Source organism: Cupriavidus sp. 01L415 (genome assembly GCF_056400065.1).
The window spans coordinates 1-57,538 of the sequence record NZ_JBFTSP010000011.1 but is presented as its reverse complement, the minus strand read 5'-3'; the positions used below and the strand labels follow the sequence as shown (position 1 = coordinate 57,538).

Annotated in this window: 50 protein-coding genes and 1 pseudogene (1 of these 51 cut by a window edge); 30 read left to right on the top strand and 21 right to left on the bottom strand. The window is 61.4% G+C overall.

Features of this window, described 5'->3' with window-relative positions:
• From AC1DOX_RS17470 to AC1DOX_RS17430, 9 genes are all read right to left on the bottom strand, one after another.
• Positions 1-735, bottom strand: the 5' end (the start) of a protein-coding gene (locus AC1DOX_RS17470; RefSeq protein WP_441618145.1) for a hypothetical protein. The gene continues 3,042 nt to the left of window position 1, outside the view; only the first 735 of its 3,777 coding nucleotides appear in the window; the start codon lies at positions 733-735; the stop codon falls past the left edge of the window.
• Positions 732-3,275 (bottom strand): hypothetical protein, encoded by a 2,544-nt coding sequence (locus AC1DOX_RS17465; RefSeq protein WP_441618143.1) that lies wholly within the window; start codon positions 3,273-3,275, stop codon positions 732-734. The genes AC1DOX_RS17470 and AC1DOX_RS17465 overlap by 4 nt, the downstream gene beginning before the upstream one ends.
• A 2-nt stretch (positions 3,276-3,277) precedes the next feature.
• On the bottom strand, positions 3,278-5,536 hold the full coding sequence (locus AC1DOX_RS17460; RefSeq protein ID WP_441618141.1) for a DUF6603 domain-containing protein: 2,259 nt from the start codon (positions 5,534-5,536) through the stop codon (positions 3,278-3,280).
• Positions 5,537-5,762: 226 nt separating this feature from the next.
• Positions 5,763-7,085: an oxalate/formate MFS antiporter gene (gene oxlT, locus AC1DOX_RS17455; protein WP_441618139.1), complete on the bottom strand. Its 1,323-nt coding sequence runs from the start codon at positions 7,083-7,085 to the stop codon at positions 5,763-5,765.
• A 794-nt stretch (positions 7,086-7,879) separates the two neighbouring features.
• Positions 7,880-8,827 carry a glycosyl hydrolase gene (locus AC1DOX_RS17450; RefSeq protein WP_441618137.1) on the bottom strand — a complete coding sequence of 316 codons (948 nt, stop codon included), beginning with the start codon at positions 8,825-8,827 and terminating at the stop codon, positions 7,880-7,882.
• Between the two features lie 69 nt (positions 8,828-8,896).
• Positions 8,897-10,858, bottom strand: coding sequence for a di-heme oxidoreductase family protein (locus AC1DOX_RS17445; RefSeq protein ID WP_218132713.1), 1,962 nt, complete (start codon positions 10,856-10,858; stop codon positions 8,897-8,899).
• A gap of 671 nt (positions 10,859-11,529) precedes the next feature.
• On the bottom strand, positions 11,530-11,820 hold the full coding sequence (locus AC1DOX_RS17440) for a hypothetical protein (protein WP_441618135.1): 291 nt from the start codon (positions 11,818-11,820) through the stop codon (positions 11,530-11,532).
• A gap of 35 nt (positions 11,821-11,855) precedes the next feature.
• On the bottom strand, positions 11,856-13,433 hold the full coding sequence (locus AC1DOX_RS17435; protein WP_441618133.1) for an aldehyde dehydrogenase (NADP(+)): 1,578 nt from the start codon (positions 13,431-13,433) through the stop codon (positions 11,856-11,858).
• Complete coding sequence (locus AC1DOX_RS17430; RefSeq protein ID WP_441618131.1) at positions 13,430-14,074, bottom strand: cysteine hydrolase family protein; 645 nt, start codon at positions 14,072-14,074, stop codon at positions 13,430-13,432. The genes AC1DOX_RS17435 and AC1DOX_RS17430 overlap by 4 nt, the downstream gene beginning before the upstream one ends.
• Positions 14,075-14,298: 224 nt before the next feature.
• On the opposite strand from AC1DOX_RS17430, the gene AC1DOX_RS17425 reads away from it, so the two are divergent.
• Positions 14,299-14,796, top strand: a complete 498-nt coding sequence (locus tag AC1DOX_RS17425) for a winged helix-turn-helix transcriptional regulator (RefSeq protein ID WP_441618129.1) — start codon at positions 14,299-14,301, stop codon at positions 14,794-14,796.
• A 338-nt stretch (positions 14,797-15,134) separates the two neighbouring features.
• Here the strand turns inward: AC1DOX_RS17425 and AC1DOX_RS17420 are convergent, their stop codons facing one another.
• Positions 15,135-15,773, bottom strand: coding sequence for a Crp/Fnr family transcriptional regulator (locus AC1DOX_RS17420; protein WP_441618127.1), 639 nt, complete (start codon positions 15,771-15,773; stop codon positions 15,135-15,137).
• 186 nt (positions 15,774-15,959) lie between these two features.
• On the bottom strand, positions 15,960-16,322 hold the full coding sequence (locus AC1DOX_RS17415) for a hypothetical protein (protein WP_441618125.1): 363 nt from the start codon (positions 16,320-16,322) through the stop codon (positions 15,960-15,962).
• Here AC1DOX_RS17415 and AC1DOX_RS17410 point away from each other — a divergent pair.
• From AC1DOX_RS17410 to AC1DOX_RS17400, 3 genes are all read left to right on the top strand, one after another.
• Positions 16,321-16,782, top strand: coding sequence for a PRC-barrel domain-containing protein (locus AC1DOX_RS17410; protein WP_441618123.1), 462 nt, complete (start codon positions 16,321-16,323; stop codon positions 16,780-16,782). The two genes, AC1DOX_RS17415 and AC1DOX_RS17410, sit on opposite strands and share 2 nt — an antisense overlap.
• Positions 16,783-18,182: 1,400 nt before the next feature.
• A complete protein-coding gene (locus tag AC1DOX_RS17405; protein ID WP_441618121.1) occupies positions 18,183-18,386 on the top strand; it encodes a cold-shock protein in 204 nt (67 codons plus the stop codon).
• A gap of 393 nt (positions 18,387-18,779) precedes the next feature.
• Positions 18,780-19,016, top strand: a complete 237-nt coding sequence (locus AC1DOX_RS17400) for a hypothetical protein (RefSeq protein WP_441618119.1) — start codon at positions 18,780-18,782, stop codon at positions 19,014-19,016.
• Positions 19,017-19,896: 880 nt separating this feature from the next.
• On the opposite strand, the gene AC1DOX_RS17395 is transcribed toward AC1DOX_RS17400, so the two are convergent.
• A complete protein-coding gene (locus AC1DOX_RS17395; RefSeq protein WP_441618117.1) occupies positions 19,897-21,528 on the bottom strand; it encodes a SagB/ThcOx family dehydrogenase in 1,632 nt (543 codons plus the stop codon).
• Positions 21,529-22,579: 1,051 nt separating this feature from the next.
• Positions 22,580-22,797: pseudogene (locus tag AC1DOX_RS17390) on the bottom strand (LysR family transcriptional regulator); the annotation flags it as partial.
• 103 nt (positions 22,798-22,900) lie between these two features.
• On the opposite strand from AC1DOX_RS17390, the gene AC1DOX_RS17385 reads away from it, so the two are divergent.
• From AC1DOX_RS17385 to AC1DOX_RS17370, 4 genes are all read left to right on the top strand, one after another.
• The gene (locus AC1DOX_RS17385) at positions 22,901-23,968 is read left to right on the top strand and encodes an alkene reductase (RefSeq protein WP_441618292.1); all 1,068 of its coding nucleotides are present in this window, start codon (positions 22,901-22,903) and stop codon (positions 23,966-23,968) included.
• A 10-nt stretch (positions 23,969-23,978) separates the two neighbouring features.
• Positions 23,979-24,803: a pirin family protein gene (locus tag AC1DOX_RS17380; protein WP_441618115.1), complete on the top strand. Its 825-nt coding sequence runs from the start codon at positions 23,979-23,981 to the stop codon at positions 24,801-24,803.
• Between the two features lie 54 nt (positions 24,804-24,857).
• Positions 24,858-25,463 carry an isochorismatase family protein gene (locus AC1DOX_RS17375; protein ID WP_441618113.1) on the top strand — a complete coding sequence of 202 codons (606 nt, stop codon included), beginning with the start codon at positions 24,858-24,860 and terminating at the stop codon, positions 25,461-25,463.
• Positions 25,464-25,633: 170 nt separating this feature from the next.
• Positions 25,634-26,758 (top strand): FAD-dependent monooxygenase, encoded by a 1,125-nt coding sequence (locus AC1DOX_RS17370; RefSeq protein WP_441618111.1) that lies wholly within the window; start codon positions 25,634-25,636, stop codon positions 26,756-26,758.
• A gap of 115 nt (positions 26,759-26,873) precedes the next feature.
• Here AC1DOX_RS17370 and AC1DOX_RS17365 read toward each other — a convergent pair whose 3' ends face one another.
• Complete coding sequence (locus AC1DOX_RS17365; RefSeq protein WP_441618109.1) at positions 26,874-27,779, bottom strand: LysR family transcriptional regulator; 906 nt, start codon at positions 27,777-27,779, stop codon at positions 26,874-26,876.
• 215 nt (positions 27,780-27,994) lie between these two features.
• On the opposite strand from AC1DOX_RS17365, the gene AC1DOX_RS17360 reads away from it, so the two are divergent.
• The 15 genes from AC1DOX_RS17360 to AC1DOX_RS17290 all read left to right on the top strand — a co-directional run bounded on the left by AC1DOX_RS17360 (position 27,995) and on the right by AC1DOX_RS17290 (position 42,525).
• Positions 27,995-28,861, top strand: a complete 867-nt coding sequence (locus AC1DOX_RS17360; protein WP_441618107.1) for a VOC family protein — start codon at positions 27,995-27,997, stop codon at positions 28,859-28,861.
• Complete coding sequence (locus AC1DOX_RS17355) at positions 28,858-29,565, top strand: class II aldolase/adducin family protein (RefSeq protein WP_441618105.1); 708 nt, start codon at positions 28,858-28,860, stop codon at positions 29,563-29,565. Before AC1DOX_RS17360 ends, AC1DOX_RS17355 begins: the two co-directional genes overlap by 4 nt.
• A 62-nt stretch (positions 29,566-29,627) precedes the next feature.
• On the top strand, positions 29,628-30,989 hold the full coding sequence (locus AC1DOX_RS17350) for an MFS transporter (RefSeq protein ID WP_441618103.1): 1,362 nt from the start codon (positions 29,628-29,630) through the stop codon (positions 30,987-30,989).
• Positions 30,990-31,037: 48 nt separating this feature from the next.
• Positions 31,038-32,492 carry a 2-hydroxymuconic semialdehyde dehydrogenase gene (locus tag AC1DOX_RS17345; protein ID WP_441618101.1) on the top strand — a complete coding sequence of 485 codons (1,455 nt, stop codon included), beginning with the start codon at positions 31,038-31,040 and terminating at the stop codon, positions 32,490-32,492.
• 8 nt (positions 32,493-32,500) lie between these two features.
• Positions 32,501-33,283, top strand: coding sequence for a 2-oxopent-4-enoate hydratase (gene dmpE, locus AC1DOX_RS17340; RefSeq protein WP_441618099.1), 783 nt, complete (start codon positions 32,501-32,503; stop codon positions 33,281-33,283).
• Between the two features lie 32 nt (positions 33,284-33,315).
• A complete protein-coding gene (dmpH, locus tag AC1DOX_RS17335; protein ID WP_441618097.1) occupies positions 33,316-34,104 on the top strand; it encodes a 2-oxo-3-hexenedioate decarboxylase in 789 nt (262 codons plus the stop codon).
• Between the two features lie 33 nt (positions 34,105-34,137).
• Entirely contained in the window at positions 34,138-34,362 is a 225-nt protein-coding gene (locus AC1DOX_RS17330; protein WP_441618095.1) for a 2-hydroxymuconate tautomerase, read from the top strand.
• Between the two features lie 28 nt (positions 34,363-34,390).
• Positions 34,391-35,335 carry an acetaldehyde dehydrogenase (acetylating) gene (locus tag AC1DOX_RS17325; protein WP_101681779.1) on the top strand — a complete coding sequence of 315 codons (945 nt, stop codon included), beginning with the start codon at positions 34,391-34,393 and terminating at the stop codon, positions 35,333-35,335.
• A 20-nt stretch (positions 35,336-35,355) separates the two neighbouring features.
• Entirely contained in the window at positions 35,356-36,393 is a 1,038-nt protein-coding gene (gene dmpG, locus AC1DOX_RS17320; RefSeq protein ID WP_101681780.1) for a 4-hydroxy-2-oxovalerate aldolase, read from the top strand.
• A 275-nt stretch (positions 36,394-36,668) separates the two neighbouring features.
• Complete coding sequence (locus AC1DOX_RS17315; protein ID WP_441618092.1) at positions 36,669-37,760, top strand: porin; 1,092 nt, start codon at positions 36,669-36,671, stop codon at positions 37,758-37,760.
• A 196-nt stretch (positions 37,761-37,956) separates the two neighbouring features.
• Positions 37,957-39,144 carry an ABC transporter substrate-binding protein gene (locus AC1DOX_RS17310; protein ID WP_101681782.1) on the top strand — a complete coding sequence of 396 codons (1,188 nt, stop codon included), beginning with the start codon at positions 37,957-37,959 and terminating at the stop codon, positions 39,142-39,144.
• A 24-nt stretch (positions 39,145-39,168) separates the two neighbouring features.
• On the top strand, positions 39,169-40,080 hold the full coding sequence (locus AC1DOX_RS17305; protein WP_101681783.1) for a branched-chain amino acid ABC transporter permease: 912 nt from the start codon (positions 39,169-39,171) through the stop codon (positions 40,078-40,080).
• A 7-nt stretch (positions 40,081-40,087) separates the two neighbouring features.
• Positions 40,088-41,095 (top strand): branched-chain amino acid ABC transporter permease, encoded by a 1,008-nt coding sequence (locus AC1DOX_RS17300; protein WP_441618090.1) that lies wholly within the window; start codon positions 40,088-40,090, stop codon positions 41,093-41,095.
• Positions 41,088-41,831 carry an ABC transporter ATP-binding protein gene (locus AC1DOX_RS17295; protein ID WP_441618088.1) on the top strand — a complete coding sequence of 248 codons (744 nt, stop codon included), beginning with the start codon at positions 41,088-41,090 and terminating at the stop codon, positions 41,829-41,831. Before AC1DOX_RS17300 ends, AC1DOX_RS17295 begins: the two co-directional genes overlap by 8 nt.
• Position 41,832: 1 nt before the next feature.
• Complete coding sequence (locus tag AC1DOX_RS17290) at positions 41,833-42,525, top strand: ABC transporter ATP-binding protein (RefSeq protein ID WP_441618086.1); 693 nt, start codon at positions 41,833-41,835, stop codon at positions 42,523-42,525.
• 212 nt (positions 42,526-42,737) lie between these two features.
• On the opposite strand, the gene AC1DOX_RS17285 is transcribed toward AC1DOX_RS17290, so the two are convergent.
• From AC1DOX_RS17285 to AC1DOX_RS17260, 6 genes are all read right to left on the bottom strand, one after another.
• Positions 42,738-43,142, bottom strand: a complete 405-nt coding sequence (locus tag AC1DOX_RS17285) for a GlcG/HbpS family heme-binding protein (protein WP_101681787.1) — start codon at positions 43,140-43,142, stop codon at positions 42,738-42,740.
• A 71-nt stretch (positions 43,143-43,213) separates the two neighbouring features.
• Complete coding sequence (locus AC1DOX_RS17280; RefSeq protein WP_441618083.1) at positions 43,214-44,107, bottom strand: fumarylacetoacetate hydrolase family protein; 894 nt, start codon at positions 44,105-44,107, stop codon at positions 43,214-43,216.
• Positions 44,108-44,659: a VOC family protein gene (locus AC1DOX_RS17275; protein WP_180862910.1), complete on the bottom strand. Its 552-nt coding sequence runs from the start codon at positions 44,657-44,659 to the stop codon at positions 44,108-44,110.
• 30 nt (positions 44,660-44,689) lie between these two features.
• On the bottom strand, positions 44,690-45,733 hold the full coding sequence (locus AC1DOX_RS17270) for a CDP-6-deoxy-delta-3,4-glucoseen reductase (protein WP_101681789.1): 1,044 nt from the start codon (positions 45,731-45,733) through the stop codon (positions 44,690-44,692).
• 299 nt (positions 45,734-46,032) lie between these two features.
• Entirely contained in the window at positions 46,033-46,950 is a 918-nt protein-coding gene (locus tag AC1DOX_RS17265) for a LysR family transcriptional regulator (RefSeq protein ID WP_101681790.1), read from the bottom strand.
• A 128-nt stretch (positions 46,951-47,078) separates the two neighbouring features.
• Positions 47,079-47,957: a LysR family transcriptional regulator gene (locus tag AC1DOX_RS17260; protein ID WP_101681791.1), complete on the bottom strand. Its 879-nt coding sequence runs from the start codon at positions 47,955-47,957 to the stop codon at positions 47,079-47,081.
• A 384-nt stretch (positions 47,958-48,341) separates the two neighbouring features.
• Between AC1DOX_RS17260 and AC1DOX_RS17255 the strand changes: the two genes are divergently transcribed.
• A complete protein-coding gene (locus tag AC1DOX_RS17255) occupies positions 48,342-49,295 on the top strand; it encodes an alpha/beta fold hydrolase (RefSeq protein WP_441618079.1) in 954 nt (317 codons plus the stop codon).
• A 195-nt stretch (positions 49,296-49,490) separates the two neighbouring features.
• Here AC1DOX_RS17255 and AC1DOX_RS17250 read toward each other — a convergent pair whose 3' ends face one another.
• Positions 49,491-50,417, bottom strand: coding sequence for a LysR family transcriptional regulator (locus AC1DOX_RS17250; RefSeq protein WP_441618077.1), 927 nt, complete (start codon positions 50,415-50,417; stop codon positions 49,491-49,493).
• A 222-nt stretch (positions 50,418-50,639) separates the two neighbouring features.
• Here AC1DOX_RS17250 and AC1DOX_RS17245 point away from each other — a divergent pair, with 222 nt between their 5' ends.
• The 6 genes from AC1DOX_RS17245 to AC1DOX_RS17220 all read left to right on the top strand — a co-directional run bounded on the left by AC1DOX_RS17245 (position 50,640) and on the right by AC1DOX_RS17220 (position 57,313).
• Positions 50,640-51,125: a hypothetical protein gene (locus AC1DOX_RS17245; RefSeq protein ID WP_441618075.1), complete on the top strand. Its 486-nt coding sequence runs from the start codon at positions 50,640-50,642 to the stop codon at positions 51,123-51,125.
• Positions 51,126-51,170: 45 nt separating this feature from the next.
• Positions 51,171-52,163 (top strand): tripartite tricarboxylate transporter substrate-binding protein, encoded by a 993-nt coding sequence (locus tag AC1DOX_RS17240; protein ID WP_441618073.1) that lies wholly within the window; start codon positions 51,171-51,173, stop codon positions 52,161-52,163.
• A 245-nt stretch (positions 52,164-52,408) separates the two neighbouring features.
• On the top strand, positions 52,409-52,993 hold the full coding sequence (locus AC1DOX_RS17235; RefSeq protein WP_441618071.1) for an isochorismatase family protein: 585 nt from the start codon (positions 52,409-52,411) through the stop codon (positions 52,991-52,993).
• A 113-nt stretch (positions 52,994-53,106) separates the two neighbouring features.
• Positions 53,107-54,546: an efflux transporter outer membrane subunit gene (locus tag AC1DOX_RS17230; protein ID WP_441618069.1), complete on the top strand. Its 1,440-nt coding sequence runs from the start codon at positions 53,107-53,109 to the stop codon at positions 54,544-54,546.
• 38 nt (positions 54,547-54,584) lie between these two features.
• Positions 54,585-55,748, top strand: a complete 1,164-nt coding sequence (locus AC1DOX_RS17225; RefSeq protein ID WP_441618067.1) for an HlyD family secretion protein — start codon at positions 54,585-54,587, stop codon at positions 55,746-55,748.
• A gap of 29 nt (positions 55,749-55,777) precedes the next feature.
• Entirely contained in the window at positions 55,778-57,313 is a 1,536-nt protein-coding gene (locus AC1DOX_RS17220) for an MFS transporter (protein ID WP_441618065.1), read from the top strand.
• The last annotated feature ends 225 nt before the right edge of the window (positions 57,314-57,538 follow it).

Sequence of the window (57,538 nt, the reverse complement as noted above, 5' to 3'; positions counted from 1 at the left end):
CATTTCCGCCGTGGCTTCGCCGTCCACGGTGTTGGTGGGCGTGCCCGGCACCAGTACGGAGAGACGGCCGGTCGCGGCATGCATCGCGGCGAGCGGCTCCGGTGCCAGGTCGCCAAGTCCGGCAACGATGATGGCCTCCAGCGCAGGCGGTGGCCCGCCGATCGGAAACGGGATCTCGATCGCAAGACCCGCGGCCCGCGCCTTGTCGAAGGCCGTCCACCAGGTCTGCGGCAGTTCGCCATCCGCCGCAGGCGCTGCGAAGGCCGCCAGCTCCAGGTCACTGAGGATCAGGCCACGGTCGGGGTACATCGTGCCGGCGAGCGTCGGCACGGTCTCGCCAGCCTCAAGGAACCATACGCGCAGCGCGGGTGGCAGGCCGTAGGGCTGGTGGATGTCGGGATAGTCATCGGGGCTGCGCACCGCTTCCGCGCTACGGTCGGCGCGGGGCACGACGCCGCTGGTGTCGATCTCCACCGTGCGCCGCAGCCAGATCGCGCGCTCCATGCCCAGCCGCGCGGCAAGCGCACGCAAGCGCGTGTCGGCATCGTCCGCATACTGGCGCAGCACGTCATCGAACACGTCGAGTTCCTCGGGGGATGGCGGCGCCGGCCGGCGCGCCATCGAGAACTCGTCCGGCCACACGCGCAAGCGCAACCGCCAGCCGGGCCGCTGGCCATCGGGCGCGTAGAAGCGCGTTTCGAGACGCAGCGGCGCCAGGACTTCGACGGTGCTCATGCCAGCCCCAGCTTGCCGATCATCACGCGCACCGGTGGCGCAAAGGTGCCGGAGCCATAGGCCGCGCCATCCGCTGCGGGGGCCGTGGGCATGTCGTGACCGAGATGGCGGCCATAGAAGCGATATCCGGCCGGAGGCTCCTCGAGGACCACCCAGTGTTTGGCTAGCTCCGCCGGCTGCACGTCGAAACCAAAAAACGTGACATCGGCGCCGACCCGGCCCGTGAAGGTGGGGAAATGCTTGCGGCCGTCGTCCAGCGGCACGGCGACGGCCGGCGCCGTCCAGTCCGCGTCGGCCTCGTAGAGATAGACCACCGTGGCGGGATAGCGGCGAAACAGCGGCGTCTGGAACAGCAGCACCGCTTCCAGCCCACGGGCGCCGGGCGTGAATCCCGCACTCCCCATCTCGCCGGCGTCGGGCCAGCTTTTGATCGGCAGGATGTCCAGCTCGCCGCCCGCGCGCTGCCAGAACTTGCGCAGCGGCGACCAGCGCGGCGCGATGGGCAGGTTGCGCCAGCGCAGTTCGCCGAGTGTCTGGTGGTTCGCACCCACCAGGAAACCTTCGACGAACGCGGGGTTGGTGGCCAGCGCCACCACGCGGTCCGCCAGCAGTGCCCCAATGCCGGGCAGCAGCCAGTCGGGGGCGGCGTCATTGAGGAATCGCCACAGTGGCAGATCCAGTTCGGGCTCGATCTCGACCGGGCCGATATCCGAGATGCCCGTCAGCGTGCCCAGCACGCGGCGCACCGCGGGCGGTGGCTCGGCAAACGGGTCGACCGCATCGGCAACGCGCTGCCCCAGCTCGCCGAGGTCGACGGGGCGACACGGACGCGGCCTCCTGCCGAGCGCATCGATCCACGAGCCAACTTCCTCTTCGTTGACGACGGGGGGTGGGCGCCGCACGGCCAGCAGCACGCGGTCCGGGTTGACCTTGCCGTGGGCGTCCGGCACCAGCGCGGCAAACAGCGCGGCGAGTCGATTCAGGTCGTCCAGGCCGCCCACGCCTTGCAGTTGCTGCATCAGGTCGTCCGCCTGCCCGGCATCGGGAAACGCGTGTCGCAGCGCATCGCGTACGGCGCGCGTGGCGTCCTCATGCGGCATGTCCCAGATGGCTTCGGGGTCGTCCGGCGGCGCCGGGCAGGTGGCTGCGGCGTCGAGCAGGCTGCGATAGGGCAAGACGCCATCGCGCGTCAGCGCCGCGCGCGCGGGGCCGGACCGCATCGCCCGGCGCGCGGCCGACGACCACACCGCCGGGCCCATCTGCGGCGTGCGGCCGGTGAGCGCGGACGACACGGTGTGCTCGGTATCCACCGGCATGCGGCCGAGCATGGCGCCGAGCACCGCGAGCTTGTCGACCGGATCCGGCGGCATATGCCGGAACCACAGCGAGCGCGTTGCCTCCAGACCCAGCGCGACATTGCCGACGCGTTCGCGGGCGATGGCGAGGTCGCCGGCGCGGATGGCGGCGGCATCGGCGATGCGGTCCTGCCACGCAATACCGGCCCACGCGCCCAGCCCGGCCGCACCACGTTGGCGCGGATCGGTATGGAACTGGTGGCTCCAGCCTGCGACGGGCGCGGTGCCCGGTGGCGTGAAGGGGGCGTGATAGACGGGCGCGGTCAGCACCCAGCGGCCGGCGGGCGCGGGCAGGGCATCGGCCAGCGCGGCGATCTCCGCAGCCACCCACGGATCGGCGGCGGCGAACGGCACGCCCGCCATGCTCGGTCGTTGCAGGGCGCCCGCCGCATGCAGCGTGGCACTGGGCGGCTCGCCCGGCCCCGGTGGCTTGCGGCGCAGGTAAGTGAGGTCGGCGCGGCCAAAGGTGTCGTCCAGTTCCGTGGCTGCGGGGGTTTGCAATCGGCTGGCGATGTCGCCGAAGTCGCCCGCCTCGCCGGTACGAAAGCTCCAGCTGTCGAAGCATGGCAGCCGCACGGGCTGTCCGGCGCCGGCCGGCCATGCATCGCGCAGCGTGCCGTCCGGCTCCACCACATATGCAGGGACGAGGCAGGCGTTGTACGCCGTCATCGCCTGCAGGATCCTGGGGCTCAGGATGCGGCTGTAGGTCACGCCATCCACCACATGCACGTGCGCCCACAGGTGCGATTGCGCCAGTACGTGGTCGGCCTGCGCCTGCGCGGAGAGCGTGACGCGGCCATCGCGGCCGGGCAGCACGTCTCCGGGCACGCCGACCACCAGCACCAGCCAGGGGCGGATGGCGTTGGGCAGGCGCGGGTCGGGCGAATAGCGCCACGGCAGGTCGAGGGTATCGGCGTGGCTGAACTCGATCAGCGCGCGCTTGGTCGCCTCCGCGTCGCACGCACCTGGGGCGGGAAACCGGCGCGTGGTCACACCGGGGGAAAGGCGCGCGACGTCGCCGGGGCCAAACAGCTCATAAGGCGCGGGGGCCGTGGCCGAGCGCGGTCCGTTCACGCCGACTTCCTCCAGCGCAACGGTTGCGGCAGCTTGCAGCCGGCCCGACACGATGTCGCCGGTGGCGCCGTAGCGCAGCGGGGAAACGTACCAGGAGAAGAAGTCGGCCATGTTCAGATCCCTGACAGGTCGATGGGTGCGAGGAAATCCGCCATCGGCACGGCGCCGCCGGTGGTGTTGCCCTTGGCGAAGGCGTGCGCGGCGGTCGCGCTGGTGTAGCTCGGGAAGTCCGTCGGCGGCACGGTGGCCCAGGTTTCGTGCTGTGCGTGGATCAATGCATCGGTGCTGCCCAGTGCCGGCGCACGCTGGCTGGCGGTGACCAGCCCGCTGGCCGCGACGAGGCTGATGGCCTTGCCCGTCAGCCCGGGCGGATTGGCGGGCAGGACGATCACATCCACATCGCGGTTATCGGTCAGTTTCGCGCTGGTCTGCGGCGCGCCGCTGCCGAGCACGAGGCCGGCATCGAGCACGTCGAAGGGCGGGCGATTGAGTTGTTCGGCCGCGTTGAGATTGCAGTAGTTGCCGGGGGCGAAGCGTTCGGTCACCGGTGAGCCGGGCGTGGTGACGCGCACGCCAACCCGCACGGGCAGCGGCAGGCCGTCCACGCGATCGACCGGAAATCCCAGCGGCGCGCGGCGCTGCGACCATTGCAGCGCGCCCGTGGGCGGAACGGCGGCCACGCCGTCGCGCGTCGCGCGCGGGGCCAGCACCACGGCGGGGTCATTTACGGACGCCGCGCGCACGTTGCCGGCGCGGGTGACTTCCTCCTGCATGATGGCGAGCAATGCGCCCGGGCTTGGCGCCATGTCGGCGGGGCCGCTGCCAAGGGAGAAGGTCTCGTCCCAGGAGATGTCGAACAGAAACGTTTCGATGGTCAGCCTGCCGCGTACCACCAGCGGGCCTGGGCCGGACACGGTGCCATCGAGCCGGACGCCGCCGAAGCTGAAGCCGCCGGCACGCACGTCGAACCCGGCGGCCGCGTTGGCGACAAAGGCAAAAGGCCGGAACTGCACCAGCGCATCGAGTTGCAGGAAGCCGTGGGCGGAGAGGCCCATGAAGATGGTGATATCCAGCCGCCCGCCGAGCTGGATGGTGTTGGTGGTGAAAGCCAGGTAGCCCTCGGCGCGGATTTCGATCAGGCCGCCTGCTTGTTCGAGCGCCAGCCCGACCCGGCGCATCGCGGGCAACTGCGCGGGCTCGGGATTGAAGCCCGGATAGAAGCCGCCAATCGACACCACGGTATAGGCCTGGCTGCCCCAGTTCAGGCGCAGCGCGGCATCGCCAAACACGGAGAAGATGCCGAGCACGTGGCTGTCGACCAGGCTGGCATCCACCGACACCAGCGACTGGGCCGGGTCGACGATGCCAAGGACGTCCAGCCGCAGATGGATCAGGCCGGGCGTCCCCGGAATGCCGGCGCGGGCCACGCCCATCACCACGACTTTTCCGCTGGGGATTTCCACCACCACGCCGAGGTCGAGCGACAGGAAGCTGCCCGCGCCAATCGACAGCCATGCCAGACGCAGCGTGGGGGCGATCAGATGGCGGCCATTGAAGGCGGGAAAGAAGCGCCGCAGGCTGTCAATCAGCGCGTTCGGGCTGGCGGGCGGACGCGTGGCAAACAGCGCGTCGGCCGCCGCGCCGGTGCGCACGGCAATCGTCAGCGCATCGGTCGCTGCCGTGCGGTGCACGCCGATCAGGCCGCCCACGCGGTCCAGCGAGAAGCCAAATGACAGCTGGATCGGCGGATTGAACGACACGCCCACCACCGCCATGAAGGAGGGCTCGCCGCCAGGCAGGCGCTCTAGCACCGCCGAGGCGCTGATGGAGAGGGCGCCCAGCGGCACGTTGAGCGTGCCGCCAAAACCGGGGGCATCGGCCAGCCGGACGATCGACCCGCCACCGGGCAGGCCGCCGCCCAGGGGCGAGGCCAGCGAGGCGCCAATCCCCGAAGGCTGATAGGGGCCGACGGTCAGCGCCGGCAGGACGGTGCCATCCGGCAGCCTGGGCTGCAGCACGAGCGATGACGATGAAAACGACAGCCGAAGCGGCCCGAGGGAGACGTCGCCATGCAGGCCTTCGGGGCTGTCCCAGCCGAGCGAGCCGGCAAGGTCGCCCAGCCCGGGAATATCGGGCAGGCCATCGAGCAGGTATTGGCGAAGCTGCCCGGTCAGCTTGTTGCGTGCGGTCTCCCAGGCATCGGTGGCGGCCGACCACGCGGCGACGGAGGGCGGGTTGGCGGCCATGTCGGCCAGTTGCTGCGCGGCGGCGGCAAGGGCATCCAGCTCGGCGGTGGGTGCGGCAGGGCCAAGCACTCGCCGCAGGCTGCTTCCCAGATCGAGCGCGTACTGGCTGACTTCGCTGGTGGCCATCGATGGTGCCCTCCGTCGTGGCCGCAGGATTCGCCAGACTGCGCGGCGCAGGATCTTACAGAGTGGAACGCGCTGGCGAGGAAAGCAAATTAGTCTTGCTTAACGCCGAAGTTCCGGGCACTTAACATTGTTCAGTCCGCTATGAGGAAGCGGGGTCCGGCCGTGCTGAATCGGGCACATCGCATGGATCTGCGTGCCGCGATGGGACACAGCCGGACCCGGCCGATCAGGCGCTGACCGCCGCGCCTGTGGCGGCCGTCTCCTTGGCGAAGAGGCTTCTGGACTTCGCCACATGCGAAGCCAGCACCGGACGCAGCACCATGATCGCGAGGAAGGCGGCGGTCAGGTCCATGGCGGCGACGGTGTAGAGCACCGTCGACCACGTGCCGGTGGCCTCCATCATCAGGTTGCCGATCGGGACGAACAGCGCACCGATACCCTTGGCGGTATAGAGCACGCCGTAGATCTTGCCGATGTGCTTGGTGCCGAAGGCATCGCCGGCCAGCGCCGAGAACAGCGAATAGACCTCGCCCCAGGCCAGAAACACCACCCCGGACAGGATCAGGAACGCGTACGGATTGCTGCCGAAATAGCCGAGGGCGATGATGCCGATCCCTTCCAGCGTGAAGGCGATGACCATGGTCTTTTCCCGGCCGATATGGTCGGAGATCCAGCCGAACAGCGGACGCGAGATGCCGTTCATGACGCGGTCAAGCATCAGCGCAAGCGGCAGCGCCGCCATCACGAAGAAGTGCAGGTCCACCTGGAACTCCTTCACGCCCAGGTCCTTGGCGATGACGCCGAGCTGCGCGACAGCCATCATGCCGCCGGTGACCACGAGGATGAACATCACCAGCATCAGCCAGAACAGCTTGGTGCAAAGCGCTTCCTTGAGTGTGTAGTCGCGCGTGGCCTGGACGAGTTTCTGCGAAGCCCTGACCTCCGTGGGTTTGGGCGAGCGCAGGAACCACGCGGCAACAAAGGCGATGGAGCCTTGCAGGATGCCGAAGAAGAAGAACGTGTCCTGGAAGCCCGACGACTCGATCATGGCCGCGATGGGCAGGATCGTGGCAGCCGAGCCCGCGCCGTAACCGCCAGCGGTGAGACCCACGGCAAGACCACGGCGATCCGGGAACCACTTGAGTGCGTTGTTGATGCAAGTGGCATAGATCGAGCCCACGCCGATACCGCCGACGGCCGCGCCGAAGTAGAAGCCCATCAGCGTGGTGGCCTGGGAATTGATGACCCATGCCGCGCCGATGAACAGCGCGCCAAAGGCGACCATCAGGCGCGGGCCGAACTTGTCGATGAAGTAGCCTTCGATCGGCGCGAGCCAGGTCTGGACCAGCACGAAGAGTGTGAAGGCGACCTGGATCTGCGCGCGAGGCCAGCCGTAGGTGTCCTGGATCTCGGGGACGAACAGCGTCCATGCGTACTGGATATTCGCGGTGGCGATCATGCAGATTACGCCCACCGCGAGTTGTAGCCAGCGGGTTTTGTCGGATGCCGGCTGATGCGGGCTGAGCGCCGCCGTGGAGGGATTATTCATGGCGCGCTCCCTGGGTGGACGGATGCTTCCTGTCCGACGATTCAAATCGACACAGGGACGCACGGCTCCCTGGCTGGTATTTAGCCATTTTCATTTTATGCCTCCGATTTCTTGGTTGCGACGTCCGCTTTACGAAAAGGAATGAATCGCATGCCAACCCGATTAATTCAAAAGGGCGGTCGAATACAAAGTATGTGATATACCAGCTAAGTCAAGCCGAAGACGCGGCAGGGTTTTCACTCAATCCAGTGATTAATGGAATCAATAGCGAGAGCCCAAATCCGGTGGTTATCAATAATCCGGGCAAAAAAAAAGCCCGCTGGCGCGCCGGCGGGCTGAGGCACGCTGCGTGACACCAGTCCGCAGCCTGTGATTTCCATTTATAGGTGAAAGCCAAACGCTTTTTGGCAATTCCCCGTCAGATGACAAAAACGTAATCCAGTAAAATGACAAACCTGTAATCTTTCGATCCATTTTCCGCGCGCGGTCAAATCCGATCTTCTCTGCGCGACAAAACAAGCCTGCGGAGAAAGGATGGGCTTTATGGTTTACCACGACGGAGATTATTGAACTCGATCGATTTATTCCAATACACATGCGGTGGAAGTGAATGGAGTCATGAATCAGGTCGTCGAATGCCGACCAGATTGGGGCGAGTGCGTATGCCGGGCAGGCGGGTCGCCCGGCGCATGCCGGGCGATTTCCAGATGGGTATGGTGCCCGCGCCGTGGCGCGCGGGACCAGGAGGGAGGGAGGGAGGGAGGGGGGAGTCGCGTGCTGGCGCCCGCGCCGAATCAGTACGGCAGCGTCAGGTAGTAGCGGCCAAGCGCCGTCAGCTGTCCGTCGGCGGCAAGCAGGCTCGTGAAATGGACGTCGTTGTTCCATCGGCCCGTGAACCAGGCATACCGGAACACATCGGGGCGCTGCTCGCAGGTTGCCACCATGTCCTGCATTTGCTGCTTCTGCTTGTCTATCGTGTCGATCTGCGCGCCATCGTTGTTCGAGTGCCAGTTGGCAAACTCGGTGACCCAGAACGGTTTGCCATACTTGGCAAGGCGGTCGAGCTGGCCGCCCAGGCCATAGTCGTACCAGTGGAAGGCGAGGTAGTCGATCTGCGGGTCCCGGTTGCCGTTGGCGGCGCGATACGCCGTATAGAACGCGTCAAGCCACGTCACCGGGTCCTGGAAGCCGGGCATCGTTCCCCATGTCACGGTAGGGCCCACCAGTTTCACCCCGGTATGGGCGGCGATGCTCTCGTAGCGAGGCCACGCGGCAGCGGCGGCTGTCGGCGTCAGGTTGGCCTGGTCGACGAGATTCGGCTCGTTCATCAACAGCAGATACTTGATCTCCGGGTGGGCGTGCAGATAGGTCTCCACGGCGGCGGCGTTGAAGCTGTCGTTCCAGAGCATGGGGATGTAGTCCATGCCATGAGCCGTCTTGACGTTCGCAGGCGCCGCGGCGTTCGGTTGCGATGCCCAGTTGTACCACCAGGACACACCGGGGGCGAGGGCGGCGAAGTCGGCCGCGCTGGCCAGATCGTAGGCGATCCCGCGCTTGGCGCTCTTTTGAATGGTTGTGGGCGTCCCCGGCGGCGTGGCGGGTGTGAGGCCGCCGCCGCCATTGCCGGAGCTTGCGTTGCTGCCGCTCGTCGAGGCGGCATCCCCGCCGCCACCGCATGCCGTCATGGCGAATGCCATTATCAGGGCCAACACGCCGTGGCCGATCACGTTACGCACACTCATTGAAAATTCCGAGAGAGAACTGTGTGAGCCTGCTCACCCCGGTTTGCGGGGGTGAGCAGGCAAGGCGGATTACAGGGACTGCAGGAACGCCGTGATGGCGTCGCGGTCGGCCTTCGAGAGCGATTCATAGCGCGTGCGGCTGTCCGTCGCCTCGCCGCCGTGCCACAGGATGGCTTCCGTCATGTTGCGCGCCCGGCCGTCATGGAGCAGACGCACATTCGCATCGGCGCCCTGCACAAAGCGCAGCGATCCGATCCCCCACAGCGGCGCGGTCCGCCATTGGGCAGGATAGGCGCGGCCTTCGGACAGCGTGTCAGCCAGGTCCGGACCCATGTTGTGCAGCAGCAGATCGGTGTACGGATGAATCGTCTGCTCGCGCAGCTCTGCAAACGGGTGCGTATTGCCGGTCTTCATGGTCGGCGTGTGGCAGGCCACGCAGCGGACCTGCGCAAACAGGTCGCTGCCGCGCGCGATCTGCGTCGGATTCACGTCATGCTCGGGCGATACCCGAATACCGTCCGGGAATCCGCTGCGCAGCTTGCGCTGGGCGGGCACGCCGATGAGCGACAGATAGTTCGACAGGCGCTGCAGCTCGGTCTCGCTGACCGAGGAGGGCACGGTCGACCCGCGGCAATCCGGCGCACCGCGCTGGCAACCCCGATCCGGGAAGATCGGCGAGGTGACGCCCATGTCCTTGAGCAGTGCGTCCGCTACCTGTTGCCGGATGCTTCCTTTCGAAGCCTTCCAGCCAAACCGGCCCAGGTGGGTCCTGCCCGTTTCGGGGTCGATCACGAAGTTCGGCGTGCCCTTGATGCCGTCGCCGTTGGCATCGGTCGGATCGGCGAGGCCGAGGATCGTCGCCTCGGGAATGGCCTCGAGCAAGCCCATGCCGATGACCTGCGGCGCCTGGCGTGTCGAGAAAACCGCTGGCGTCGGCCCCTTGAACGCGTAGACCGGCTTGACCAGTTCCACCTTCTCGCCATCGGGCAAGGTACGCACTATCGTCTCGTACGACTTCACGGTCACGTCATAGGCGGGCGCGGCGCGGTCCTGCGCGTGCTGTTGCACGTTGAAGCCATAGACCGGGTCCGCCTTGCCGTCGGCGGTTGCCGTCAGGAAGGAGATCGTGTCGAGCGTCGCGCCAATGCCCGCCGCCTTGCTGCGGCCGTTGTTGGTGTGGCACTCGATACAGCGCGGCTGGTTGTAGCGCGGACCGAGCTGGCCGATGTGCGCCGTGAATACCGGATTGTCCTTGTCGTGCTCCGAGTGCGTGCCATCCATGAACGATGTGTGGAACAGGCGGCGACCCTCGACAAACCGCTGCGTATTGGCAATGCCGATATTGTTCGACATCTGCTGGAAGACCCGCATCGGCTCTTCCGAATAGTTGTACGAAATACTGGCCAGGCCGCCCAGCAACGTGTCGTCGGGCAGCGGCTCCGAATCGAGGTTCGGCGCAATGCCGTACCACGGCCGCATGCCCACGCCGACGACATAGAGCTGCTCGAACGAGTAGTAGCGGCTGCCGCCGCCATCGACGACCGGATCGCGCTTCAAACGCGGTGCAGGTGCCAGTTCGACCTTGTCGCCGATCTTCAGCGGACTATGCGGATCCGTGCGCCAGTTGGAATCGAACACCATCATGCAATCTTCGCGTGGCTGACCTTCGCGGCAGATCGGCAGTCCGCCTTCCTTCGGATTGTTGAATCCGTAGTTCAGCGACCAGCCGTAGTCACGCACGGTGGGATCGAGCACATTGCGGAAGAGGCTGAATGTCGTGCCGTCGAAAATGCCCTGGTTCACACGCAGGTAGACCTCGATGCGCTGTCGCCCGGCGGGCACGCCATCGCGGATTTCCAGGCCAAATGTCCGGTTCTGAAAATAGAACGTCGGAAATGTCAGGTAGCGGCCCGGACCGGCATCGGGCGCATCCCATGCCTCGCCGCGTTCGCGCGCGTGGCGCTCGGTCGGGCGGGAGCCCATCAGCGTCACGAGCGTGCCATCGGGTTCGCGGTACTGGATCTGCTCCATGGCCGGCGTATCGGAGGCAAACAGCGGTGTATAGCCCAGCGGCTCTGCTGTGGACGACGTCGAAGCGCCATCGCCACCTCCGCCACCACACGCTGTCACAAGGAGAATTGCGGCCAATAGGGAGGCCGGCCCACGGAGGTGAGCAAGGTATTTCATGACGTTATTGACCCTTTCTTTTTTATTTGGAAACGTCTAGATCGATGTATTGCTATTGCATACCCGGCGAACGCGTTTCAGTTCTTCTGTTCGCAAGATTGGGGCCACCATTCCCCGTGGCCGCCGCGATGATGAACAACGTCCAAATAGATGTCAATTGACATGTTCTTGCAGGTAAAGCGACGATTTTTGTATGTCTGGTGACGGAAATTGTCATCCGAATTGTCTGCATCATTTGTCTGCATACCCATTCGCGATTGGCCTGAAGCAGGCACGCATTGGCAGCTTTAAAGCGATGCTTTCAAGGGATGTTGTTGTTTCATTCCGCGTGGATGCGGCATCTGACACCAATACACATGGTGTTTGTGCTTGACGCGGATAGTGGTCAGCGCGGAGTGGCCTCGGCGCTCGGACATGACCTGCTGGGCGCAGGCAGTGTTGCTGTTAAGGAAACAGCCGAACGCCTTTGATGCCAGCCGATGCTTCGGCGATATCAAAGGCAATCCTGTCAATTGCTACGCAGCCCTGGGCCCGAAACCCGAGTATGGCTTCAGTGCGATGACCGTCGGAGGCTGCAGAAAGCCGGATTTCACCAGGGGCAGGGCGGAGAACACGGCGTCCAGCGATTGCGCGTCTTTGCTCTCCGCGAGGATGCATGCGCCACCATCGCCGCGCAGCCAGATTTGCCTGACGACGCCATCGAGGTAGAAGTGCCGGATGAACTCCGACTCGGCTTCCCGCGTTTCCGGTGTGGGAGCATCCGGGGGACTGGGGGTGGTGCGGGAAACCAGAGCAAGATATTGCATGGGATCTCCTGAGTTGGACTCGTTCGCGGGGTGAATCAGGCCTTCGACAATGCGCCGTCTGTCAGGCGCCAGAGGCCGCGCGGATTGTCATGCTTGAGCGCTTCCGGCAATAGCTCGTCCGGGAAGCCCTGGTAGCAGACGGGCCGAAGGAATCGCTCGATCGCACTCATGCCAACCGAGGTGAAGCGGCTATCGGACGTGGCGGGAAACGGGCCGCCGTGAATCGACGCGTCGGACACTTCCTGCGGATGCGCGAAGGCATTGATGACGATGCGACCGGTGCGGCGTTCGAGAATCGGCAACAGTCGGGCTGCCAATGCATGATCGGCTTGCTCGATCTGCATCGTCGCGGAGAGCTGGCCGCGGAAGTGCCGGGCGATGGCAACCATCTGATCGATGTCCTTCACGCGCACGAGCAGCGCCGCGGGGCCGAAGACCTCCTCCGACAGCGAAGGCGACTCGAGCAGGCGCGCACCATCGACCTCAAACAGGAGCGACTGGCCATCCCACGTTCCTTGCGGTTCGCCACCCATTGCAATCTGCTGCGCGCCGGCGCTGAGTTGCCGATCCACATTCCGGCGATACATCGTGGCGATGCCAGGCGTCAGCATCGTCCGGGCGTGCATGGCTTCGATGCGGGCAATCAGCGCCTGCTTCATTTCGCTGAAGCCGATGCCGTCGATGGCCAGCAGGATCGCGGGCTTCAGGCAGGCCTGACCCACCGTCACCAGCATGCGCTCGGCAAAGCCGTCGCCGATGTCCTTGCCGCGCGAGAAGAGGGCGGCCGGCAGTACGAATGTCGGGTTGACGCTGGTCATCTCGGTGAAGACGGGGATCGGATCGGGACGCAGTTGTGCGCGCCGGAACAGCGCCATGCCACCACCTTCGGAGCCCGTGAAGGTCACGCCCTTGATAAGCGGGTGCTCCACCAGCGCCTCGCCGATCTCGTTGCCATCGCCGCGTAGCAGCGAAAACACGCCTTCATGCAGAGCCGCGTCCTTTACGGCCTGCTGGATGACGCGGCCCTGGATCTCGGAGGCGCCGGGATGGCCGTTGTGCGCCTTCAGGATGACAGGGCAGCCGGCGGCCAACGCCGATGCGGTGTCGCCGCCGGCGACCGAATACGAGATCGGGAAGTTGCTCGCACCGAAGATCGCAATCGGACCCAGCGCGATCTTCTGCATGCGGTGATCCATGCGTGGACGAGGCTGGCGCGCCGGTTGGGCCGGATCGATCGTTGCCTGCCGAAAACGCCCATGGCGCACGACCGTCGCGAACTGGCGAAACTGGGTCGCCGACTTCGCGGCCTCTCCTTCAAGCTGCGCGACGGGCAGGCCGGTTTCGAGCGACGCACGTTGGGCCAGCTCGGACGCGACGGCGTCAAGGCCGTCGGCAATGCGCTCCAGGAACGCTGCGCGGACTTCGAGACTCGTGTTGTTGTAGCTATCGAATGCGTCGTCGGCCAGCTGCGCGGCGCGATCGACTTCGGCTGCGCCGCCGAATGCGAAGGCGGGTTCGATGCTCAGGTTTGTCGCGGGATTCAGGGCTTTCATGCTGCCCGCGGTGGCGCCCGCTTCCTGCTCGCCAATCAGCAAATTACCGGTGAGGTTCATGCTTCGGCCCCTTGCGATACGGCGGGAAGGGCCGCGACCAGCTCGGCAGTCGTCAGGATTTCATGGGCGAAGGTCGGGCCGTTCAGATGATGCGCGGCGTGCATCATTTCCTTGTGGAAAGCGGCGGTGGCATCGCGCACGAGCGTGACGTGGTAGCCCAGTTCCATGGCAAAGCGGGCCGTCGATTCGATGCAGGTATTAGCCAGCAAGCCCACGACGATCACGTGTGTGACACCTTGCTGCTTCAGCTGGAAGTCGAGATCGGTATTGGCAAAGCCGCTCTGGCCCCAGTGTTCCTGGACGATGATGTCGCCATCCTGCGGGACGAAATCGGGATGCCATTCGCCACCCCACGTCCCCTTGGCAAAGGTGTGACGCTGTTGCACCAGGCGTTGCGTCGGATTCGGGTGATCCCAGTTGTCGTAGTCGCCCGGCTGCCAGCGTCGATGCGGCACATAGAACACCTGGATGCCACGCTCGCGCACGGCGGCAACCGAAGCGCGCAGGTTATCCAGCAGGCGGACGTCGTCGGCGACATCCCGGAGCATCGGAAACAGCTTGCCACCGTCGGAGAGAAAATCGTTGTACGGGTCCACCAGCAGCAGGCCGGTTCGCTTCGCGGGATACACAGGTTTGGACATCTTCGGTACTCCATTCAGAGGAAATGTGCGAGCGAAGTCGCATCTTGCAGTGGCGCCTGACTGCTTGTCGGGGGATCCGTGACGTCTCACGCATCGGTCCTGGGAAGTATAACTATGAAAATCATAGTGTCAAGAAAGACAAGGCTTCCAGGGTGATCGGCGGGGCTGTTGTCGTCAGCGCGCACTGTGCTACTATGAAAACAATAGTAACTACGGGAGCAGTCGTGGCACGTGCGACGGAGAAGACAACTACGGTGTGCCCGGTGGCGCGCTCTGTCGATATCGTTGGCGATCGATGGACCACCCTGGTGCTCAGGGAGCTGTACATGGGCGCAACGCGTTTCGAGGAAATGCAGATCCAGACCGATGCCACGCCGCAGATGCTGGCAACGCGTCTGAAGGCACTCGAGGCCGACGGCATGATCGAGCGCCAGCCGTATAGCGAGAAGCCGCTGCGTTATGAGTACCGGCTGACCGAGAAGGGTTGGGCCTTCTATCCAGTGATCTACGCGCTACGGGCGTGGGGAGAGCAGTGGTGCAAGGAGAAGGGCGAGGAACATGCGATGCACTTCGTCCATCGGGAATGCGGTCACGATGTCGGCCTGGCCAGCGTGTGCCCGCACTGCGGCAAGGCGGTGGAGCGCGCGGACCTGGAGGCTACGGTGGGCAGCGTTTTCGCGACGGAACGGGCGGATCGGCGCGCGGCGTTCAAGACCAAGTAAGTCGGATTTGATCGGAAGCGAGCTGCTTTGCGGGCAGGGCGGACGGCCGGGGGGGCGGCAACGAATCGTCGCCGTTCGACCCGAGGTAGGCGACTTCCGTAGCCGACCCTTAACGGGCATCTGCGTTAGCCTTGGCGAATGACCGAAGCTGGCGAGAGGATTCAGCCGGTCAACGCAACGGATTGATGGAATCGTTCAGCCGAAGTGGCAATCGCGAAATGTACGGTCCCTCGAGAACCTACCGGATCCGTGAGTGGCGATGCTTCCAGAAGAGGCCGCTGCACGAAGCACATCGAAACGCTTGAATGAATGCCAGCGCACTGCGCGCCAAGACATCCTCAGATTGCGGGCTCATCGGGCAGTAGCCGGTCGAACTCACGTTTCACTACTGCATAGCATTCACATACGTTGCGCTCCAGCGCGGGCCTGTCCAGCACTTCGATGTTACCGTGGCTGTATCGGATCACGCCCGCGCTTTGCAATTTCAACGCGGCCTCGGTCACTCCTGAACGACGCACTCCAAGCATATTGGCGATTAGCTCCTGCGTCATTTTCAGTTCGTTGGACGGAAGTCGGTCGATGCTTAGCAATAGCCATCGACAAAATTGCTGCACGATCGAGTGATGCCGGTTGCAAACGGCTGTCTGCGCCATCTGGGTGATCAGCGCCTGGGTGTACCTGAGGAGCAGGCGCTGGATGGGGCCACCACGCGTGAATTCCTGCTTCAGCACCCGAGCGCTCAGTCGGTAGCCCACTCCCGCGCTTTGCACGATGGCCCGGCTTGGCGTSGTCTCKCCSCCCATGAATATTGCGATACCGACAATCCCTTCGTTGCCGACGATGGCGATCTCCGCGGAGGCACCGTCCTCCATGACGTAAAGCAGCGAGACAATTGCAGTCGTCGGGAAGTACACATGGTCTAGCTTGTCGCCGGATTCGTACAAGACATGGCCCAGCGGCAAATCAACCCGGGTCATGTGCGGTGCAATTCGGGACCACTCCGCTTCCGATATCACGGACAGAAGGTGGTTTGCCTTCGGATCATGAGTAGACGGCACGTTGCACCTGGAGGATTTGGCGATGCACGGCTAGCTGGGTCGACGACGGGGCCTCGTGCGATCGCGAGAGGTTGGGATCTAGCGCCAAATATACGTCGAGCTTCGTCACTTGAAAAGCGCCTCGTTCGACTCAAAAGCGCGCGGTAAAGCACCCCGAGAGCAGACGCGCGTAAGACCCCGGGCCGGGGAGAGCTGTTCGGCATGGAATGACGGCGTAGCCAAGAAGACGTCGTCAATCGGCATGACTGGATCAACGACGATTTGTCTTGCCATTGGATCGCGGGGATTTTGTCCGTCGGACACAATATGTCGTCCTCCGTGCCCGCTATCGTACCGACCGCAGACCGGATTGGTGTCAGCGTCCATTTGTTGACGCCCACCCAGGCGCAAAAGTCCGCGAAGAATCATGGTGATCATCCATGATGATCTGACGCGTCGACTTTTCACCAAGTTCAGGAGCAGGTCCATGAATCCCTATAACCTCAACGGCGACAGTGGTAACCCACGCGCAGTGATTCTCGGCGCCATCGATCCGGAGAACCCAGGTCCAGGTCCATTCGTGATGGCTTCGGATACGTTGGAAGACAACCCCGTCATCGGCCCCGGCGGCGACAAGCTCGGTACGGTTAATCACATCATGCTCGACGTGGTCAGTGGGCGCGTTGCGTATGCCGTGCTGTCCTTCGGTGGATTCCTCGGGTTTGGCGAGAAGCTGTTCGCAGTGCCCTGGTCTGCGCTGACGCTCGATACGGAGCGCAAGAGTTTCGTGCTGGGCATCGACAAGGCGAAGCTTGAGGCCGCACCGGGATTTGATAAGGACCACTGGCCCAGCATGGCGGATCCGCAGTGGGGCACCAACATTCATGAGTACTACGGTAGGTCACCGTACTGGAAAGACTACCGGTACGAACGAGAGGCCCATCCGTGATGCCCGTACGGATCCTGGAGTAACGCGAACTGGGAAGGCCAAGGTCATGGCCTATCATCAAGAAGTCACACCTCGAGCTTGTTCATCAACAGGACATCTATGAGATACGTTTCTGTACCAACATTCCGGACGACGCTTCTGCGAACACAAGAGAATCGCCCGCCCGAACAACCCGGTGAGGCCCGGAAGACCACTCAGCCAGGTCAGGCTGATCCGAAGAGCAAACAGGTTGCGGATCTGAACGGCGACGATTCCGGGCAGTGGCTCCTGCGGCGACGCCGTTAACGTCATCCCGTTGTCGAGGAACACCGACACCAGATATTTCCCTTTGGCGATCTCGCCATGACGCGTCAGGCATCCCCTCCTTTGCAGGGTTCGTCAGTCGGAGAAGGCGTGTGTGTCGCAATGCTTGATGACTCGCCGGCCCCATGCGTAGAGGGTGTTATTCGTATCTGGATGGAAAAGGGCCGGCGTCGTGTCCGCCTTCACCTATCTGCCAGGCCCCACGTGGCACGGTTGAGTGTGTTCGGCCGATGCGGGCCGGTACGAGTCACCGGTTCATCGCTATGGCCGGACGCATCTGGATCGATCCCATGTACGGTGCACGGTACCGTACAGATTTGCGAGACGATCCCGCCTAAAGTATTTGCAGATGTCACTCCCCATTGCGAAGAACGCATCGCCTGTGGCGACACTTACGGCGACCAGGCAGCAGGGAATCCATCACAACTTGTTGTATTGGTGGCGTACGCAAGCCCATATCATTGACCACAAGGTGATCGTCCATTCGGACTCGCTGGGAGGCTGGTATTTTACGGAAATGGACGGGAACGCCAGCTACCGCTTCGGGCCCTTCGCATCATCGAAGCTCGTCAATGAACTTGTACCAGTACTCTTCCCCGGGATACCGGTGTTGGACCGACTGGACCCGTCTTCCGTTGTGGATGACGCAAGCACGATGCTCCGCGGCAATGAGGATCGTGGCGAGGCCGTCCGGCGACGACGCCATCATTGAGTAACGCGCGTGTTTTTCTGGCGCGACCCTTTCGTCCCTCGTCCACCCCGGCCGAGGGATTTTTCTTATGCTGTATGCACCGATGCGGCGCGTTGTCCAGGAACTTGGCGGCGTCAGCTCGCCTGCACACCGCACCAAGGATGGCATGGTTGAATGTTCTGACGGGCGCTTGCGCCCGTCATCCAAAGCGACGCCTTCTGCGGGCACAGCCGTATGATTCGTAAGTTAAGTTGACCCGCACAGGTATGACCTGTATAACCAATCGAGCAGGATCCTCAAGCAGACCTCAGAATTTTCTGGCGATCGCCACCTTTCCTTGTTTCTTCCTTGACTATCGTGCCTCGTCGGCGTTTTTGCCATGCGAGAACATTTAGGAAATCCAAACATGGAAACCGGTACTGTAAAGTGGTTTAACGACGCCAAGGGCTTCGGCTTCATCACGCCTGATGCGGGCGGCAATGATCTTTTCGCCCATTTTTCCGAAATCCAGGGCAATGGTTTCAAGTCCTTGCAGGAAGGACAGAAGGTCCGCTATGTGGCAGGCGTCGGTCAGAAGGGGCCAGCTGCGACGAAGATCCAACTTGCCTGACCAGGCTGGGCAATATCGAACGAAAAGCTCCGTACTCCGGAGCTTTTTTGTTGAGTTCGACGAGTTCAGACAAAGCCATGAGCGGCGTGCCTTGATGGCGAGCCGGATGCAGATTGCCCGATTGGCTCGTGAGCCAGCCGACCCACCCGGCCCCGTGCGTGCCGACGCGCGTAAGGGCGTAACACGCCGCAAGGCACCGGCCGCCAGTATGAATGGCGCGTGGTATCGCCGCGGCACCTCGCGCCAGAGGCGATTAGCCTCCTGAGCTCCACCACCCACACGAATGAATTCGCCTCCCACGAGCCGGCGCCGTATGATTGACTGCCAAAGAGTGCGAAATGACTCGCGTGGCGTCTCGATCGTCGCACTTTTTGTTGATATACAGGGGCGGATATGGAACGCATTTCCGAGTATCGAGGCTTCGAGATCCGGATGTATCTGACTGGTACTTCCAGGGACATGTTTGACGTCTGGTTCCAGATCAACGGGCCGATGAGTCCGCCTGGAGTAGCCGCATTCGGAAAGCGGATCAAAGTCCACGGCAGCCCATTTTCCAAACGATGGGCATATCTAGTGGCTGAAGTCGCCGGCCGTGCAGCGGTGGACGTGATATTGGGCGTGGACGAGTAGATTGTCCGCTTGACCTCCGACGCAATGAAGGGGGAAGCCATGGCTAAGAGCCTCATTTACATGGGCGGCACGTAAGCTTTGAATTGACCGAGCGGACAATCCGGGCGTGGCATTGGACGTATGCCATCGACGAGCAAGCGAGTTTCGAGAGCCACGGAACAACCTGCCCACGCGTGAACTTGCGATGGCCGACGCGATGAGCGCTGGGCACGACGCATGCCAGCAGTAAAACTCGCCGACCGTTCGGGCGGGGAAAATGCGCGAACCAGGCAGGAGATGACCTATTTCCTTTGGTGGACTACCCGGTCCCACCAGTAGTGGAATGGATGTGCGTGTTCCGGATAGAGGGCAGACTTGTGCAAGAAGCCAGCGCGGACCGCGAACGCGTACAGAAGCACGATTGCGGCTAGAAATACGATGGAGGTTGTCATGACACGCTCCTAGGCTTGCTGCTTCCAGTATAGGTCTGCGACATGCGGCGCGTTTCAATTACTAAGGCCATCGCCGGCGAATCCGCTTGGCACACGAAGACTCGCGCGGGTGCACCTTACTTCGTCATGTGAGCGACGCGATGCCACCAGTACTGAAATGAGTACTTGGCATCTATGTGAAACGCTGACCTACGATGGACCGCGATTCGGACAATGTAGGCGTAGATCCCAATCATTACGCCTAAGGGGACAAGTGACCAGATCATCGGGCGCCCTTCGTGAGGTTGATGATGAGTTCATTGTAGGTCCGATCGCCTGAGAGATCGCTTACTAAGTATGCCGGTGAGCACCACCGTGTTGACGACTGTTCGGAGTAAGGGCAGATCAGAGTTTGTTGCTCAGGCTGTTCCAGCCGGAAAAGCCGGTCCGGACTTCCATGCCGCGCGCTTTCACGATGTCCTGGATCTGCCGGCTCTCGCGGGTCGAGCCTGAACCTCATACGGGGCAAGCGTCGACAAGCGTTGATCGACCATGGCGGAGCCAACGGTAAAGTGATACAGGCTTTGCCATGCGCGATCCTTGATGCCGAGCACGACGTGCATTTCATCGTCGAAGAAGCAGCCGATCCCCGTGGCACGTTCTCCGGTGGCTTCGGCTTCAAGATAGAGTGCCTGGCCGAGAATGCCGCATTCCCAGAAAAGATGGCGATAACGCCATGGCTGTTTCAGGGCGATTTCGAAGTTTGCAAGCATACCCAACGCGAAGTAGGAATCGGCGGCGATATCCTGGTGGCAACAGATCAGTTTTGCCACTGCGCGTAAATCGTACGGCAGCAGAAGATAGAGTGGCAGATGGTCCGGTCCAGTTCTCTGCCACAGCCATTCCGGGCGCATCGCCTGCTTGAGTCCAGGCAGCGCCCCAGAGTTCCTAACCAGCACGTACAGGCCCGGCTCCAGTCCGTCCACGCGGTGAACCAATAGCACCAGATGCACCGCAGCAGGAGACATCAGTGCGTTCCAGGGTGGCGTGTCGCGACGCGCCAGCAGGCTTGCCAGCATGGTAAAGAAGGCGGCAGCGGTGATGCGCGCCGTGCCATCGAAGCTCGTAGCGCTGCGGCGCTGCCGGGCGATCCGGGCAAAGCTCAGGTCGAAGGTGGGCGCTGCAGGCCACAGGGGCGGCTCCGGATTCATTTGGGGCGGTTCGCGAGTCAGAGACTTGCGCGTGGCACGATCGACCGAATCGATATCCGGCCAACTTACGTGTCCCGCGCTTAGCTGGTTTGCGTAGCCGTACCAGTGCGCCTTATCGAGAGCGGACCGCAGGCGTTCCAGGTCAGGCTGTGTTTCCGCATAGCCGATCCAGAGGACGGCATCTGGCACCTCCCGCTCGGCCGCTCCGAAATCGTCGCTGCGATCCAATCCAAGCAGCGCGGCCAAGGCAGCATCCGCAGCCGTCTCGATCAGCCGCGTCTTCCATCCGAGAGCCGCTGCCGCGTAACTGAGTGCCGCAATGGCATGGCCGCAGTCATGCTGGCAGTAGCGCCAGGCGCGCATTCCGTATTTCCATGCCTCGCGCCAATGGATCGAGCTGATGCCAACCAGGATGCCGCCGCCCCGGAACGCCTCAGTCCATGATGGATCATCCAATGCAGCGCGCCGCTCAAGGACGTGGTCGCGGCTCAGGTAATGGTAGACCCCGCCCGGCAGATCAGGCAGGGCAGGACAAACTAGATAGCCCTCGGTCGGATGCAAATTGCCGCTCGAAGGATTGCAGCGCAGTGCCCATCGCTGAGCGCCAAAGGCTTTCCACGCTGACAAGCCGAGCGAAAGCTCAAACAGGATTGCGAGGGTATGAAGGCTGATGCCCTGCGCGGGCGGCAGGGCGCCGCAGCGCAACGCGTTGTAGCGTGTGGGCAAGGTGTCCGCGGCCAGTGGCAGCGCAATACGCGGTGAGCCCTGGAACGTGCGGAACGGATCTGGCTGGGTTGCCCAGTCCAGCCATCCGGGGCCTGGAGCGTAGCGGTTGACGCGGTGCTTGCTGCGTTCGTGATACTCAAGCAACGCTTGCGCAGATCGGCTCATGTTCCTTCTGCCCGAGAATGCCCGTTACCCCCGCTGCCACATCAATTGGCTCATCTTGTCATGCAGTCGTCACCGACGTCACAGGGCGGAGACTCAATTGCACTTTAGGTGGATTTGAACGTATTCGCTGCCTATCACGATGCAGCATTTCTTCGTAGGAAAATGCAATGATTGTGCCATGCGAGGCACCCCCTGTAGTTCGAGGTAGACACCATCGCGGAATCGCTCAAGCTCGACGGAAGCGAGGCGATCGATATCCTCGCGCTGGCGGACTACGTCGATCTCTCCAGCCGTATCGAGGCGATCATCCACCGCAGCAATAGGACGACGATCAATGTGCCATTGACGATCCGGCTTGATACCCGCGAGGACGTCGAATACTGGCCTCGCGGTGGGATCCTCCCTCTCGTCTGGCGCGAGTATGTCTCCGGAGAATCCGAGGACTATGTATCGCACTCGGCAAAGCTTGTCCAACCTGAGGTGGGCGGATTGCAACGCGAGCTCCCGATTCCATGCCCGGCGGCGACGTTCCTAGTGCAGCTCAGCGTGCTGCGTTGGGCTGATGGGACTGGGAGGCTTGCCTCTCAGCTCCTTCCAGATCATGCGTTGCAGGTATCGATTGAGCGCTAACGCTGGCCGTCCGCAGCACGTGCCTGCGGCCGCGAAACTGTAAGCGCGATCTCCCACCGACAGAGCGATGACGGCAACCCTCTCCACTGCGCCAGCGTTTTTTTCCGGATAGGGAGTGGACACTGGCGCTGGGGTCAGTGAACGACGGGTATTGGCCGGGAAGGGACGACCGCGGGCCGGACCTGCTTGTCTCTTTTCGGGGTTTCTTGCCGATAGCACATGGCTGACACGTTCAGCCGCGGGCATCGGAATCGAGAGAGAAAGCCAAGTTGTGATCGTGCTGGGCCGACTCGGTCGATGACGGCCTCCACCCCTGCGCTCGATCGGGTCAGCACGTATTGCCGCTACTTTACGTGCAGGATCACGACTCCCTCCGAGATCGTTGGTGCACTTGGGCCATTGCCTGCAGCGTTCTGTGCGATGCCTCCTTGACGATACGCTTGCACCGCTCGCAGTAGAGCTGACCGGCCGCGGTGAACTCCACTTTCCGCGTCGTCGGGTGCAAGAGCCTCCCTTCTCCAAGACATTGATGCGCCAGGACAAAGTCGAGTTCGGTACGCCTGTAGCGTCGACAGCGCCTCGAAAGCTGCGCGCCTGCGCGACCTCGACGAACAAGGCGCTATCGTTCAATCGCGCCATGACCATTGCGCCATCTATGGATCAATGTTTGCCAATAAACCATCTTTATCTCTTATGTGAATCAATCCAAGATGCGTACATCGCATCCTTCAAGGAATTCAACATGAGCAAGCTTCTTACCCCCGTTCGCATTGGCCGCTACGTTGCGCCGAACCGTCTCGTCATGGCCCCGATGACTCGGTCCCGCGCCACTGTCGACGGTGTGCCCAGCGACATGACGGTAACCTACTACGCACAGCGCGCCAGCGCCGGCCTCATCATCTCGGAAGGCGTGTTCCCGTCCGCCATGGGCAAAGGCTATGTGCATACGCCCGGCATCGAAACCGAGGCCCAGGTGGCTGCGTGGAGGAAGGTGACTGAGGCAGTGCACGCCCGTGGCGGCCGCATCTTCATGCAGTTGATGCATTGCGGTCGGGTCTCGCATCCCTCATTGCTCGATGGCGCAACGCCCGTGGCACCTTCGGCCATCAAGCCTGAGGGCCAAGCGTGGACCCCTGTCGGCCAGGTGGATTTTGTCACGCCCCGCGCACTAGGCTTGGGCGAGATCGCCGGCATCATTGACCAGTATCGCCAGGCGACCCGCCGTGCGATCGACGCCGGCTTCGACGGCGTGGAACTGCATGGCGCGTCGGGCTACCTCCCTGAGCAATTCCTCTCGACAGGCAGTAACCAGCGTGACGACCAGTATGGTGGCTCGGTCGAAGGCCGTGCTCGCTTCATGCTGGAGGTGCTGGCCGCTATGGTGGCCGAGGCCGGTGCCGACCGTGTCGGCATCAAGATCTCGCCGGAGATGAACTACAACAGCATCACGGATGCAGCGCCGCAGGAAACTTACGCTTATCTCGTAGACAAGCTTCGCGGCATGGGTCTGGCCTATCTGCACGTCGCCTTGTTCGGAACGAAGGTCGATTACCACGCCTTGCTGCGACCGCTTTTCGACGGTGCATACCTGATCGGAAGCGGTCTGACGCAGGACAGCGCCGAAGCCGTGCTGGACGGTGGCAAGGCCGACGCCACCGTATTCGGCAGCGCGTTCCTCGCCAATCCTGACCTGCCGGAGCGGTTCCGTCAACGCGCCGCCCTCAACGCGCCGGACCGCGATACGTTCTTCGCCCCGCCCACCGCAAAGGGATACATCGACTATCCGGCGCTGGCTGCCGAAGCACTCTAAGGAGTCAATCATGACCACCACCGCCCGCATGCAACGCGCCAACCGGGGTAGCCATTTCCGGGCTTATCGCCTGCATGGTGACGATCCGGCGCTACTAGATCCCTTCATGGGCATCGACCATGCTTGGATGAGCGCTCCAACGTTTCCGCCGCATCCGCACGCCGGATTTTCCGCTGTCACTTATCTGTTCCTTGATTCGGAAACGGGCATTGCCAATCGCGATTCGTTGGGCAACAGCGTGTTGATCGAGCCGGGCGGCCTGCATTGGACTGCAGCCGGGCGTGGTGTGATTCATGAGGAGAACCCTGCCGTACTCGGAAAAACAACCCACCTTCTGCAGATCTTCGTCAATCTCCCTCGGGAGCGGCAGGAGGCCGCGCCGTTCGCGCTGACCCTGGCACCGCAGGACGTGCCGGTGGTGAAGCGCCCCGGTGTGCGCATCCGGGTTCCATTGGGCAGCTTCGACGACGCATGCTCCCCGCTGGTACCGCCGACCGATGTCACCTTGCTCGACATCTCGCTGGATGCTGACGCAGCGCTGGATCTGCCTTTGGCGCCCGGGCACCAAGCTTTCGTGATGCCGATTCTCGGCAATGCGGAACTTAACGGCGAGAGCTTCGGATTGGACAACCTCGGTGTGCCAATCCTACCTGCCGCGACCGAGGCGACGACGCTCAAGCTCACCGCAAAGTCCGGCGGAGCCAAGGTCGCCGTGTTCATCGGACGCCCGTTGCACCAACCCGTGCTTTCGAATGGCCCCATGGCTTTTGCTAGCCAGGAGAGTCTGTCCGCGGCAACCGCCGCATATCACCGTGGCGATCTGGGAAGCCTGTGAGAGCCGCCCACACCTCCGGGGTCTATGCCCCGTTCAAAACCAAGGAGATTCATCATGAAGGTTGAACGATTCACCGCCGAAAACTCCGCTTTGCTGCTGATTGACCACCAAGTGGGAACGATGAAGCTGATCAAGAACATCGACCAGGAACTTGCGGCAAAGCAGTCGATCGCGCTGGCCAAGATGGCCAAGATCCTGAACATGCCCGTCGTAATCACGTCGAGTCAGGAGGACCGGGCTCAAGGGCCGATTCTTCCGGAGATCGCCCAGATCCTGCCCCAGGAGCACGCGGCTCGGATCAAGCGCCCTGGCGTGGTGAATGCATGGGCCTATCCCGATTTCCGCGATGCGGTGCTTGCCACTGGGCGCCCCAATCTGATCATGGCGGGCGTTACTACTGACGTCTGTCTCATCTTCCCGGCAATCGACGCCGCGCTCGAGGGCTTTGCCGTTCAGGCTGTGATGGATGCATCAGGCTCGCCCAGCGATCTTTCCGAAGAGTTCTCGCGTCAGCGGATGCATGATGCGGGGGTGGTGCTCACCGCCACCAACACGCTCATCGCGGAAATCGCGCAAGACTGGTCCACGCCTGCTGGCCAGCAGTTGATCGGCCTGTTGTTCAGTGATGTGTTCCCGGCGCTAGGCGCCAGCATCTCCTGAGGCCGAAGCTCAAATCTGTCGACCGGGGCGGATCGCATACGGTCGACACACCCGCTTCGGTCAGGGAACTGGGACTGGGTTAGCCCACGAGGAAGGTAAATCTCGTCGGGCGATAGCTCGTCAACTCACGTTTGCTCAGCCGGTATCGAAGTTTAACGGGTGCCCCTCTTATGGATGCCAAACACTCGCAAATCGTCATAGTCGGCGGGTCTCTTGCAGGACTCACGCTTGCGTTGGCTTGCGCAACGAGGGGGGTGCCGGTTCATGTTATCGAGCGCTCCGCCCGGCGCGTGCAAGGTGGCGATAGCCTGAGCATCGACCTTGCGGCCCTTGTCGCCACTGTCGGTCATGATCCGCGTACGCATCCAGTATTGCCCGTCGTTCCGGCTTATCGCGACCGACATCTGACGACCTGGCCGGCGCTGTACGCATGGCTGCATGACCGGGCTGCTAAAACGCGGGGCATTATCATCCAAGAAGGCCGGGCCGTCGTATCGGTTGCGAGCCTAGAGGATCGCGCGCAGCTTTTCTTTTCGGACGGATCTGAAATGGTCGCCGATGCGGTCATCGGCGCGGACGGATATCACAGCACTGTTCGCCGTGCTATTGCGCCAGAAGCAGGGCTTGCCCGCTATGCCGGCTATCTTGTGTGGCGCGGGCTGATCGATGAAAAGGCGCTGAAGCGTCCCATCCCATTGCCCTCGAACGGTGGATTATGGATTGAATTGGTGGATGGATATCGCCTGGTGGCCGCAGTGCTCCCCGGGCGTGATGGATCAATTGAAGTCGGCCAGCGTCAAGTCACTTTTGCATGGTTCGATGTTCATCGAGAAGAGTTGCTTCGTCGTACGAATCGCGTGACCGAGGACGGAAACGTCGTGGGGACACTGGCACGTGGCACGATTGACAATGAAATTCGTGCGGAGTTGCTTGCACTCGTCCCGAGGCTCTGGCCCGAGACTTGGGCAGAAGCGGTTGCTGTCGGCATACGCTCAGCAGAAGCACTCAGCGGGGCCCCCATCGCTGAATATGAACCGAAGCGGTTATCGGCGGGAGGGTTAGCAATTGTAGGTGACGCTGCCCATGTCGTCTCACCCATGACAGGAAGTGGCTTTGCGAGCGGCGTAGAGGATGCGGCAGTCCTCTCGCGATTACTTGCTGATCGGCGCGTGAACGAACCGTTCTCCGCTCCTTTGGCACGCTACGAAGCAGCGAGACTGCCTTTCGTCCGCGCGCTGGTCAGGCATTCGAGACGAATCAGCAGCGACTTCCATCTCTACGCAACAACAGTTTGACTGGGCGCCAGTATTCCCGCGCGTTGTCAATCAACCATTGAGCGCATGGGTCCTCAGCGAAGGATGTCTGCTTGCATTTGCCTTCCTCGACAAGCCTAGGAAACGGCCCAATTGCTCAGTCGGTATCAGTGGCAAAAACTTCTGTGACCACGGAGCGCAGCCATTTCGATTTGGGGTCTTTGGCAAAGCGCCGATGCCAGTACACCTTCAGATCGTAATGCGGAATTTCAACTGGAGGCGTCACGATGCGCACCCTTTTGGAGTCGGCAAACACATTGGCTACCGTGCGCGGAAGCACAACCACCAGGTCGGACTCGGCAATGATGGTGGGGATGCTCATGTAGTGCGCAGTATGCAACACGATATTGCGCTGGATGCCCTGCTTGGCGAGAACCTCTTCAAACATCTCCTGGCTACGACTTCCATCCTTGACGAAAGCATGTTCTGCAGCCTGAAACTGCGCCAAGCTCATGCGCGGTCCTTTGATTCGGTGCCCCGTGCGCACCATACAGACAAGGTCATGCGAGAACAGGCGCCGCTGGAAGAATTCGGCCTTGCGTAGATCCGGGAAATAGCCCAGCGCCAGATCGACCTCACCGGCTCGCAAAGCTTCCTCCAACTGTGCGGGAGCGAGGCTGACGCCACGAATGCGCGCCGACGGGGCTGTAGCACGGATGTGTTGCACCAGCTTTGGCAGAAACACGATCTCTCCGATCGCGCTCAGGGAAAAGACGAATTCATCGCTGCATACCAGCGGATCAAATTCCGGTGCCCGCAGGATGTCGTGATCGATGGCGTCCAGGACTTCCCTTGCCTTGCCCGCAAGGCTTTGCGCGCGAGGCGTGGGCGACATGCCATCGACCTGCCGGATAAACAGGGCATCTCCCAATGACTCCCGCAACCGGGCGAGAGCGGCGCTGGCCGCCGGCTGGCTCATCTTCAAGCGCTTGGCCGCTGCAGTCACGCTGCCGGTGTCGTAGATCGCCAGCAAAACCCGCAGCAAATTCAGATCGAGTCGCATGTATATCTGAAAATCAAATAATCTGAATTATAACAATTTGCTTTGTTTATGGGATCGGCGCCGCTACATTTTTCAAAAGCCAGCCGGCAGGATGCGCAGCATCGATGCCTGCGGGGCAGGAGACAAATGTAGCCAGACCGGTTCACTGTGACCGGAAGCGCGTACCTGAATCCTCCTGCCTCGTGGTCTGCCGGCGGCGATCAACAGGAGACCCGATGATTCACCTTTCCGATATCCGTTATGTGCGTCTTGGGACGCGCGACCTGCAGGGTTGCGAGCAGTACGCTACGCAGATGCTGGGCCTGGAGGTCGCGCATCGCGAGAAGGGCGCCCTCTACTTCCGCTCGGACAGCCGCGACCACACGCTGTGCTATTTCGAGGGCGATCCCAAAGACCACACTTCCGCCTTCGAGGTGGCGTCTGCCGCCGAGCTTACCGCGGCCGCGGACTTGCTCGATCGCAACGACGTGCGTGTCGTCACCGGCTCGAAAGAGCAGTGCGAGTTACGACGGGTCGGTGCCTTCATCAACTTTCGTGATCCGTCTGGCAACAGTATCGATCTCGTTGTCGCACCCGATCACAGCGGTCGCCGCTATTTTCCATCGCGCGATGCCGGCATCACCGGCTTCAGCCACATCGGCTTGCGCTCGACCAATCCGGCGCGCGACGAAACGTTCTGGACGGGGCTTTGCAATGCAAAGGTAAGTGACTGGATCGGCGAAGCGCCGTTGCTGCGAATCGACGAAATCCACCACAAGATCGCGCTGTTCCCTTCCACATTCGCCGGCGTTCAGCATATCAACCACCAGGTGGAGAGTGTCGACGACCTGATGCGGTCTTACTACCTGTTGCGCGAACGCGGCGTCCGCATCCTCTTCGGTCCGGGACGGCATCCCACCTCAGGCGCCGTGTTCCTCTATTTCGAAGGTCCGGACGACATGATCTACGAGTACTCGACTGGCGTCAGGACCATCACGGAGGAAGATGAGAAGACCTACCGCCCTCGTCATTTTCCCACCGGTACCTCGTCATCCTTCTGCATGTGGGGTGCCAAGCCGGACATTGCCGAGTTCCGCTCATGAGCACGACCTCCACTCTCTGGGATGCGCAACAACGCCTCTTGCGGGTAGCGGCGCGGGCGATCGGCCGCGCTCATCTCGCCCACGCCTATGGACATTGCAGTGTCCGCCTCAGCCCGAGCGAATTTCTGGTGTGTGCGGCCAAACCGATGGGGCTGATCGGTGAAAGCGACATCGGCACCGTGGTGAACGTCAATGGGCCGCTTCCTGAAGGCGTGCTGGGCGAAGTCCGCATTCACCAGGAGATCTACCGACAGCATCCGCACGTTGGCGGCGTCGTGCGCAGCATGCCACCGGCAGTGATGGCGTTGTCGGCAGCGCGCCTGACACCGCGTTGCCTGCACGGCATTGGCACGTACTTCTCTGCCGGGGTGCCACTGTGGGACGACCCGCAACTGGTCCGCACGCCTGAGCAGGCGGCAGCGGTGGTCGAAACACTGGGTACGGCCAGCGCGGTGGTGATGCGGGGAAATGGTGCCGTGGTCGCCGGCGCTTCACTGGAGGATGCGGTGGTACTGACGTGGTACCTGGAAGACGCGGCGCGCATGGATCTCGCGCTGCGAGGTGCCGGTCTGAGCGACCACGCCGCGGTCATCCCGCAGGCGGACGCCGAATTGCGAGCGACACGCGTTGGTCGGATCTTCGAACGGATGTGGGAATACCTGACAGCCGGTGATTCGGAGGGAACGGCGATCGGTTCGCCTTAGCGTTCCAGGCGAACGCTTCCGATTTACAGATGAGGCAGCACGAGCTGCCCGAGGGGTGAGACATGAAGGAAGACAAGGTAGTCGATATCGAAGACATAGTGGACCAGAGCCATTTGTCTCGATTCCAGGTCGTCGTGCTGGCCCTATGCGGGTTGATCGTCGCGATTGATGGATTCGACACTGCCGCAATCGGATACATCGCGCCGGCCCTACGGCAGGAATGGGGCCTGGCCGTTTCGGCCATGGCACCGGCGTTCAGTGCTGGCCTCTTCGGTCTGCTGGTAGGCGCCTTGTTTATCGGGCCACTGGCGGACAGGATCGGCCGCAAGCGAGTGATGCTGCTCTCCGTGGCGATCTTCGGTCTTGGCACCGTGGTATCAGCCGCATCGACCTCGCTGGAGATGCTGGTCGCCCTCCGTTTCCTGACGGGGCTGGGATTGGGTGGTGCCATGCCGACGTCAATCGCGTTGACATCCGAATACGCGCCCAGGCGGCACCGGATGTTCCTCGTCACCCTCAGCTTTTGCGGCTTCACGGGGGGCTTTGCCCTTGGCGGCGAGCTTGCGGCGCAGCTTATCGTGGCCTACGGGTGGCGCAGTGTACTGGTGCTGGGCGGCGTGATGCCTCTGGTGTTGCTGCCGTTCCTCGCGGTTGCCTTGCCGGAGTCGGTGCGCTACTTGGCGGCACGGCCGGCACACCAGCGGCAGTTGCATCGATTCGTAGAAAAAATCTGTGGCGACACTCGCTGGCGCGATCACACCATCGTCGCCTCCCATGATGGAGCGGTGGCAAAGGCGTCCGTCAGCCAGTTGCTTGCAGCCGGGTTGTTGCGGCGTACGGTCTTGCTCTGGGTGGCCTACTTCTGCTCGCTATTCGTGTTCTATCTCCTTTCCAGCTGGCTGCCCACCATCATGCGGGAGGCCGGCCATCCTATCAGCACCGCGGCGCGGATTGCGGCCATGGCGCCGCTTGGCGGCACCATTGGCGCGCTGGTCCTGGCGCGCTTGATGGACAGGCTCAACCCATATTACGTACTGGCGGCATCGTATGTAGGCTCCAGCCTCGCCCTGGGTGCGATTGGATTGACGATTGACTCGCCAAGCCGGTTGGCAGTCGCAGTGTTCGGTGCGGGTTTCGGTGTGGTCGGTGGGCAGACCGGCATGAACGCGTTGGCCGCAACGTTGTACCCAACGTCAATACGCGCCACCGGTGTCAGCTGGGCACTGGCCATGGGGCGCATCGGGTCCATCGTCGGTGCCATCAGTGGTGGCATGTTGATGACGCTGTTCGCAGATACCCGGATGCTATTCCAGCTAATCGCTCTTCCTCCCGTGCTTGGGGCGATTGCCTTGGCTTGCTTGTCCGCTGAGCAAAAACGACAGACCACCGCAGCTGCGGTGCTGCTCGGGTCCGACGCGCCCTAGACGGTGCGGATCCAATCCCTTCTCAAAATCAGTCACCGAGGCAATTGCATGAAACAGTTCCACAACTTCATTAACGGCGAATGGGTCAGCACCGGACGGACCTTCGAGGACCGCAATCCGGTCGACAACAGCCTGATTGGGCACGTCCACGAGGCCGGCCAGGCAGAGGTTGAGGCTGCCGTCGCGGCCGCGCGCCGCGCGTTGCACGGCGAGTGGGGGCGCATGACGGTGGCCCGGCGCGTCGAACTGTTGCACGCCGTGGCCGACGGCATCAACCGCCGCTTCGACGAATTCCTGCAGGCCGAGATTGCCGACACCGGTAAGCCGCTGTCGCTCGCCAGCCACGTCGACATTCCACGCGGCGCAGCCAACTTCAAGGTGTTCGCCGACCTGATCAAGAACGTCCCGGCGGAGAGTTTCTCCATGGCCACGCCTGATGGCGGCGAGGCCATCAACTACGCGGTGCGCTCCCCGCGTGGCGTGATCGGCGTGGTGTGCCCGTGGAACCTGCCGCTGCTGCTGATGACCTGGAAGGTCGGCCCGGCGCTGGCCTGCGGCAATACGGTGGTGGTCAAGCCGTCCGAGGAAACACCGGCTACCGCCACCTTGCTTGGCGAAGTGATGAACGAGGCTGGCGTGCCGCCCGGCGTGTACAACGTGGTCCACGGTTTTGGCCCGGATTCCGCCGGCGCCTTCCTGACCGCGCACCCGGGTGTGAACGGCATCACCTTCACGGGCGAAACCCGGACCGGTGAGGCCATCATGAAGGCCGCCGCCAATGGCGTGCGTCCGGTCTCGTTGGAGTTGGGTGGCAAGAATGCCGGCATCGTGTTCGCCGACGCGGATTTCGACAAGGCCGTCGCCGGCATTGCACGCGCGGCCTTTGAGAACAGCGGCCAGGTCTGCCTGGGCACCGAGCGCGTCTACGTGCAGCGGCCGATCTTCGAGCGCTTCGTTGCGGCGCTCAAGGCAAAGGCTGAAGGCTTGCGGCTGGGCTCTCCATACGGAGACGGCGTGAACCTGGGCCCGCTGGTTTCGCTGGAGCACCAGGCCAAGGTGCTGTCGTACTACAGGAAGGCGGCTGACGCGGGCGCCACCGTGATCACCGGCGGCGGCGTGCCCGAAATGCCCGAAGCGCTGGCCGAAGGCGCCTGGGTGCAGCCCACCATCTGGACAGGTCTGCCCGAGGATTCGGCCGTGATCCGCGAGGAGATCTTCGGCCCTTGCTGTCATATCGCGCCATTCGATACCGAGGAAGAAGCCATCCGGCTCGCCAACGACACCCCCTACGGCCTGGCCGCGACGGTGTGGACATCCGATCTCGGCACGGCACACCGCATGGGTAGCGCGCTGGAGGTGGGCATCTGCTGGATCAACTCGTGGTTCCTGCGCGATCTGCGCACTGCCTTCGGTGGCGCCAAGCAATCCGGCATTGGCCGCGAGGGCGGGGTGCATTCGCTGGAGTTCTATACCGAGCTGCGCAATGTATGCGTGAAACTGTGAGCCGCACCATGAAACGAGAACAGATCCTTGATATCGCTGCTGGCCTTCACCATGCGCTGGCCGCGCGCGAGGCCATCGCCCCCCTGACTGAAAGCCATCCAAATCTGTCCATCGAGGACGCCTACGGGATCCAGCTTGCCATGGTGCAGCATCGGCTGGATGCCGGCGAGCGCGTGATCGGTAAGAAGATCGGCGTGACCAGTCGGGTGGTGATGGACATGCTCAATGTGCGTCAGCCGGACTTTGGACACCTGCTTTCCGGCATGGTCTACGGCGATGGCGCCGCCATTGCCGCCGACACGCTGATCGCGCCCAAGGCCGAGGGCGAGATTGCCTTCGTGCTCAAAGAAGACCTGGAAGGCCCGGGCGTCACCAATGCCGATGTGCTGCGCGCCACCGCCTACGTGCTGCCGTGCTTCGAGATCGTCGACTCGCGCATTCGCGACTGGAAGATCCGCATCCAGGACACGGTGGCGGACAACGCGTCCTCGGGCGTATTCGTGCTGGGCGATGCCGCCGTGGACCCGCGCGGGCTCGATCTCAGTACCGTCGGCATGACGCTGGAGAAGAACGGCGAGATCGTCGCCACCGGCGCCGGTGCCGCTGCGCTTGGCCATCCCGCCAACGCCGTGGCGTGGCTGGCCAATACGCTGGGCCGTCTCGGCATGGGGCTGAAGAAGGGCGAGGTGATCCTGTCCGGCTCGCTGGCCGCGATGGTGCCCGTCAAGGCCGGCGACCAGCTTCGCATCAGTCTGGGCGGCATCGGCTCGGCTGGCGTGCGCTTCATCTGAACGGATTCCACTTAGCAGCCCACGACAACGCCATGAATCTCACCCAAGACATCATCCAGCAGCTCGCCGAGCACCTGGAGAACGCCGAACTCAACCGTGAGCCGGTGCGAAAAATCACCGACAAGCATCCCGACATGGACTGGGATGATGCCTACGCCATCCAGGACGCGATCCGGGCACGCAAGGAGGCGCGCGGCACGCGCATTGCCGGCCTCAAGATGGGGCTGACGTCGTTCGCCAAGATGCGCCAGATGGGCGTGACCGATCCGGTTTACGGCTTCCTGACCGACTATGGCGCATGCATGGACGGCGGCGTCATTGATACCTCATCGCTGATCCATCCCAAGGTGGAGGCCGAGATCGCCTTTGTCCTCAAGCGCCCGCTCAAGGGGCCCGGCTGCCATATCGGCGACGTGCTGGCCGCCACCGATTTCGTGCTGCCCGCGGTGGAGGTGATCGACTCTCGTTACGAGAACTTCCGCTTCGACTTGAAGAGCGTGATCGCGGATAACACCTCCTCGGCCCGCTTCGTGGTGGGTGGCACGCATCGCAGCGCCGATGGCATCGATCTGAAGAACCTCGGCGTGGTGATGGAAAAGAACGGCGAAGTGGTTGCCACCGCCGCCGGCGCTGCCGTGCTCGGCCACCCAGCTAGCAGCGTGGCCATGTTGACCAACATGCTGGGTGCACACGGGCGCGAGCTGCCGGCCGGCACCTTCATCATGACCGGCGGCGTGACCGAGGCGGTGGCGGTGCAGGCGGGCGACAACATCACCGTGCGCTACCAGCACCTGGGGACGGTATCGATGCGTTTTGTCTGATAACGGCGCACAGGCCAGCGGGAGCAAGACTGTGTGCTCCCAATGACAAATGACAGGAGCAAGGCAATGCCCATCATGCAAGTCTTCCTTATGGAAGGAAGGACCGAAGAACAGAAAGCGGGCCTGATCGGTGCCCTCACTGACGCGGCGGTGGAGTCGATCGGCGTCCCGCGCGAATCAGTGCGCGTGCTGATCACCGAAATGCCCAAGGCGCATTTCGGCATCGGCGGAAAATCAGCCAAGGAATTGGGCCGCTAATGGACAGCGGCGGCAACGGAGAATCAGCATGGACATGAAAGCAGGCAAGCACAAGGTTGCCATCATTGGTTCGGGCAATATTGGCACCGACCTAATGATCAAGGTGATGCGGCACGGCCGAAATCTGGAGATGGGCGCGATGGTCGGCATCGATCCCGCCTCCGACGGCCTGGCGCGCGCTGCTCGCCTGGGCGTTCCGACTACCGCCGGGGGTATCGAAGGCCTGCTGGCAATGGAGAGCTTTGGCGATATCCGCATCGCTTTCGATGCCACTTCGGCCGGCGCGCACGCGCACCATAACCAGTTGCTGCAGCAGCATGGCGTGCGAGTGATCGACCTGACGCCGGCGGCGATCGGCCCCTATGTGGTGCCAGTGGTCAACCTGGACCAGCACCTCGAGGCCAGCAATCTAAATATGGTCACCTGCGGCGGCCAGGCCACCATACCGATGGTGGCCGCGGTATCGCGCGTGGCGAAGGTGCACTACGCCGAGATCGTGGCGTCGATCTCCAGCAAGTCGGCCGGGCCGGGTACGCGCGCCAACATTGACGAGTTCACCGAGACCACCAGCAAGGCGATCTGCTCGGTAGGCGGCGCCGCGCACGGCAAGGCCATCATCGTGCTGAACCCCGCCGAGCCGCCGCTGATCATGCGCGATACGGTGTTCACGCTGTCCGATCTTGCCGACGAGGCGGCGATCGAGGCGAGCATCGCGGAGATGGCGCAGGCCGTGCAGGCCTATGTGCCCGGCTACCGGCTCAAGCAGCGCGTGCAGTTTGAGCGCATTCCTGCTTCTGCGCCGCAGAACGTGCCGGGCATCGGGCTCGCAAGCGGACTGAAAACCACTGTGTTCCTCGAAGTGGAGGGTGCCGCTCACTATCTGCCGGCCTATGCCGGCAATCTCGACATCATGACCAGTGCCGCGCTTGCCTGCGCCGAACGCCTGGCCGAGACCAGTCTGGCAGCCGCCTGACCGTGCAGAAGGAGATAGAAATGGATCTAAACAAGAAGCTTTATATCTCGGATGTCACTCTGCGCGACGGCAGCCACGCAATCCGCCACCAGTACAGCCTGGAGCATGTGCGCCGTATTGCCGCCGCGCTGGACGCAGCGGGCGTGGACTCGATCGAGGTCGCGCACGGTGATGGGCTCTCGGGCTCGAGCTTCAACTATGGTTTCGGCGCTCATACCGATGTTGAGTGGATCGCCGCTGTAGCCGAGACCGTACGTCGCGCCAAGGTGGCGACGCTGCTGCTGCCCGGAGTGGGCACGGTGCACGACCTGCGCGCAGCCTACGATGCCGGCGCGAGAGTCGTGCGCGTAGCGACGCACTGCACCGAGGCGGACGTCTCGCGCCAGCACATTGATTTTGCGCGCGAACTCGGCATGGATGCCGTTGGCTTTCTGATGATGAGCCATATGACCGATGCCGCCGCGCTGGCGCAGCAGGCGAAGCTGATGGAAAGCTATGGTGCGCAGTGCGTCTACGTGGTTGATTCCGGTGGGGCGCTGAACATGAACGATGTGCGCGATCGTTTCCGCGCCTTTAAGGACGTGCTTAAGTCCGAGACCCAAACTGGCATTCACGCACACCACAACCTGAGCCTGGGCGTCGCCAACTCCATCGTTGCGGTGGAAGAAGGCTGCGACCGTGTGGATGCGAGCCTGGCCGGCATGGGTGCGGGCGCAGGGAACGCGCCGCTGGAGGTGTTCATCGCAGCCGCAAGCCGGCTGGGTTGGAAGCACGGTTGCGACCTCTACACCCTGATGGATGCCGCCGATGACATCGTACGCCCGTTGCAGGACAGGCCAGTACGCGTGGATCGGGAAACCCTTGCGCTGGGCTACGCCGGCGTCTACTCGAGCTTCCTGCGCCACGCCGAGGCCGCAGCAGCACGCTACAAGCTGAAAACCGTCGACATCCTGGTCGAGCTGGGGAAGCGTCGCATGGTTGGCGGCCAGGAGGACATGATCGTCGATGTGGCGCTCGACCTGGTTACGCAGCGAGGCGGGGAACCGGCCGAGGCCTAGCGAGAGAACCTTCGCCGTGGATTGACAGCCCCGGTGAACTTTAGGCGAGCCGGTCATGCAGAGACTGCAGGCCGGTGCGACCGCCGAACGGGCTAGGCCCGAATCGCGTCAGGAGGCAAAAAAGGAAAGCGTCGCGCTTGCCGCGGGGCTCTCTATTCTCACGCCAAGTGACAGAAGTCGCAGGCACGTATGGCGGGGCATTTACCACCTTGACGGAGGCTCGGTGGCGCTCCTGCAACGTCAACCAATAACTATATGACGGTAATGGAGGAGACATGAAAATTCGTAAGATGGCCACTATGCTGTTGATGGCAGCCCCCGGACTGGCCGCAGCGCAGAACGTTACGTTGTATGGAGTCGTCGACACCGGCATCGCCTTCGTCAACGGCGTTGGCCAGGCACGCGACACCGTAGCTTTCATGCCTAGCCTGACGAGTACCGTGCCGTCCCGTTGGGGCTTGCGCGGGAGCGAAGACATCGGTGGCGGCAATAAGGCGATCTTCTGGTTGGAGTCTGGCTTCCTGCCAGACAGCGGTGCGTCTAGCCAGGGAGGGCGTTTGTTCGGCCGCCAGGCGCTGGTAGGCATCTCGGGGGGCTGGGGGCAGGTGGCACTCGGGCGCCAGTACACGATGCTGTTCTGGGCCATGGCCGAGCCCGACATGCTCGGCCCGAATCTCTTCGGTTCCGGATCGCTCGACAGTTACATACCGAATACGCGAACGGACAATGCCGTGTCCTACAAAGGCACCTTTGGTGGTGTGACGATTGGCGCTACCTACAGTTTTGGTCGCGACACCGTCAATGCCGGCCCGAGTCCGGCCGGCACCAACTGCGCGGGGGAGAACCCCGCAGACCAGCGAGCATGTCGTGAGTGGTCGGTGCTCCTGAAATATGATGCGGCGCGCTGGAGCGTAGCGGCGGCCTACGATTCGTTACGAGGAGGGCCTGGTGCTTTTTCTGGCCTGACAAGCAGTGCCCTGACCGACGACCGGCTTTCCCTCAATGGGTATTTCATGGTGGGAGAGGCGAAGATCGGAGGCGGGTGGCTGCGCCGCGACAACCGGGCAAGCGCGACACCGCGCAGTGATCTCTACTACCTTGGGACGTCCTACCCGATCACGCCGACGATCAGCGTCGATGCAGAGGCCTTTCACCTTCGCTTTCACAACAGCCCGAACAAGGCATGGCTGTTCGCGGGCCGCGGCACCTATGCGTTCTCGAAACGGACATCCGTGTATGCGACGGCCGGCTTTATCGACAATCTCGGAAACCTCGCCTTGTCAGTCAACAGTGGTCAGGCTGGCACCAACCCGGCGCCAGGTGGCAACCAGTTTGGCGCTATGGTCGGCATGAAGCACATATTCTAGACGAGTGGCTTTTGCACGGCGCCGGGGAGCGGCGCCCGTGAGAATCCAGGCGCCTTCAGGCTGCGTCGGGCACCCACAGAATCATTCGGCATGCATTCCGTACTGCCGCCGCAATGAGCTTTTCACAAGCAAAGCGCCGTGGCGGCCATGACTGCCCGGAATAGCCGCATCACACGCGCACAAAGAGGAGACGAACATGCTTCAAGCAAAGAGATGGATTGCCTTCATGGCCATCGCCCTATCCTGTACGCCGGGAGCACAGGCCGCTGACCCAATCAGGATTGGTTTCATCGGCTCCCTCACCGGACCACTGTCGACGTTGTCAACCGACATGAAAGACGGATTCAATCTCGCGCTCAAGCACAAGGGGGGCAAGCTGGGCGGTGCCGACACTGTCGTTGCGTACGGCGACGACCAGGCCAACCCGGATACCGGCAAGCAGGTCTACGAGCGCATGGCCAAAAGCGAGAATGTCGACATCATCACCGGCATGGCATTTACCAACGTAATGCTGGCCGTGGCACCGACGGCGTTCAAGGACAAGATCTTCTTTGTCAATTCAAACGCAGGCCCTAAGGAGCTCGCGGGGGCTTCATGCAATTACTATTACTTCAATCCTACCTGGCATACCAGCGCACTGTCCGAGGCCGCTGGCCGCTTCGCCACCCAGAAGGGATACAAGCGGATATTCGTGATTGCGCCGAATTATCAGGCGGGTCGCGAGCATGCTGAGGGCTTCGAGAAAGAATACAAGGGCGAGATCATAGGTCGCGCCCGCAACAAAGTGGGCCAACTGGATTTCTCAGTGGAGATCGGCCAGATCCGCGCCGCCCAACCCGACGCGGTCTTCTTTGCATTGTGGGGGCCGATGGCGATTAATTTTGTCAAGCAGTTCAATCAGGCCGGCCTGAACAAGAAGATCGACCTGGTCACGGCCGGCTTCGCCGTCGACGCCGACACCCTGCCTGCACTCGGTGATGCTGCCGTCGGCATCTACAACACCAGTCAGTGGAGCCCGGACCTTCCTAACGCGGTTAACAGGAAATTCGTCGAGGATTTCGAGAAGGAATTCAAGCGTCCGGCCTCGAGCTACGCCTCGCAGGGCTACGAGGTTGGACTGCTTCTGGACGCTGCGATACGCGACAGCAAGGGTAAGTACAAGGACGACAAGGTGCTGCACGATGCAATCATGTCGGCAAAATTCGAATCGGTGCGCAGCTATTTCAAGTTCTCCTCAAACCAGAACGCGACTCAGCACATCTACTTGCGCCAGGTGGTGAGGAACGAGAAGGGCCAGCTGACCAACAAGACCGTCAGCAGCACGCCGGTATATGCCGACCAGAGCGATCCCTACGTGGGCGAATGCAAGCTCGCGGCGAAATAGGGTAACTGTTGGAAGGAGTACATCATGCTGGTTTTTCTGTTTGAACAGCTCCTCAACGGCGTGCAGTTCGGGCTCATGCTGTTTCTGCTGTCGGCGGGCCTGACGCTCGTGTTCGGCATCATGAACATGATCAATCTGGCGCATGGGTCGCTGTACATGATCGGCGCCTATCTGGTCGCCACGCTGACCCTGAAGACGGACAGCTTCCTGTTAGGGCTGGTCGGCGGCGTGGCGCTGACCGCGGCGATTGGCATCTTGCTCGAAATGAGTCTGTTGCGCCGGCTCTATGACAAGGACCATCTTACGCAGGTACTTGTCACCTTCGGCATCATCCTGATCGCCAACCAGGCGGTGCAGGAGATCTGGGGGGCTCAGCCGATCATGACCAGCATGCCGGCCTCGTTGAGTGCGTCCGTGCCGCTCGTCGGTAGCTTCGAGTATCCAGTCTTTCGGCTGTTCATTATCGTCGTCGGCCTGCTGATGGCCGCATTGCTGGCGCTGCTCATCAAGAAGACGCGGGTGGGCATGTGGATCCGGGCGGGCGCGTCCGACCGTGAGATGGCCTGTGCCATGGGGGCGAACATCAACCTTGTGTTCTCGCTCGTCTTTGGTCTTGGCGCGGCGCTGTGCGCCATCGCCGGAGGCCTGCTTGGTCCTTTGCTGTCGATCAATGTCGGCATGGGCGAGAGCATCCTGATCCTGGCCTTCGTGGTGGTGGTGATCGGTGGCATCGGTTCCGTCCAGGGTGCGCTTGCCGGCGCCGTGCTCGTCGGCATTGTCGATGCGCTGGGCCGAGCAATGATTCCGATGGCGCTGCGCAGCTTGCCGGACCAGGCACTGGCCGAATCGCTGGCATCTACGCTATCCGCCGTTTCGATCTATCTACTGATGGCGCTGGTCTTGTACTGGCGGCCGCAAGGTCTATTCTCGCGCTGAGGCTGTAATGAAATCTCATTCTCACATTGCCTGGGTACTGCTTGCCATCCTGCTGATCGGCTTCCCCGCGATCGCACAAGCGTTGGGCGGCAGCTTCTACGTTGGCTTCGCCACGCGGGTGCTGATCCTTGCCTTGGCCGCATCCAGCCTGCGACTGCTGGTCGGCGAACTGGCCCTCGTATCTTTCGGACACGCCGCCTTCTTTGGCACGGGCGCCTTCGTGGTCGCCATCTTGTCAAAGGAACTGACGGCACCGGTCGGCTTGCTGCCTGGTACGGATTCCGCATGGATCGCCTGGCCGATTGCCGTCATGGTGTCGGCGTTGCTGGCCGTGGTGATCGGCATGATCTCGCTGCGCACGAAGGGCGCTTACTTCATCATGATCACGCTTGCGTTCGCTCAGATGACGTTCTATTTGTTCGAATCACTGAAGATGTACGGTGGCGACGAGGGCATCAACATGGCGCACCGCTCCAGGCTTGGCTTCGGACTCGATACGAGTGACAACGTCACGTTCTATTACGTGATCCTTGCTACCGTTCTCCTGGCGAACCTGTTCTTCCTCTTCCTGATCCGGTCGCCGCTGGGGCGCGTGATGAAAGGCATCAAGGAAAACGAAACCCGGATGCAGGCGCTCGGCTACCGCACCTACAGGTACAAGCTGATGGTGTTCGCGATCGCCGGCGCCGTGGCGGGGCTGTCCGGTGCACTCCTGGCCAACCAGAACAGTTATGCAAGCCCCAACCTGTTCAGCTGGCTGCAGTCCGGCAACCTGCTCATCATGGTAATTCTCGGAGGCAGCGTGAACTTCTGGGGTGGCGCTGTAGGTGCCATCGTTTTTTGTGTGCTGGAAGAGTTGCTACCACACCTGACCGGGTACTGGCAGATGGCCATGGGCGTTTTTGTGATTCTGGTTGTCATGCGTGCGCCGGAAGGATTGACCGGCCTGCGGTTGCGCCTCCGGGTCCCGCATGCGGCGCAAGGCCGTTCGTCGAGCGAGGTGGGAAATGGCTGACCAAGTGTTGTCGGTACGGGGCCTCGTCAAGCGCTTTGGCGGACTGGTGGCCACCGATCATGTCGACTTCGACATCATGGACAATCAAATCCACGCGCTGATCGGGCCAAACGGCGCAGGCAAGACCACGTTTATATCTCAGCTCGCGGGCGGTCTGCATCCGGATAGCGGGTCCATTGCATTCCACGGAACCGACATAACCCGCCTGAGCATGGCCGAGCGCGCCGACATGGGCCTGGTGCGCTCTTACCAGATCACCAGCATTTTTCGCAATCTCTCGGTATTCGAGAATCTCGCGATCAGCGTTCAGTCGCGGCTGAAGGCAAGCTTCCGCTTCTTTGGCAAGGCATTGGTTGAACAATTGCGCGCGGAAGTGGTTTCGGTTGCAAGCCGCATCCAGTTGGCGGACGACCTTCACACCCTGGCCTGCCACTTGTCGTATGGCCAGCAGCGCCAACTGGAAATCGGGCTCGCGCTGGCGCTCAGACCGCGCCTGCTGCTGCTTGATGAGCCGATGGCCGGGCTGTCCCCGAACCAGGTGCCCTGGTTTGTCGACTTCATCAAGAGCCTGAAGGGCAAGAACCTGTCCATCCTGCTAATTGAGCACGACATGGACGCGGTCTTCAGATTGTCCGACCGGATCTCAGTGTTTGTGTCGGGGAAGCGGATCTTTAATGGGTCACCCGACGAAGTCAAGAATAGCGCGGAAGTAAAGCGCGCCTATCTGGGAGAGTGATATGAGCCTGCTGGAGCTGACATCTGTTGAGGCCGGCTACGGTGCGAGCCAAGTGCTGTTCGGTGTTGACCTCTTCATCAAAGAAGGTGAAGTGGTGACGCTGCTTGGCCGCAACGGCATGGGGAAGAGCACGACCGTTAAGGCTATCTCCGGGCTGCTACGCCCAAGGCGCGGCAGTGTGCGCTTCAAGGGATGCGAGGTGGCCGGGATGGCGCCGGAACGCATCAGTCGAAATGGGATCGGGCTGGTGCCGGAAGGCCGCCGGATTTTTTCCAACCTGACGGTATACGAGAACCTCGTTGCGTTCGCACGCCAAGGGCAGTGGAGCTTGCAGCGAATATACAAGCTGTTTCCGGTCCTGGAAAGGCGTAAGGACAACATGGGCTCCCAGCTTTCCGGCGGCGAGCAGCAGATGCTGGCCATTTCGCGGGCACTGCTGACCAACGCCAGGCTGCTGCTGATCGACGAGGCGACCGAAGGACTGGCGCCGCTGATCCGGCAAGAGATCTGGCGCTGCCTGCACGAGGTGAAGAAAGAAGGCCAATCGATCCTGGTTATTGACAAGTATGTCCAGAACCTGATTGACCTCGCGGACCGTCACTACTTCATCGAAAATGGAAGGATCGGATGGACGGGAAGCAGCGTACAGCTGAGTGAACAACCGGAGATCTGGGAGCGATATCTTGGCGTTTGATCGCTCACCAGTGGGAGCCGCGTGAACGAGGAAAGGCCGGAAGAATTTCCGGCTCTTTCATGTCGAAACGCTTGTACGCAAGCCGGTTTCACGTCCGGCGACGTCGAGAAGCCATTGCTTTACCCGCGGTCGATCTGCAGGATTTCCACGCCACGTCGTTATCTGCATCGACGCTCGCCACGCGGGCCAACCTAGCTGCCCGCGCGGACGGTCTATGCGAGAGCCGCGATGCCAGCGTGCGCGATTTCGGCATCTTCGTTGGAGCGGACGCCGCTCACACCGATCGCTCCGGCGCAGCTACCGTTGACCATGATCGGAACGCCGCCTTCCAGGAGGCAGTCCAGGCCTGGCGCAGACAAGAATGCATGCCTGCCGGCGTTGACCATGTCTTCATAGAACTTGCTTTCACGCTGGCCCATTGCCGCTGTGCGGGCTTTGGCGGCTGCGATGTAGGCGCTTGCCGGCGAAGCACCGTCGGCCCGCTGCAGCCATTGCAGATGGCCTCCATCGTCGACGATGGCGATCGTCACGACCCACTGCTTTGTGCTGGCATAGGCCTGGGCAGCGTCGGCTACCTTCTTCAGTTCCGCCATGCCGAGACTGATCTTCTGATACATCTTAAGTCCTCTCCAATAATGGGAGCGCCGGCGCTAGGGTACGCCGGCGCAGCCCGCCAATCTCTATGCCTTTATGCAATCGTGAACTCGAACTCACCGATGTTCTCGATCCATTGCTTGACGACATCGCCCGACTTCAGAAAGTCGCTGTTCGGCATGCCAACACCGGCCGGCGTACCCGTCAGGACAACGTCGCCTGGGAGGAGTGTCACGCGCGAGGATAGATGGGAGATCTGGTCGGCAATGTCGAACAGCATCTGATTGGTGTTCGAATCCTGCTTAAGCTTGCCGTTGACCCACAGTTTCATGCTCAGGTTCATCGGGTCGCCGATGAATTGCGCAGGCGTGATTGCAGGACCCATAGGGCAGGAACCGTCGAATGACTTCTGGCCGATCCAGTCATAGCGAAAGGGCGAGGTCTCTGCCACTTCGGGGCGGGAGATATGGTCTCGAGCGGACAGGTCGTTGGCAACGGTATAGCCAGCTACATAATCAAGTGCTTTGTCCCGCGGCACATCCTTTGCGGGTTTTCCGATGACGACCGCCAGTTCTACCTCCCAGTCGAGCATCGTCGACCCGCCGGGCAGCGCCACCTTGGTGCCGGGACCCACCACGCTCGAGCCGGTCGCCTTGAGCGAGTGCCATGGCTTCTCGCCGCTGCCCTTCGGATCGGCGTTGATATTGAGCTTGAGGCGCTCCCTCATTTCCTCTACATGGTCCTTGTAGTTCGCGCCGGCGAAATAGATGTTCCGCGGCGCCGGAAGCGGCGCAACCAGTTCGGCATTCTTCACGTCGTCTCGCTCGGCCAGTTTGGAGCCAAGCGTCGCGAGTTTTGCGGAAGCGTTTGGCCAGTCTGCGAGCACTTCGAGCATGTCGTTGTAGGCGCCGGACTGGTAAATCTTGCCATTGGTCATCGTGCCGGTGCGCACACCCTCGGGCACCTTGAAGGTAACGAGCTGGATCATTTAGTCTGCCTTTCCGAAGATATTGAGTTCAGGGAGCGCGTTGAGGTCGACTTTTTCGTCGTCGGAGAAGCGGTCCCCAAAATCGAAGAAGTCGTCATGCTGGAACCCGTTCGGGTAGTACTGAATCTCCCACCAGTTATGGTCGAGGTCTTCCAGGTAGAACGAGTACACGCTGTGCTGCTCATTCGGTTCCAGCACCTGGCGGATTTTGTATTGGTCCTTGTACTTGAGCGCCGCCTGGTAGGCATCGTCCACACTTTCGCGTGACTTGACGTCCAGCCCCCAGTGGTTAAGCACATTGCAAGGATGGACCGCGTCGCCGACTTCCACGCACACGATGTGGAAGCGCATACCCAGGCGAACCGACATTGACGGTTTGGCGTGGCGGCGGCACTCCAGGCCGAGGAACTCCTCGTAGAACTTACGGGACGCCTTCAGGCTGTAGCACTCCAGAGTGCCATGTCCAAGGCAGAAGGGCTTCACGAGCGAATTGCGCTCTGGGACAGGCGCGGTGAAGTCCGTGGGAATGGCATCTTCGATGTTGATTTCCATCGTGTTGTCTCCTCAGTATTGCCGGTCAGCTCAAGCCGCGGCCCTCTGCCGGTCTGCTTCGTTGATAAAAGAATCGGCGTAGAACTCGTCTTCTGGAAGGCCACATCGCGCCGTAAAGTCGCGGCGGGCGGATTCGACGACGACCGGCGCGCCGCAGGCATACACCTGATAGGCGGACATGTCGGGGAAGTCCTTCATGACCGCCTCGTGCACGAATCCGCTGCGACCAGTCCAGTTGCATTCGGGGGTCGCGTCACTCACGACCGGAATGAACTTGATGTGGTCGTGTTCTGCAACCAATTTTTCGACAAGCGAAGCCATGTAGATGCATGCACGCGTGCGGCCGCCCCAGTAAAGGGTGATGGGACGCGTGTTTCCGCACGCGATGCTGTAGTCGATGATGGACTTGATCGGTGCGTAGCCCGTGCCTGAAGCAAGCATGATCATCGGCTTGTCGCTGCTCGCTCGCCAGTAGAAGGACCCGAGCGGCATTTCCAGCATCATTGTTTCGCGCAGCTTCATCGCGTTGAACACGTGTTCCGTGAAGCGGCCACCGGGAACGAGGCGGACATGCAGGTCGAACTGCCTTACACCTTCGCTGGCGGGGGCGGTTGCGATTGAGTAGCTGCGGCGTGTGCCGTCTTTGAGCACGAAGTCAACGTATTGGCCCGCCTTGAAGACGGTGGGCTCGTTGGGCGGCAGGCCGATGGTGATCAGCATGACGTCTGGCGCTACCCTTTCGAGATGCAGTACGCGGCACGGCAAACGGCGCACCGGGAAGGCTTCCGCGGGGTCCAACTCACGGACTTCGATGCTGCAGTCGCCGATGGCTTTGGCCGAGCACAGCAACGCCTTGCCGGCGCGCTTGTCGTCGTCGCTCAGATAGGTCGGGTGGACATTGCCGAAATCAACCTTGCCTTGCTTGACGGTGCCGCGGCAGGTATTGCAGACACCAGAACGGCAGCTGTAAGGCATGAGGAGGCCGGCAGCCAGGCCGGCCTTCAGGATAGTCTCGCCGTCGTCGCACTGGAACTGGTTGCCACTGGGCAGCAGGGTGATCGTGTGCCTGGTCATTACGAAACCCCCCAAGCCATTGCGAGCGGGGGATTAGGTGATGCCGTAACACGCGCTGACGGCCGCGGGTGAGATATCTTCATTGCGTCTCCTCCTTCTTCGGGAATGTGAAAGGAGGTTAGGGCGCGACCTGCGGTGCGTCCATGCGGTAGCGTCAATATCAACTATTGGCGCAATGAATGTCAGGGGAAGAAGTAGTAAGGGACGAGGAAGAAATCGCCTGAATCAGGCCGCTCGCGTGTGAAATGTGCTCTGCAAGCGTCGGCAGGGCATTGAGCGTGCCAATGTTGCCTGCTGTGTTAGGCAGGAAACATGTTCTTGAACTGCGCGCGCAGCCACTGATTGGCAGGGTCGTGGTGATAGCGTGCGTGCCAGTACTGGAATATCTCGATATCCGGAATATCGAATGGCAGGTCGAAGACCTGGACCGCAGCCGTTTCGCAGAACGCCTGCGCCAGCACAGACGGTACGGTCATGATCAGGTCGGTGCTGGAGATGATCTTCGGGATGCCGAGCGAATTCGCTACGCGCAAGGCGACGCGACGCCGCACGCCGTGTTTCATGAATGCTTCCGCAAGGAGCGCTTCCAGCGCGGCGTGGTTGCCGAGGGCAGGCACGTAGGAGATGTGCGAGGCGTTCAGGTAGGCGGGCAGGGTCAGGGTCCCGTCAATATCGGGATGCTCCTTACGCGCAACGGCGACGTAATGACCTGTCGTCACGCGCTGGCGGAAAAAATTCGGCCCGAAATCTGAAAAATAGCCGATGACAAGGTCCACGTCGCCATTGGGCATCGCCGCCTGCGCCTGCTGCGATGTCATTTCGATAGCCTCGAGGTCTACCCCGGGCGCGATTTCGGCGAAGCGGGTGACGAGCTTTGGTAAAAAGACGCGTTGTCCCATTTCGTTCATGCAGATGGAAAAACGCCGACATGAGGCCATCGGGTCGAAGTGGCGCTTGTCCTCGATCGCCCGGCGGAGTTGTCCCAGCGCCTCCTGGACTTGTTCCGCCATTTGCAAGGCCAGCGGCGTCGGCCTCATGGCACCGTCAGACCGCACGAACAGCGGGTCGCCAAAAAATTTCCGCAGGCGGGCGAGCGCGTTACTCGTGGAGGGCTGGGTCAGCCCCATCTCCTCTGCGGTCCTGGACACGCTGCCGACGCGCAGCATCGCATCAAAAACCAGCAGGAGATTCAGGTCCAGTGAGTAGAGCTTGTTCATCGTCGCGTGGGGATAGGCGAATTGATTGTATCAATAGTAGGGCGCCGCCAGCAGAACAGGACGAGCCACGGAAGCGTCGCTCAAAACTCCAGAATCGTGGGGGCCCACTGCGCCTCCCGGGAGACCTATCAGTGCTCCAAGCGCTCCCGCAGGAACTCGATAAAGCGCTGCGTCTTCGCCGGCAACAGGCGCGTCTCGGTGATGGCATAGACGGGGATGGGCGTGGCCTGCCACTGTGGCAGCACTCGACGCAGTAGCCCATTGGCCACATCGTCACCTATGATTGTTTCCGCCAATACGGCGATGCCCAGGTCGAGCGTCGCCAGGCGGCGGATCATGCCGACACTGTTGAGCAAAAACCGGCCGCCGACTGCGACATCAACCGTTTTCGTCGCGTCATTCAGAGTCCATGTGTTGGCCTCCGTCGTGCGGAGCCGCAGACACTCATGCCGTACGAGGTCGGCCGGCTGGCTTGGTTCGCCGAAGCGTTCGATATATTGCGGCGAAGCGTAAAGATAGCGGGGCAGGCTGGCAAGGCGGCGCGCGATCAGGTTCGAACTTGGTGGTTCTCCCATGCGGATCGCGACATCGAACGGCTCGGTGACCAGATCGACGCGCCGTGGCGTGAGGTCGAATTCGAAGCTGATGCCGGGATAGAGGTTCGCGAATTCCGCGATCAGCGGCGCCAGGAAGATATTGGCGAGATCCACCGGTAGCGAGGCGTGCAGCACGCCGCTGGGCTGAGCCAGCAACTCGCCGAGTTGCTCGTGCGCAAGCCGTGCCTCGTCGACGATACGATTGCAGCGATCGAAATAGAGCTGGCCGGCCTCGGTTAGCTCAATCTTGCGCGTGGTGCGATGCAGCAGGCGCAGCCCGATCGCCTTCTCCAGGGAGCTGATGCGGCGCGACAGCGTCGAGTTCGGCATGCCGATTGCCTCCGCCGCTCGGCGAAAGCTCCGGGCCTTGACGACTTCCACGAACAAGGCCATGTCGTTCAACAGTTCCATCTTGATTGCTCCATGGGCGGATCAATCAATTCAATTTTGCCATATTTATCCCGAGAGCGGTTTGCAGGATGATCTCTACATCAACCAACACTTCGGAGCTCAGTACAAGGACAGCAAAGCAGAACCAGCCTACTTATCCCGTTCGCATCGGCCACCAATCCCTGCCCAACCGCCCGGACATAGCCCCGACCGTTTTGCCTTCGAAAGTCCGCAGTCGCACGGACGTGATCACCAACGGTAGAAGTTGAACGTGCTATGCCGGTCGCATGCGAGCTGATCGATTTGCTATCGCGACCCGCTGGCAGACTTAGTTTGGCCGTGAGCAAGCGTACGGCGTCTTCCGCAGCAAGAGAAAACTTTATGAATAGCCCGTCGATTCAAAGCATGAAACGCGCAACTGGGTACGGCTCAGTACACGATGTTCCCCAACTGGCAGCTGGCTTTACGGATGTCTTCGAAAGCTATCTGGTGCCGGCTGGCGGTCTTACCCTGCATGCCGTCGTCGGCGGCCGGGGCGCGCCGCTGCTATTGCTCGGCGGGTGGCCGCAGAACTGGTTCGCATGGCGGTACTTGATGCTCCCGCTGGCGCGATCCTTTACGGTTATTGCCGTCGATCCCCGAGGCGTGGGACTCTCGGACAAGCCGGCTACCGGTTACGACTCCAAGACGCTCGCCGCCGATATGTTCGCGCTGATGGATGCGCTAGGTTTTGAGCGTTTTGCTATGGTCGGCCACGACATCGGAATGTGGACTGGCTTCGCGATGGCGTACGACCAACGTGGTCGGATCGACCGTATCGCGCTCGGTGAAGCGCTTGTTCCCGGCGTGTCGGACTCGCCACCACTTCTCTCCGACGAACGTTGGTTGAGCGATTTCCTTTGGCACTTCAACTTCAACCGTGCGCGCGAGGTCAATGAGCGCCTTGTCGAGGGACGCGAGTCGATCTATTTCGGCCACCAGTTTGCGACGAAGGCCGGCTCTCCCGACGCTGTTCCGGCCTATGCGAGAGAGTTCTACATCGAGCAACTCAGGCGCGATCCAAACGCGCTGCGCGCGAGCTTCGACTATTACCGGGCGATAGACGAATCGATCCCTCAGAATCGCGAACGCGCGCGCAGTGCGAAGCTAACGCTGCCAGTGCTGGCGTTTGCCGGCGAACTGGCCTGTGGTGGCAGCGTGGAAGCGGAACTGAGGACGGTGGCGAATAACGTGCAGTCGGTGATCATCGCGGGCAGTGGCCATTATCCGGCGGAAGAGAAACCGGCGGCCACGCTTGAGGCGCTCCAAGCGTTCCTAGCGCCTTACGCGGATGCGACCAAGGATGCGAAGATCATCTGAGGTTCCAGTCGAGGAGTCTCTTTGCAGCACCCTCAGCCCGGTCAACGAACGCCCCTGCGAACAGTCCAAACTGGTCAACAAAAGGGGCAGTGCTTTTTTGTCGCCACAAGTTGGTATCCGGGCGTCGGCTTAAGCGGCGCGTCCCCCCCTAGGGGTGACGGCCGCCCGCAATCAGAGCACGACGACGCGGATGCTCTATCTAAGGGGCGGCGCCGCTGGACCTTCCGGCCACCCCTTGATCGCTTCGATGACAAGGCTGCGAAACCAGATGTTTGCGGGATCTTTGTGAAAGCGTTGATGCCAGTAAAGCGCAATCTCGAACGGCTCCAGTGCCAACGGCAGGGGGCGAAGAACCAGAGGGTAGAAACGAGCCAGCACATTGGCCAGGGATTGTGGTGCTGTCCAGATCAGATTGGAGGTAAGAAGGGCGTGAGGAGCTGCCAGGTACTGCGGCATTCGCAGCTTGATACGCGATTTTGCTCCTGCCTCGAGCAGCGCGCGCTCAAGAAGAATATGCCCACTGCCCGAGTAGGTGATCAAAAGATGGTCCTGCGCCAGGAACGCTTCGAGGGTAAGGTCGGGGCTCGTCGCAAGCGGATGGCCGGCCCGCATAACGCAAACATATTCCTGCTGGAAGAGGGGGCACTTATAGATATTGCGTTCGAGAGCAGGCAGATAGCCTACCGCAACGTCCATGCGGCCGGTCGCAAGAGCGGACAGAGTTTCGTCGATCGGCGCGTAGATGGTCTGGATGCTGCTCTGCGGTGCGGCACGCAGTAGTTCCTGCTGAATGCGTGGCAGCAACAGGACTTCACCTATATCCCGCGTGCGAATCGTGAATTGACGCCTGGCATGCGTAGGGTCAAAGGCCATCAAGGTGCCGGTAGTCTTGCGGATTGTCGATAGAGAGTCGAGCAGCGCTCCTGCGATCGCCGTGGCCAGAGGCGTCGGCTCCATCCGCCGGCCGACAAGCATGAACAGCCGGTCCCCATATTCCGCCCGAAGCCGCTTCAGGGCGCTGCTGACCGCCGCCTGGGTGAGGCCCAGATTCTCTGCGGCCGTTGTGACCGATCGATCTCTCCAAAGTGCCTCAAACACATAAAGCAGATTTAAGTCTTTCAAGAATTTCTCCTTGAGCGGTCGACCGCAGAAGTCGCTCCGCTCTGATCCTCCTGCCGCAACTGCCACGAATGTGCCGAGTTTCCGTGCGCGGTGACAGCAGATTGCGTGTGCTGGACGCCAGAGAAGCATAAACCAGGTTTATACAATGGTTTCACCGGGGCCGTCTGGCTTTAGAAGGCTGCGGCGACAAGAATGCGGCAACAACAGACAGTAAGCCGCAGAATGAAATACCAACTCTTCAATGTCTCGGGCCCCGATGGCAAACCTCATGTCGGGGTGCATGTTGGTGGCAAGCATGTCCCCTTCGGCGACGGCGCCATCGACGATCTGCTGAAGGGGTGGGACAAATCCCAGGCGCACCTCGCACGCTTCGTGGCGGAACAGGCTGGCGGTGCCTCGTCGATGAATCCGAACACCATCACCTTTCTGTCTCCGCTGTACCAGCGCGGCGTGGTCTACGGCGCCGGTGCCAACTACCGGGACCATGTCGTGGCAATGGAAAAAGCTTTTGGCATGGCGTTGACGGCAGACCCGAGGGGGAAGGGATTCCACCGTGCCATCACTTTCTCAAGGCATGGCGGGGCATCCTCGCGGCGCATCGGCAAACCGTGTCATACCCCGGGCATCCGCAACTCACTGCCGAAGCGCGGTGACAGCGTCCGCGTGTGGACCGATGGAATTGGGGAACTGGAGACGACACTGCGTTAGCACGGCGCTCCAGATCGCTTACTTCAACCATCGGAAGTCGTCCAAATGCCAGTCATGCTGCCGCGCCGCCGCTTTCTTCAGAACGTAACGACACTCCTCGCCACGGGGGGGGCGATGCCGGCCATGGGCCAGTCCTCCAACAGACCGGTACGCGTGCTGGTGGGTTATCCGCCTGGTGGTGCCACCGATGTCATTGCGCGGTTGATTGCGCAAAATATGGGGGGAAGCGCTATTGGAACGGCGGTCGTGGAGAACCGGCCCGGGGCAAGTGGCCGCATCGCATTGGACGCTGCACGCCGCGCTGAGAAGGATGGCTCGACGATCATCGTGACGCCGGACTTCCCACTGACCATCTTCCCATCCCTCTATCGGAAACTCGCCTACGATGCGACTTCCGACTTCACTCCTGTCTCGATGGTGGGAACCTCGGAGTTTGCGTTATGTGTGGGCCCCGAAATGCTCGCGCAGATCGCCGACGTAGGACAGTTTGTCCGATGGTGTCGTGCGAACCCACGCAATGCGCTCTACGGCTCGCCGGCACCGGGCTCCAGTGCCCACTTCGTTGGGACAATGCTGGCGCGGGCGGCCGAAACGGAGTTGACGCATGTGTCGTACAAAGGGGGCGCCCAAGCGATCCAGGATCTGTTGGGAGGGCAGGTGCCCGCAAGCATCAATCCAATCGGTGAGATCCTTCCTCACTTGTCTGGCGGTCGGCTCCGTGTGCTCGCCACAACGGGGTCTGCACGTTCTCCCTTTCTTCCGGCCGTGCCGACATTCCGCGAGTCCGGCTATCCGAACGTTGTGGCGCAAAGCTGGATCGGGGTATTTGCACCGGCTGGAACGCCTCGGGCTACCGTTTCGGAGCTGGACACCGTCATCGCGAAAGTGCTTCAGATCAGCACGGTTGCCTCGGGATTTGTGAGCATTGGGGTGAGCACGGCACACGCATCCAGCGATCGCCTTGCTTCTCTCCTGAAATCTGACCTGCGGCGATGGGCTAGCGTGGTCCAGGCGTCCGGATTCAGCCTCGAGGAGTGATCCGATTTCCAGGCAAAGACGGTCGTCGCCCGCCTGGATAGTTGTAGCCGGATAGAGCTTGACCAGATCACTAAGGCATCAAGCCCCAACACCGTCGTGCATTCGTGCGCATCCACTTTCTACGATCCAGCTCTGCCACGGTGTACCCAAACGCTGGCGAATCAGCGACAACCCTCGCGACCGACATTGTAAACAGTCCCAACCCTGGGGCGTTGTGCCCCAACCTTACAGCCAGGAGAGTCATCATGACATACGAAAAATTCAGTGCCGACAATGCCGCGCTGCTGTTGATTGATCACCAAGTGGGGACTATGGGATGGGTGAAATCTATTCCGTTCGAAGAGATGAAACGGAATGCTCTGATGCTCGCAAAGGCGGCAAGCATTCTGAGGCTCCCAGTGGTATTGACTTCCAGCATGGAGGAGTACGCTCAAGGGCCGCTGCTGAGTGAACTGGAGCAGATCCTTCCTGCCGAGTTCGCTTCCCGCGTCAAGCGCCTGGGTATCGTCAATGCCATGGACGATGAAAATTTCGCAACCGCCGTCAAAGCTACGGGCCGTAAAAAACTCATCATCGCTGGCGTCACCAATGACGTCTGCACGGTCTATCCGGCTCTGAGTCTGGTGCGCGATGGGTATGAAGTTCAGGTAGTTGCAGATGGTGGTGGTTCACCGAGTGTCATGGCCGATGACATCGCTCTGCGGCGGATGGATAAAGGCGGCGTAACTCTGACCACCACCAACCAGTTGATTGCAGAACTCGCCGGAAGCTGGGCTACGCCAGAGGGCGGCCAATTGGTGCAAGTCCTGATGACAGCGCTTCAAGGATAAAAGCGTTCTTGGACGACTGGCAGAACCTCGATGTGAGGTTTTGCCAACCTGAAATCTGATGGCGCGTGGCCGTGAGTGTGCATCCCAGACCAGTTCCATATCCAGCCTCGACAATGCAGCGGGGGCTCAGGGCGATCCTCGCATCAGCCGCGACGGTGACGCTGGCTTCGTGTGTGAGTTCCGGAGATCTGAAAACGAGTTCAACGTTGGATACGGCGGCTAGGTTGACTACTAGTCGGGCGTTGGAGGGCACTTCAATCTCCCCCGCATCGTGGCCGAGTGAGGCGTGGTGGAGGACGTTTGGCGACCCCCAGCTAGACGGGCTCGAGTGGAGGGCCTTGAGCGGTCAACCAAATCTACGCCTGGCAGCGGCCCGGGTCCGCCAAGCGGAAGCCCTTGTTGGAGTCGCCGGTGCCAATCGCTTTCCGCAAATCGGGGCGAGCTTGAAGAGCACCCGACAGCGATACAGTGCAAATAGCACGGTGCCGAAGCCCCTGGCCGGCACCTGGGACGTCTTTAGCGATCTGAGCCTGGGTGTGAGCTACGAAATAGACTTCTGGGGGAAGAACCACGCGACATTTGAAGCCGCCCTGAATCGAGCGCAGGGAATCGAAGTTGACTACCATGCAGCACGGCTATTGCTCACAACATCGATCGCGCGCACCTATCTCAGGCTTGCGCACGGTTATGAGCAAAGAGACCTTGCCGAAGCTACATTGAAAGATCGCGAGAGAATCCTGCAGCTAACCCAGCAGAGAGTTGCCGCACAAATCGACTCTAGTTTGGAATTAAAGCAGGCAGAAGCCGCTCTGCCCGCCACACGAAGTGCCATCGCGAGCTTCAATGAACTCATCGCACTGACGGAAGCACAACTTGCTCAGCTCGTGGGCGAAGGTCCCGACTGGGGCATGGCCATCTCCCGTCCACGACTAGATCTGTCTACGCCGTTTTCACTGCCCAGCAATATTCCCGCGGAACTCGTTGGTCGACGCCCTGATTTGGTAGCGCAGCGGTGGCGCGTCGAAGCGGCTAGCAACGAGATCAAGGTGGCAAAGGCGCAGTTCTATCCGAACGTTAGTCTGACAGCGTTCATGGGTTTCCAGAGTCTTGGGTTGCCTGACCTCCTCACCGCAGGCAGCCGGGTCATAGGAGTGGGGCCTGCGATCTCACTTCCTATCTTCGACGGAGGCCGCCTCCGGGGAAACTTGGCGGCACACCAGGCGGAGTATGACATGGCGGTCGAACAGTACAACGGACATCTTATTGCCGCGGTACACGACGTAATCAATCAGCTAACGTCCATGAAATGGCTCAAGGAACAAATCGACGAGCAACACCAAGCCCTTATCCTGGCGCAAGAAGCCTTTCAGCTCTCAACGAATCGATACAAGAGCGGTGTTGGTAACTATCTCCAGGTTCTTTCTGCGGAGAGCCTGGTACTTACACAAAAGCGGCTTCTGATCGAACAAGAGGCGCGTGGACGCGAACTAAAAGTCGACTTGATTCGCGCGCTTGGCGGCGGCTACATCCCTGAAGAAGGTACGGACCAATAACGCCGATCGAGCATGGCAATGCTGGGGACGAGGCAAACATGACACACCAGGAAAAAGAACCTGAAACACCAACGGCTAAAGATTCCCAACCGCGCAAGCTGAATATTGAGATTCCGGTCGGTGTCGCAATCGTTTTGGTCATCGTGGCAGTCTTCTGGTATGGCGCCGCACGCAACCAGGAGACAACTGAAGATGCTTACGTTGAGGGGAACATCGTACAGGTGACGCCACAGATTTCCGGTGTAGTCACCGCGATTGGCGCAGACAACACTGACTACATAGCGGAGGGCCAGGTACTGGTGCACCTAAATGATGTTGACGCACAGCTCTCGCTGGCCCGCGCTCAGGCTGCTCTCGCGAGAGCGGTCAGGCAGGTCCGCGGTCAGTTTGCCGCTGCAAGCCAGACCAAGGCTAATCGTGACCTGAAGGCGGCGGATCTGAACAAGGCGCGAGCGGATGTCATGCGGCGCAAGGCTCTGGTAGCCAGCGGAGCAATTTCGGGAGAAGAGCTGCATCACGCCGAAGACGCGCTCGTCGTCGCGAAGGCAGCTTTTGAAGCTGCCGAGCAGCAGTTGGTCGGAAGTCGCGCTCAAATCGACGGGACGAAGATTTCGTCACATCCTGATGTAATGAGTGCTGCAACGCAACTGCGGGACGCATATGTCGCGCTACAACGCACTGCTATCCGCGCGCCGGTGAGCGGTATTGTGACCAGGCGTGGCATCCAGGTCGGGCAGCGCGTTAATGCCGGCACAGCACTGATGTCAGTCGTGCCATTGGACCATCTTTGGGTGAACGCCAATTTCAAGGAATCTCAGCTCAGGCATATCCGCATCGGTCAACCCGTCGTCCTGATTACGGATGTGTACGGTAGGGAGATAGAGTACCAAGGGGTCGTAGTCGGCCAGGATGCCGGCACAGGTAGTGCGTTCGCCTTGCTCCCCGCCCAAAATGCGACCGGCAACTGGATCAAGGTCGTCCAGCGAGTGCCGGTGAGAATAGCGCTGGATTCATCGCAGATCGCCGCCCATCCTCTGCGTGTGGGCTTGTCCATGAAGGTGATCGTCAATACCACGAAGCGGGATGGTAAGGCGGTTGCGGAGAAAGGACATAGTCCACAATCCTACAAGACAGATATTTTTGCCAGCGAACTGGCGAACGCCGATGAAATGGTCGACAGGCTTATACAAGCGAATCTCTAGGCGCCGCGTCGTCGAGATCCGGAGTCATCGTGATCCAGCCATCGAGAAAGCACCAGCTTCTCCTCCTAACCATATTCCTGCTGAACGGCATCGAATTCCTCCAGACCGGCATGATTGCGTTTGCATCTGGCCCGATCATGGGCGAGATCGGGGCTGGGCCAGAGGAATTCAGCTTGGTGAGCGCAGCCTACGCAAGCGTCGCCGTCTTGGCTATATCCCAGCAGCACTGGTTTGTTGAGCGCCTAGGATGGCGTCGGTTTCTGCAGTACTCGCTGAGCATCTTCATGATCGGTGCGGTCATTTGCGGATCAAGTCAAGCTTATGGTGAATTCCTTCTTGGTCGTCTAGTGATGGCGTTAGGTGGGGCGTCGTTCATGACCTCGGCGCGCATCATGGTCAATCATATTCATCCGGGGCCACAAAGATTCAACGGGATCAAAGCATTCGCTGTAGCGCTCGCCGCTGGTACCGCGGCCGCACCGTGGTTGGCATCGGTTTCGGTGGCGAACGACAACTGGAGTTCGATATTCTGGATCGTGATCGGCGCCTCCGCGGTAGTGTTTGTACTGGTAACAGCGGTTTTTGACGGTGAGTCGCCGTCGCCAAGTGCAAGTGATAAGTCCCAGTCGCATCCCGTGTTACTAATGTTGCTGGCAAGCGGCGCATTTCTTCTGCTTTATTCGCTCCAACGGACTTACTACGATTTCTACAGCGATGGCATCCCCCTTGTTTTGACCGCTTCAGTTGCAATAGTTGCTCTCATTTACTATGTCAGCGCTGAGCATCGACGCGAGAACCCTTTGATTAGAGTTAGGGCGCTACTCAATCCACGCTATGTCGGAGGCGTTCTGCTTTTCTCCTGCTGCTACGTCATTCTTGGTGCGGATAACTATGTGCTTCCCGCTCTCTTGCAGCGGACGCTCGGGTATCCATGGCAAACGGTTGGGCGGTTTCAGGCAATGGGATTGGCATCGGCGCTCGTCAGTTGGTTCGTCCTGGCGCGACTCTTGCCAAAGTATCCGAGTCCTCGAAAATTCTTTGTGATGGGTTTCGTGGCGCTGGCCGCATTCGGCTGGCTTCTGTCCGGGCTCACGCCTACAGCCAACCTGTGGCTGGATATCCTGCCGGCATTGCTTCTGAACGGCGTGTTCATGATGTTTGTCATGGCCAACGCAGCAATCCAGACATTCAGGGATGTCCAGTACGACGAAGCGGTGTTTTCCCATGCACAGCAAGCTAAAAATATGCTGGCGCAGGTCGGTTTGGCGCTGGGAATTAGTTTGGCGACAATCGGACAGCAATGGCGGTCGACAGTGCACTATGACGCGCTGGCCAAAAATATCCATCCCGGAAACCCCATTTATCTCCATGCTGTCGACCACCTGGCAAGCCAGGTGTCGACCGTACTCGGGCAAGCGGACGCAGGCAGGGTCGCCGTTGCGCTGGTCGCGCAGTCCTTGGCTCAACAGGCAAACCTTCTCGCAAACCTTGACCACTTTTCTGTGATTGCTGTCATTGGTGGACTCGGTGTCGTGGTCAGCCTAAGTCAGCGGCTGCTCAAGTAACCTATCGGGCTTGCGAGCGGCGAGGCGCCGTCAGAACTTATGTCGAAGATTGAGTGTGACTCCAGTCTGGTTCTGTCTGAACCGCCCCGGGTACCGTGGAGGCTGGTTGGTTTAAGTTAATAGCGTTTCAGCGGCAGGCATTTGAAGCTGCTGATAGTAGTTTGCCTCAGCTTCGGCGGGCGGGATATAGCCAAGGGGTTCCATCAGCCGGTGGTGATTGAACCA

Excerpts from the sequence above, each read along its gene's own strand:
- AC1DOX_RS17465 (WP_441618143.1), bottom strand. The coding sequence starts at position 3,275 with ATGGCCGACTTCTTCTCCTGGTACGTTTCCCCGCTGCGCTACGGCGCC.
- AC1DOX_RS17460 (WP_441618141.1), bottom strand. The coding sequence starts at position 5,536 with ATGGCCACCAGCGAAGTCAGCCAGTACGCGCTCGATCTGGGAAGCAGC.
- oxlT (WP_441618139.1), bottom strand. The coding sequence starts at position 7,085 with ATGAATAATCCCTCCACGGCGGCGCTCAGCCCGCATCAGCCGGCATCC.
- AC1DOX_RS17450 (WP_441618137.1), bottom strand. The coding sequence starts at position 8,827 with ATGAGTGTGCGTAACGTGATCGGCCACGGCGTGTTGGCCCTGATAATG.
- AC1DOX_RS17445 (WP_218132713.1), bottom strand. The coding sequence starts at position 10,858 with ATGGAGCAGATCCAGTACCGCGAACCCGATGGCACGCTCGTGACGCTG.
- AC1DOX_RS17440 (WP_441618135.1), bottom strand. The coding sequence starts at position 11,820 with ATGCAATATCTTGCTCTGGTTTCCCGCACCACCCCCAGTCCCCCGGAT.
- AC1DOX_RS17435 (WP_441618133.1), bottom strand. The coding sequence starts at position 13,433 with ATGAACCTCACCGGTAATTTGCTGATTGGCGAGCAGGAAGCGGGCGCC.
- AC1DOX_RS17430 (WP_441618131.1), bottom strand. The coding sequence starts at position 14,074 with ATGTCCAAACCTGTGTATCCCGCGAAGCGAACCGGCCTGCTGCTGGTG.
- AC1DOX_RS17410 (WP_441618123.1), top strand. The coding sequence starts at position 16,321 with ATGAATCCCTATAACCTCAACGGCGACAGTGGTAACCCACGCGCAGTG.
- AC1DOX_RS17415 (WP_441618125.1), bottom strand. The coding sequence starts at position 16,322 with ATGGACCTGCTCCTGAACTTGGTGAAAAGTCGACGCGTCAGATCATCA.
- AC1DOX_RS17405 (WP_441618121.1), top strand. The coding sequence starts at position 18,183 with ATGGAAACCGGTACTGTAAAGTGGTTTAACGACGCCAAGGGCTTCGGC.
- AC1DOX_RS17400 (WP_441618119.1), top strand. The coding sequence starts at position 18,780 with ATGGAACGCATTTCCGAGTATCGAGGCTTCGAGATCCGGATGTATCTG.
- AC1DOX_RS17395 (WP_441618117.1), bottom strand. The coding sequence starts at position 21,528 with ATGAGCCGATCTGCGCAAGCGTTGCTTGAGTATCACGAACGCAGCAAG.
- AC1DOX_RS17385 (WP_441618292.1), top strand. The coding sequence starts at position 22,901 with ATGAGCAAGCTTCTTACCCCCGTTCGCATTGGCCGCTACGTTGCGCCG.
- AC1DOX_RS17380 (WP_441618115.1), top strand. The coding sequence starts at position 23,979 with ATGACCACCACCGCCCGCATGCAACGCGCCAACCGGGGTAGCCATTTC.
- AC1DOX_RS17375 (WP_441618113.1), top strand. The coding sequence starts at position 24,858 with ATGAAGGTTGAACGATTCACCGCCGAAAACTCCGCTTTGCTGCTGATT.
- AC1DOX_RS17370 (WP_441618111.1), top strand. The coding sequence starts at position 25,634 with ATGGATGCCAAACACTCGCAAATCGTCATAGTCGGCGGGTCTCTTGCA.
- AC1DOX_RS17365 (WP_441618109.1), bottom strand. The coding sequence starts at position 27,779 with ATGCGACTCGATCTGAATTTGCTGCGGGTTTTGCTGGCGATCTACGAC.
- AC1DOX_RS17360 (WP_441618107.1), top strand. The coding sequence starts at position 27,995 with ATGATTCACCTTTCCGATATCCGTTATGTGCGTCTTGGGACGCGCGAC.
- AC1DOX_RS17355 (WP_441618105.1), top strand. The coding sequence starts at position 28,858 with ATGAGCACGACCTCCACTCTCTGGGATGCGCAACAACGCCTCTTGCGG.
- AC1DOX_RS17350 (WP_441618103.1), top strand. The coding sequence starts at position 29,628 with ATGAAGGAAGACAAGGTAGTCGATATCGAAGACATAGTGGACCAGAGC.
- AC1DOX_RS17345 (WP_441618101.1), top strand. The coding sequence starts at position 31,038 with ATGAAACAGTTCCACAACTTCATTAACGGCGAATGGGTCAGCACCGGA.
- dmpE (WP_441618099.1), top strand. The coding sequence starts at position 32,501 with ATGAAACGAGAACAGATCCTTGATATCGCTGCTGGCCTTCACCATGCG.
- dmpH (WP_441618097.1), top strand. The coding sequence starts at position 33,316 with ATGAATCTCACCCAAGACATCATCCAGCAGCTCGCCGAGCACCTGGAG.
- AC1DOX_RS17325 (WP_101681779.1), top strand. The coding sequence starts at position 34,391 with ATGGACATGAAAGCAGGCAAGCACAAGGTTGCCATCATTGGTTCGGGC.
- dmpG (WP_101681780.1), top strand. The coding sequence starts at position 35,356 with ATGGATCTAAACAAGAAGCTTTATATCTCGGATGTCACTCTGCGCGAC.
- AC1DOX_RS17315 (WP_441618092.1), top strand. The coding sequence starts at position 36,669 with ATGAAAATTCGTAAGATGGCCACTATGCTGTTGATGGCAGCCCCCGGA.
- AC1DOX_RS17310 (WP_101681782.1), top strand. The coding sequence starts at position 37,957 with ATGCTTCAAGCAAAGAGATGGATTGCCTTCATGGCCATCGCCCTATCC.
- AC1DOX_RS17305 (WP_101681783.1), top strand. The coding sequence starts at position 39,169 with ATGCTGGTTTTTCTGTTTGAACAGCTCCTCAACGGCGTGCAGTTCGGG.
- AC1DOX_RS17300 (WP_441618090.1), top strand. The coding sequence starts at position 40,088 with ATGAAATCTCATTCTCACATTGCCTGGGTACTGCTTGCCATCCTGCTG.
- AC1DOX_RS17295 (WP_441618088.1), top strand. The coding sequence starts at position 41,088 with ATGGCTGACCAAGTGTTGTCGGTACGGGGCCTCGTCAAGCGCTTTGGC.
- AC1DOX_RS17290 (WP_441618086.1), top strand. The coding sequence starts at position 41,833 with ATGAGCCTGCTGGAGCTGACATCTGTTGAGGCCGGCTACGGTGCGAGC.
- AC1DOX_RS17285 (WP_101681787.1), bottom strand. The coding sequence starts at position 43,142 with ATGTATCAGAAGATCAGTCTCGGCATGGCGGAACTGAAGAAGGTAGCC.
- AC1DOX_RS17280 (WP_441618083.1), bottom strand. The coding sequence starts at position 44,107 with ATGATCCAGCTCGTTACCTTCAAGGTGCCCGAGGGTGTGCGCACCGGC.
- AC1DOX_RS17275 (WP_180862910.1), bottom strand. The coding sequence starts at position 44,659 with ATGGAAATCAACATCGAAGATGCCATTCCCACGGACTTCACCGCGCCT.
- AC1DOX_RS17270 (WP_101681789.1), bottom strand. The coding sequence starts at position 45,733 with ATGACCAGGCACACGATCACCCTGCTGCCCAGTGGCAACCAGTTCCAG.
- AC1DOX_RS17265 (WP_101681790.1), bottom strand. The coding sequence starts at position 46,950 with ATGAACAAGCTCTACTCACTGGACCTGAATCTCCTGCTGGTTTTTGAT.
- AC1DOX_RS17260 (WP_101681791.1), bottom strand. The coding sequence starts at position 47,957 with ATGGAACTGTTGAACGACATGGCCTTGTTCGTGGAAGTCGTCAAGGCC.
- AC1DOX_RS17255 (WP_441618079.1), top strand. The coding sequence starts at position 48,342 with ATGAAACGCGCAACTGGGTACGGCTCAGTACACGATGTTCCCCAACTG.
- AC1DOX_RS17245 (WP_441618075.1), top strand. The coding sequence starts at position 50,640 with ATGAAATACCAACTCTTCAATGTCTCGGGCCCCGATGGCAAACCTCAT.
- AC1DOX_RS17240 (WP_441618073.1), top strand. The coding sequence starts at position 51,171 with ATGCCAGTCATGCTGCCGCGCCGCCGCTTTCTTCAGAACGTAACGACA.
- AC1DOX_RS17235 (WP_441618071.1), top strand. The coding sequence starts at position 52,409 with ATGACATACGAAAAATTCAGTGCCGACAATGCCGCGCTGCTGTTGATT.
- AC1DOX_RS17230 (WP_441618069.1), top strand. The coding sequence starts at position 53,107 with ATGCAGCGGGGGCTCAGGGCGATCCTCGCATCAGCCGCGACGGTGACG.
- AC1DOX_RS17225 (WP_441618067.1), top strand. The coding sequence starts at position 54,585 with ATGACACACCAGGAAAAAGAACCTGAAACACCAACGGCTAAAGATTCC.